Raw genomic sequence first — 57671 nt, forward strand, 5'->3', positions numbered from 1 at the left:
CGGCGAGTACTGGTCCTCGCTGCGGACCTTCTTCTGCGCGGTGAGCTTGTTCAGCATCGAGTCGAGGTTGCCGGCGGTGACCCCGACCATGAGCCGGGGTACGCCCATCCGCAGGAGGTCGCTCGTGTCCTGGTAGCGGGGCTGGGAGACGATGCCGACCCGGAAGCCGCGCCCCTCGAGGAAGCGGCCGATGATCGCGGCGCCGAACGCGGGGTGGTCGACGTAGGCGTCGCCGTTGACGAGCAGGATGTCGAGCGCGTCCCAGCCCCGCGCGCGCATCTCCTCCCGGGTCGTCGGCAGGAAGGCGGTCAGGTCGCGGGGGGCGGCGCCGGCGCTTCGGCGGAGCTGGGTGAGGGGCACGGCGCCGTCACCCTACGGGCCGGGAGAGCGGGCGGCAAGGGGGCGGCCCCAGCGGGGGGGCGAGGTGACCGCGTGACGGCGTGACGGCGCCGGGGAAGCCCCGCGGGGCCGCGGCCGAGGCCGGCGCGCGGGGGGCCGGCGGGAGGGCGCAGCCCGCGTTTTCCCGGGAGAAACGCACAACTTGCACGATACCCGGCCAGCAGGTCACGGCTTCTGGTCACCGGAGCATCGGATCTCCGGACGCGACATGAGGGCTGGCTCGCGCCACGCACCACCACGACGAGCCGCGGCGTTACACACGGCGTCAGTCGCTGGTGAGCTCATCAAAAAACGCTTCAAAACACGCGGTTTTTGCGCGCGGGGGAGGGTTCCAAAACGACCCGGAAAGAGGGTTCGTAAAAATAATATGTGGAATCACGATCAGATGATGCCCTCCGCGTCAAACATCTCAGCTTCGCTGTGGTGCACGAGGTGGGCGTTCCTTTCCTTCGCGGGCTGCTCCAGGGGTTTGGCGTGGGGGCGAACGATCGCGAGGACGTGCTGCACGACGTCCTCCTCGCCTCTTACCGCAATCTGGAGACCTTCGACGCGAGCCGCCTGCTGCGCGCGTTGCAGGGGCGGCGCGACGAGGACGACTTCTTCGAGGACGATTTCGAGGACGAGGACCACGAGCCGGTGCCGCTCAGCGAGGTGCTCCCGTGGATCGGGGAGGGGCAGCCGCGGCGGGTGTGGGACTCGCTCTACCGGTGGCTCTACGGGATCGCGTGGCGGCAGGTCAGCCACTACCGCGACCGGGCCTATCGGCGCCGCGAGATCCCGGACGGCCTGCGGCTCATCGCGATCTCCGCCGGCGTCGACAGCCGGCCCCGTCTGGAGCAGCGGCTGGAGGCGATGGAGCGGGCCGAGGTGATCGACGCGCTGCTCGCCAGCCTCGACCCGCAGCGGCGGGTCATGCTGGTGATGCACGACATGCTGGACATCCCGGTGGTGGACATCGCCCGGGAGCTCCAGATCAACGAGAACACGGGGCAGAACCGGCTACGGCTGGCCCGGGAGGACTTCCGGGCGGCGGTGAAGCGGCTCGACCCGGAGCAGCGGAGCGCGCTGCGCCTCGGCGACAGGCCGTTCGCCGCCGAGGCGACGACGCGCCGCCGGCCGGCCCCCCGGCGGCGCAAGCGGGGGAAGTGAGCCGGCGCAGCGCGGGCCCCCGCCGCTCGTCAATAAGGGCACGCCAGCACTTCCGGCGCGCTCGTGCCGTAGGTGCTCACGTCCGAGATGACGTTCTCCTCCGGAGGAAAGAGCACCTGCGCGCCGGCCGGCCCCGACAGCCAGCATTGCTGCTGGATGGATCGCGACTGCGTCCCGCGCCAGGGCTCGCAGCGAGCCACCGTGCCGCCGCGGATCGTGACGTCGCTTGCCTCTATCCTGATGCCGGGAAAGGAGCCCGACGCGAAGCGCAGGGCATTGTCGAAGACGAGCAGGTTCTCCAGGGTCACATCCTCTACCCGGACCGAGGTCGCGGGCAGCGTCGTCCGCGAGCTCAGGAGCACGCCGTAGAGCGCGTTTCCCCAGGACCAGACGTCCGAGAACTCCACGCCGGCGCCAGCCTGCACGTGGACGCCATGGCCCCCGTTGTAAGCGAACTTGACCCTCTTGATCAGGATCCCCTTCGGACGTTCGTTCTCGATGGGGCTCGCGAGCACGACGCCGGAGCCGCCGTTGTGATGAAAGTAGCTGTCCTTGACCACGACGTTGTACGGCGCCGGGCTCGGGATCCCGGGCCCAGGGGAGATCTGGGTGGAGATCCAGAGGCCATGCCCGCCGGCGACCGTGGTGGAGCCGTCGCCGGGATGGATCATGTTGTGGTGGACATGGCAGCTTCGCACGGTCACGTTGGCGGTGACGATCTTGATCCCGCTGGCGCCGATCGGGCCGGTGATGTTCCTGATCTCGCAGTTCTCCACGAGGATGGGCGGCGTGTCGTGGTACCCGGCGACGGAGGACAGGTAGATGCCGCTCTTCGAGAAGCCATCCACGAGCACGTTCCGGATGACGCCCCCGGAGCCCCAGGTGAAGCCGATGCCCTCCAGGTTGCTCGGCTTGCAGGAAGGTAGCTGGGGAACGAGGGGCGAGTAGCGCATGATGACGTTCTCCACCTTGCAGTCCGAGCAGGTGTTCAGCTGGATGCCGCTGTTCGCCGTCCTGCGTGGCCCCTCCGTGGCCGCGATCTGCAGATTGCGGATCCAGAGCCCCCGGACCGCGCTGATGACGGTCCCGTCCGGCTTGACGACCCTGGTGACCTGGATGGCCCCGGGGTACTGCTCCGGATTGCAGGGGATCGCCACGAGGGTCGCGGTCCGGGGATCGCCCGGGCTGGCCTCGGGAGACAGCTCCGGCCCCTCCAGGGTGAGCGCGTCATGGTGAGGCCGCAGCGGGGTGCGCAGCACGTAACGCCCGGCAGCGAAAGCCACGGTGCGCCTGCTGGCGCTCAGCGACGCCGCGCACTCGATGGCCGTCGCGATGCCCGGGCTGTCGTCGACGTTCGTGCTGCGGTCGACGGCTGCTTCGGCGGAGAAGGGCCATTCCGCCGGCCTCGCCAGGTAGGGCAGGACGTTGACCACGCCGTCCGGGTCGACGGAGCCTGGCAGGCAGCAGGCCGCCCCCTGGCAAGCATTCAGGTCCTCGTGCAGCGCCCTCGTCCCCGGGCAAACGCCGCTGGCTGGGCAGAAAGGCCCCGTGCAGAGCGGCGATTGGGTGGCGTAACCGGGGCAGGCGATGCCGGTCGTCTGGTCTGCCAGGAAGGGCGGCTCGGTGTAGGGCAGATCAAGGCTGCAGAAACCCTGGGAGGACACAGCGCGCTCCTCCGGAGGGGGGTGATATCCCCAGCCCGCCTCGGAGCGGGCGGCGCTGTCCGGGGGCAGCGCCGCTCCGGCTGGAGCGGCGGCGAGCGCGAGCAGGACTCCGAACCAGATCTGCACAAACCGCTGGGCCAATGACACACATACCTCCTCTTGGACAAGGGTCGATCCGTCGCTGTTAGTCGCGGTCAGGAGCAAGGAGCGAGCGCAGAAGTCGAGCGGACCACCGCTGTGCCAAGGAGAGGCTCACCTCCTCCGGGGTCGCCGCGGCGCGAGCACACCGATGTCCCGCTCTCCGTGTCCGGCCTGAGCGATTTCCATGAGCGGGCGCGCCGCGCGCGGCGCAGCGGCCCGTCCCGGCGGGCGCGGAGAGCGCACGTCAACGCCAGGGACGCTGGGCGCCGGGGCGCGCTGGCTCGCCGTCAGCTCCTCGTGCCGCGAGCCAGAAATTCTGCTCGGGCTCTCTCGCGAGCGAAGAGAGATTTCAACGCAAAGACGCAAAGACGCAAAGACGCAAAGTCGCAAAAAAGAACAAAATTCGTGCAGTTTTGCGCCTTTGCGTCTTTGCGTTGAAATCTCTCTCACCGGATCCCTGGCCGGACTCCTGGTGGATGGAACTAGGCGAGGCTGTCCGTGACAGTTACTTTCGAGAGCGCGTTGCCCGTTGCGGTGAACGCGCCGGAGGCACCGCCGCTCGTGCCCGCGGGGATGTTGTCGCGCCCACGATATGCCACGTGGCTTGTCATGCTGAACGCCTCTGCGCAAGCGCCGTGTCCGAGCGCTTCGCGGCGTCCCGCCGAGGGCGATCGGGGGAGAGGAGCCCGCGACGGCCGGGCGAGTTTCGTGAAGGACGGGCGCGCGTCCCTGCTCGTGGTCACTCGTAGTGGACCGACTCCGCCGCGTTGCTCCGCCCCGCGCTCCGCGCGGGATAGAGCGACGCGAAGAGCGCCACGGCGGTCGCGCCGAGCGCCGTGAACAGGCCGTACTCCGGCGGGATATGGAACTCGACCTCGAAGGTCGACACCGTGCGCAGCGCGCCGAGCGCCGCGGAGCCCAGCGGGATCCCGAGCAGCACGGCCAGCGTGCCGCCCAGCGCGCCCACCAGCGCGCCTTCCATCAGCACCATCCGGCGGACCTGCCCCGCGGTCATGCCGAGCACGCGGTGCAGCGCGAGCTCCCGGCGCCGCGCGTGCAGCGCCAGGACCATCTGGTTCGCGACGCCGATCGCCGCGAGCACGGTCGTGAAGCCGAGGATCATGTCGAAGATCACGAAGTCGCGCCCCGTCGCCTTCCGGCGGATGGCCTCGATCTCGACCCCCGTCTGCATCCGGACGTCGCGCGCGCGCGGCACGTCGGCGAGGAGCTCGTCCCAGGGCGGCGTCGCCGAGCCGCTGCGCGCCGCCGCGGCGCCGGTCTGGGGATCGGCGAGGGCGATCGTGTGGCCGATCGCGGTCGCGTACGGGGAGATGACCGGGAAGTCGGACGCGTCGATGACGGCGTACGTGCGGAGGTTGCGGTACGCGCCGGCCGCGTGGACGTAGCCGAGCTCGTCGGTGATGCCGACGACCTCGAGGCGGCGCGTGCCGGCGCGGCCGCCCACCTCGAGCTGGTCGCCGGGGCCGACGCCGAAGCGGCGGGCCATCATCGTGGAGACGAGCGCCTTGCCCGGGCCGAAGCGGCGGGCGAGCGCGATCGGCTCGGCGCGGCCCGTGGCCTCGGCGAGCGCGAGGAGCTCGTCGGCGGGGACGGCGTAGGCGACGTTGGGCCACGGGGTGCGGCTCGAGAAGCGCGCCGCGACGAGGCGCCCGGGCAACCGCGGCAGCAGGCGCTCGGCGTGGCCGAGCGGCTCGTCCGGGTAGAGGAACGCGTAGGGCGCGAGGGCGCGGCCGGCCCAGGCCGAGACCTCCTGCTTGAGCGCCGCCGTGGCGATGTGCAGCGCGAGCAGGAGGGCGAACACCATCATCACGCCGCCGACGCTCCAGGCGAGCTCGTGGCCGCTGTGCTCGACCCGGCGCTGCAAGAGCAGGCGCTCGGCGGCCCAGCGGCGCGGCGCGAGGCGGACGGCGAGCGCGCCGAGGCGCGCGACGAGGTCCGGGACGAAGACGATGGCGGCGAGGAACGCCGCGCACGCGAGGCCCGCCTCGAGCACGAAGAAGGCGAACAGCGGGACGGACTCCTGGAAGAACGGGCGCAGCAGGCCGTAGACGAGCACCATGAACGGCAGCGCGAGCAGCGTGACGCCGCGCATGCGCCGCCGCTGCTCGGCCCCGCCCTCGACGAAGCGCGGGCGCAGGGCGCGCGCGATGTCGAGGCGGAGCGCGTCGCGCACCGGGCGCAGGACGCCGAGCAGCGCGGTGAGGGCGCCGGTGCCGCAGACGAGCAGCATGGCGCTCCAGGGCAGGACGATGGCGTTGAGCGGGATGCGCGCGCGGCCCGTCGTCGTGATGCCCGCCTTCGCGGCGAGGTACGCGAGCGGGATCGACCCGAGCAGGCCGAGCGCGGCGCCGCCGACGCCGAGCAGCAGGGCCTCGAGGACGAAGACCGCCGCGACCTGCGGCGGCAGCGCGCCGGCGCTGCGCAGCAGGGCGATCTCGCGGCGGCGGCGCTCGACGGCGACGTTGAACGTGAAGAAGACGATGAGGGCGCCGACGAGGAACGCGGAGAGCGAGCCGAGGCGGATCGCGGACCGCATGATCTCGTAGTCCTCGTGGGTCTCCTCCTGGGCGTCCTCCGCGTCGATGGGCTGCCCGTCGGGGCGGAGGCCGCGCAAAGTGATTGTCTGATCGGTGAAGACGGGGAGGTCGGGGTTGGTGACGGCGCTCCTCGCCTCGACGGCGCGCGTCCCGACGTCGAGGATGAGGACGACGTTGACGGTGGCCGTGCCGAGGGCGACGCCGAGCACGGCGGCCATGGCGCCGAATCGGTCGGCGCGCAGGTTGCGCAGGGCGAGGATCCGGACGAGCGGCTGGAAGAGGGCGCGGAGGAGGAGGAGCATTCAGATGCCGAGCTCTTTCAGCCGATCGTGGACGGCGGCCGAGGTGACGGCGGGGCCCGCGAGGGCGGCGTCGTGCAGGAGCAGGCCGTCGCGCATGAAGACCACGCGGTGGGCGCGGGCGGCGTCCTCGGCGTTGTGCGTGACGAGGAGCATGGCGCTGCCGGCGTCGCGGAGGGCGTCGGCGAGCAGCGCCATGATGCGGCGGCCGGTCGCGACGTTGACGTTGCCTGTCGGCTCGTCGGCGAGCACGAGCGCGGGGCGGCGGACGAGGGCGCGGGCGATGGAGATGAGCTGCATCTCGCCGCCGGACATCTGCGACGGCAGGTGCTCGGCGCGGGCGCGCATGCCGACGCGATCGAGCATGCGCGACGCGGCGTCGTGGTCGGGGGCGGCGCCGTCGATGAGGTAGGGGAGGACGATGTTCTCGTAGCCCGTGAGGGTCGGGACGAGGTTGAAGAACTGGTAGACGATGCCGACGCGGCGGCGGCGCAGGAGGGTCCGCCCGTGCTCGTCGAGGGCGGCCATGTCCTCGCCGAGCACGCGGATCTCGCCGCGATCGGGCGACTCGAGGCCCGCGACGCACGAGAGCAGCGTGCTCTTGCCGACGCCGGAGGGGCCCATGATCGCGCACATCTCGCCGGCGTGGATGTCGAGGTCGACGCCGCGGAGCACCTCGATGGGCGTCGCGCCGAGCGCGTGGGACTTGTGGAGGTTGCGGACGCGGAGGACGGCCTCGTCGGAGGCAGGGGTCGAGGGGGTGCTCATGGGCGTGCGCGGTGCCGGGCTCGTCACGTGCCGAGTGTCAGAGCCCATTCTATCTCTGTGGTGTTCGGCGGTGCGCGTTCCTCCGCTCAGGGAGAGAACATTTCCTGAAGGACGGCCAGGATGCGCGCGAAGGTCGCCGGCGATATGCGACCAAGATGGCGGACGAGACGCTCCTGGTCGACGGTGCGAAGCTGATCGATGACGACGTGCCCGCTCTTGTTCGAGAAGCGGCACGCGACGCGGAACGGGTAAGGCTGCCCTCCTGTCGTGAGCGGCGCCACGATGACCGTGCGCAGATGCGCGTTGAGCTCGTCCGGCGAGACCACGACGCAGGGGCGCGTCTTCTGGATCTCGCTTCCGCGGGTCGGGTCCAGATCGATGAGGAAGACATCCCCGCGACGGACCGGTTTCACGCCTACCACTGCCATTCGGCCTCGTCGAAGCGTGTCGGTGTGGGAGCGTCGAGCATCGGGTCGCCGTCCTCGGCGTGCAACCGCTGAGCGGCCTCCGCCCAGCCGCTTCGAGGCGACTTTCGTGCGGCAATGATGATGGTATTGCCACGCACCTGGAGCTCGACCTCCTCGGTCAAGCCTGCTTGCTCGATGAGGGGCTTCGGCAGCCGGACTCCCTTGGAATTGCCGATGCGGACTAGGCGGGTTTTCATGTTAGCCTACGTGATCACAACGTACCTACCGAGGCAGGCGCCGTCAAGGCAACCCGGACTGCGCCGTTCGTGCGCAGCCGGAGGACTCGCCGATCCGCCCAGGGAGCGCCGCTCGTGTAGGGCGAGGCGCGAGCGCTGCCCCTCGCGACGCCGACCTGAAGCATCTCCTCGAATTTTTCGGGAAAATTCACAAGGAGGCGGGGAGGTCCGCGCGATCGGGTCGACCAGCCACGCATACCGCACGCCCTCGCGCGCGTAGATAGGATCGGGGAAGTGGAGCTCGGGTTCGACAAGGCTACGCCAGCCTCCTGGCCCACCCCGCCCCCGCTGGAAGGGCCCGAAGAGCTCCCCCAGCAGCGCGCCCTTGGCGCTTGCGTGCCGAGGCGCCGGCCGGGGGAACACGTGCAGGGTGCCGCCGACGAGCTCCGCCACCTTGTTCGGCGGGACGGCGCCGAGGTCGGCGTACGTGGCGCGACGCTGCTTCTCGGCGGGCTGGCCCATGGGCGAAGCCTGCCCGGGCGGGCGGCGAGGCAAGGCGGTGAGAGCAGGCGAGGTCGGCGCGTCGGTCGGGGCGGTGACCGGGGCAGGGCTACGACCGCGATCACCAGGGCGAGCGCGAGCGCGTGCGGGTTTCGCTGACCGGGAGATCTGGGAATGCGTCCAAGCGCTCGGGTGGTGTGATCCGGAGCCTCGGTGACGCGCACTGGCAGGAGCCCCGTCGAGCCTCTTAAGGATCATCTCGACAAGGATGTGAGGGGGTCGATGCGGACGATCAAACAGATCATCGCGGCGCGCGCATCAGAGATCGTCGAAGCGTGGGCCAGCGAAGCGAACAGGGCAGCGGCGGCGCGGGGGATGGCGAGCCCCGAGCTGACGAGCATGATGCCCAAGTACGTGCGGACGCTCGCGCGCGGATGGGACGGGGAGGAAGTCCGCCGCGAGCGAGACGAGCTCATCGAGAGCCATCTGTCCTCACGCTTGCGTGCTGGCTTCAGCCTCGAGGAATCGCTTGAAGAGTTTGCCATCCTCGGGCGTGCGATCGTGCGCACCTGGGCCAGCGCAGGCGCCGAAGAGCTGCCGAGCTTGGAGGAGATCGAACGCCTCTTCGCCGAGATCCACGCCCGTTCCGTGTTCATAGCGCGAGCGTTCCGGCAACACCTCCTGGAGGACGAGCAAGCCGAGAAGCGCTACCTGCGGCTGCTCCATGACCCGTTCTTGCAGCCTTTCGGCGGAGAGGCGCCCCTGTCGTCGGGGCGTTTGAGGAAGGTCCTTGAGGTCGTCATGGCGTCGATGGACGCCGATACGGCTGCGCTGCTGTTGCACGACGTCAGGACCGGGAAGCTGGAGATGGTCGCCTCGGTGGGCCCGGCCGATGAGCCGTTCGTCGAGTACGTGCGAGCCGTCGACGCATCGTCCTTCGCAGGCGCCGTCGCCTTGCAGGACTATGCGATGTCGATGCGCGACGTGGAGACCACGTTGCTCGACGTGCCGGAGAGACTCCGGCACAGCGGCATCCATTCGCTGCTCGGCATCCGTCTTCCGCCGCAGCGTTCTCTCATGGGTGTCCTGTACATCGGCCTCCGTGAAAAGCGGACGTTCACCGCCCGTGAGACGCGGCGCATCGCGGCGGTCGGCGAGCGGCTCGCGCTCCATGTCGATAACGCCAGACTCTACACGGAGCTGCTCGATCAGCTCGGTGCCCTGCGCGTCGCGCGCGAGCTACGAAACCAGTTCGTCGCGGTCCTGGCGCACGATCTCCGCGGTCCGCTGTCGGCCGCGAGGATGGCTGCGACGCTGCTCGCCGCGCAGCCGGACGCGGGCGGGCCCGTCGTCGCGAAGCGGGTCGAGGTCGTCGTCCGCAATCTGGATCGGGCGGACCGCATGGTGACCGATCTGCTCGACGCCGATCGGATTCACGCCGGCCGGCGTCTCTCGCTCACGCTCGAGGAGTGCAACCTGAGCGAGCTCGGCCGCGAGCTCGTCGACGAAATCGCGGCCGACCACCCTGGCCGCATCGTGCTGCATGCAGACGAGGGCGTCCGAGGGATATGGGGTGCCTCGGGGCTGCGACGCGCGCTCTGGAACCTGATCTCGAACGCGCTGAAGTACGGCGCGAACGACGCGCCGATCGCCGTCGCCATCACGAAGCTGCGGGACGGCGTCGAGATGAGCGTGCACAACGAGGGCGCGCCGATCCCGCCGGAGGCGCAAGAGACGCTGTTCGATCCGTTCACGCGCGCCGCAGGCGAGAACGGCGCACACGGATGGGGCCTCGGTCTGATGCTGGTACGCGCCTGCGCCGAAGCCCACGGCGGGAGCGTCGATGTGGACAGCGCTCCCGGTCGCGGCACGACGTTCACGATGCGGCTGCCAGCGGACGCGCGGACGGCCCAGGGCTGTACGTGAGGCGTTCTGCTCGTCGCCATCGGCCGCGTTGAACAGGCAACCAGCCACGCCCCGTCGCACCGCGCGGCGACAGCCGTGGAGCTGACGCGCGCCGCCCAGCGGACCAGGAACCATGACCGCGGAATCAGCCAGGCGGCCGGCGGACGCCCAGGTCGACGAGGCGTGGCATCACTTCATCCTTGAAGTACGAGAACTCGCTGGCAAAGTCGATGAATCCTAGGGTGAGGCCCCGAACGCCCGTGTCACGGATGCGCCGGATCTCCTCGGCCACATGGCTCGGATCGCCGGCGATCACGTAGTGGCCGTGGGCCGCGGCGAACCGGTTCCGGAACATGGCATAAAATTCCGGGGAGAAGGACTGACAGTCCATCCCGAGCAGCTGCATGAGGTGGTCGGTCGCGGGCCAGTCCGCCATCTCGCGGGAGTAATAATGGTGGTATTCCTCGGCCTCTTTCCGGGTGGGACGACTAACGATGCAGGCCGTCGTGTACACGTCGATGGAGCGACCCACGCGGCGCGCCGCCTCCTTGACCTTCGCGACCTCGTCCCGGCACGCCTCGGGAGAGACAAGGATATTGAACAGCAGATCGCAATGCTCGACCGCGAAGCCCCGGCCAGCGCTGGACGTGCCCGCGTTCATCAGGGTGATCTTGCCCCGCGGCTTCGGCGCGCCGATGAGCCCAGGCAGGTCGAAGAATTTGCCCCGATGGTCGCCGGGCTCGTCCGCCGTCCACAGCGTGCGCATCACGTCCAGCCAGTCCTTCGTGTACTCGTACCGCTCATCGTGCTCGCGCAGGGGGATGCCGAACATCTCAAACTCTTCCCTGTCCCAGCCGCTGACGATGTTCACGCCGACGCGCCCGGGGCCGATGTGATCCATCGTGGCCAGGTGCTTTGCCATGACGATGGGGTGCACGAAGGGCGTGTGCACGGTCGTGAAGACCTTGATCCGCTTCGTGATCGCGAGGATGCCCGCCGCCCAGACGATGGGATCGAGCATGGCGCCCTGGGGGTCGGATTCGCCGCCGTGGCCTTTCCAGCGCGCGAACGGGATGTGGAACTCCATGCCCGTCGCCTCGGCTGCGAGCGCCAGGTCGCGGTTGTTCTCCCAGGTGGGATACCATCGCTCGGGGACCTTCGACATCGAGTGGCCCGTACCGTTCGGGCCGAACATCCCGAGCTCCAGATGTCCGCCGTTCCCCGCTGCTCCTGCGATCGGTTTCATAGCTGCTCCTCCGACCTCCATGGTCTCACGCCGTGCACTGCCAGCGAAAGAGGGCACACGCGTCAGAGGGCGGCGCCGTTCGCGCGAGTGCCTTGCTAGCCCAACCCACGCTGGGCGACCGGTATAGCGACGTCCTCCGTGGGTCGGGGCGCACGCTCCTGCCGGGACAGAATGCAATTCACTCTGCGATCCAGCGTATTGTGGTATTCTTCGTTACATGAAGACGATGGCGTTTGGCGTGGTGGGCGAGATCTTCGTGCTTCTACAGGGAAAGATGGCGCCGTCCGACGAGGATTGGAACCTGTATCTCGACGCGATTGTGGCTCATTTTCAGGGGCGTACCCGTACGCGCACGCTGATCGTGACGGACGGCAGCGCGCCGTCTCCGGCCCAGTGGCAGCGCATGATGAGCCACCCATGTTCATCCTTGTTTCGCATGCCGAGCAAGATCTGTCTGGTGACAGGCTCGACGTTCGTTCGTGGCGTGGTCCATGGTATGGATGCGCCGGAGCTGAATCCGTTCAGTGGTCAATATCAGGTCTTCACGAGAGACAAGATCATGGATGCGCTGCGGGCGCTGGACGCCTCGCCCGTCGAACAGAGGGAGGCTGTTGAGCTTGTGGACCAGCTCCAGCAGACGCTCGGCAAGAGCTGAAGGCTCCTCGCACCGAGGCAATCGCCGCGACCCGATGATAAAAAGGAGAGCAGTCCCACGATCTGAAGGACGAATTCGCGTGCCGAACGGGCCGCGCACCGCAGCGCCGCCTGACGCGCGCAGATGGCCGCGGCGTGGTACCCTGGGACGGACCCAGCGCGTCTGGTGATCGCAGGAGGGGACCCATGGGGGACAGCGGGAACACAGGGCTCGGCGCCCCCGAGCTCGCGTCGAACGAGGTGTTGCGATCGGTCGCGGCGGGCGCGGCGACGCTCGCGCAGGGGGCGCACGGCGACGGCGTGTGCGCCTTGCAAAAGGCGCTCGGCGCGGCGCTCGGCGACCCGATGAAGGCCGACGGTTCGTTCGGGCCGAAGACGCACGCCGCCATCGTCGCGCTGCAGGCCGCGGAGGGCCTGCCGCAGACGGGCGTCGTCGACGCCGCGACGATCGCCGCCCTCGACAGGCGCCTCGGGGCCCGGCGTGCGCAGCCGCTCGACGAGGCCCTGGCCAGGGCCGCGGGGCTCAGCCCGGAGGAGGTGGCGGCGCTCGGCCGCAAGCCGTCCGCGGTCCAGGCGGTCGCTGCGGCCTCGCGCCACGATCAGGGCTACTTCACCGACGCGAAGGGGCTCCCGCGGGTCGTGCCCGGGGCCGAGCCGGATCCGGACACGCCGCCGCCCGCCGTGGACTCCGTCGGCGACAGGCCCGCGACCGCCGCCTCCGGCGCGCTCGCCGCCGATCGGAGCGCGCGCCTCGACGAGGTCCGGCGCGCGCTCGGAAGCGACGCGCGCGCGCTGGCCGCGCTCGACAGGCTGCTCGCCGCGGGCCGGCTGCACGCGGGGGCGCTCCTGCCGAACCTCGCGACCATGGCGGGCGTCCGGCGCGATGGCAGGCTCGTGCTCGAGGGCGGCATCGATCCGCACCTCGTGCTCGCACAGGCGATCCGGCACGTGGACAACCCGCTGCGCGTCAAGCAGGGGGCGCGCCACGGCACCTGCGGCGCGGGAACGATGGAGTACGTCCTGCTGCGCGCCGATCCGGCCGAGTTCACGAGGATTGTCGACGGGATCACGCGGGAGGCGGGCGAGGTGACGCTCCGCTCCGGCCGCGTGCTCAAGATGCCGCGCAACGCGATCTCGCGCGACGCCTCGGGCCGCATCGACATCGACCGGCTGTTCCAGTCCGCGCTCATGAACCACGCGACCCTGATGAGCTGGATCTTCGATTACGACAACCCCGAGGACAACGACTCGTTCTGGGCTGCTCTGGGGGGCGACTCGCGCGTCCCGCTCGGCAATTTCACGAGCCTGTTCCAGGACATCATGGGCGGCAGCTACACGAGCGTCTCGGCGCTGCTGCGCAGCGGCGCGTCCGTCGCCGAGGATGTCGCTGGGGCACTGGGGCGCGGGGAGAAGGTGCCGGTTCTCCTGAAATGGGAAGGGGGATACCACTGGGTCGCGGGCGAGAAGATCGAGCGTGGGGGCGATGGGACACCCGTTTCAGTGATCCTGCGCAACCCTGCGGGGGCGGACAGCTGCCAGGGCAACCCGCCGCGCGCGCCGCTGCCGGAGGGCTGCGGACGGTTTCGGATGAAGTATACGGATCTCTCGGCCCATATCCGCGGGGCGACCATCAGGGGATGAGCCTCGCGGGGAGGGGAGCCCGGCAGGTCGTGGGGTGAAGGCGGGGCCTTTGATGCATGGGAGATGCATGGGATAAGTGCACGAACCTTTCGCCTGCGCCGAGCGCGCGGACGATCCCGCACCGGCGCGCGAAGGTCGCGTCGACGCTCAGGGCGTCCGATGTCGCGCCGCCGGGGCGCGCCTCAGCGCCGGAACGCGTCGGGATCGAGACCATACCGCTTCATCCAGCGCTGGATCTGCATCCTCGCCTTGCCCATGGCGCGCGCGACCGAGGCGATGTTCCCTCGGTGCTCGCGGAGCAGCGTCATGAGCGCGTCGCGCCTCGCCTCGTCGTCGCCCAGGTCCGCCGCCCCGGCCTCGCCGCCCGGCTGCTGGATCGCGGCCGGCAGGTGCTCGAGATCGATCGTGCCGCCGCCGTGCGCGAGCACGAGCGCGGACGTCAGGCACTGATCGAGCTCTCGCACGTTGCCTGGCCAGCGGTACATCAGCAACGCCCGCGCCGCGCGCGGGTGGATCTGGAGGCGATCGGTGAGGACCGGATCCATGCGCCCGAGGAGCGCGCCGGCGATCAGGCCGAGGTCCTCGCGGCGGGACCGGAGCGCGGGCAGCTCGACCGTGTGCCCGGCGAGCCTCGCGTAGAGATCGGCGCGGAACTCGCCGGCGGCGATCATGCGCACGAGGGGGCGGTGCGTCGCCGCGACGACGCGCACGTCGACGGGGACGGCGCGCGCGCCGCCGACCGGGCGCACCTCTCGCTCCTGCAGCACCCGCAGGAGCACCGTTTGCGCCGGCAACGGCAGGTCGCCGATCTCGTCGAGGAAGAGCGTCCCGCGGTCCGCGTTGCGGACGAGGCCGGGGCGATCGTCGATCGCGCCGGAGAACGCCCCCTTCCGGTGGCCGAAGAGCTCTGCCTCGACGAGATCGCGGGGGAGGGCGCCGCAGTTGACGGCGACGAGCTCCCCCGGCCGCCCGGAGAGCGCGTGGACCGCGCGCGCCATGACCTCCTTGCCGGTGCCGGTCTCGCCGTGGAGCAAGATGGAGAGCGGCGATCGCGCCACCAGGGCGAGCCGCTCGAACAGCGCGGCGATCTCGGGCAAGACCGAGACGAGCCCAGGGGCGGGGGCCGCCGCGGGCGAAGGCGCCGCGATCGTCGCGTCGCCATGCTCGGAGGCGAGGGCTTCCCGGAAGATGAAGAACGTGCGCCCGAGCTCGATGAGGTCGCCGTCGGCGAGCACGGCGGACGACTGCGGCGTCCCGTTGACGGAGCTGCCGTTCTTCGAGCCGCAGTCCTCGAAGGTCCACCGGCCGAGGATCCGGATCACGCGGGCGTGTTTGGAGGACAGCCAGCGGTCGTCGAGCCGGATATCGACCCACCGCGCGCTCGTGTCCGCGGCGGCCGAGATGCTCCGCGCCGAGCCGCGGCCGACGCGCACTTCATCGATCGCATCCAGGGAGACGCGCGCCGGAGGGCTGAACGGCCGATGGCTCTCGAGGACGAGGAAGAGGCAGGGGCCGCGCCCCGGACAGCGAGGCTCCTGCGGTCCGCCGCTCGCGGACAGGGTGCTGCTGTCGACGCTGCCAGGCACGGCTCCGTGACTACAGGGGCGAACCGCGGTGGTCAATAGCTCCACCGGAGCGCTCGTGAGGCGGCTTCGGGCGCTGCTTCGCCGAGGTTTCCGGGCCCACCGGCCGGTCGTCGTCCTGGGCCGCTCGCAGCGCGCGCTGGCGTGGACGGAGCGGCGCGCGGGGCGGGCCCTCGCGGCGGTCAGCCGGATTCTGGCAGAGTTGACGCCCAGGCTTCGCCTGGCGCACCGAAATCCACGCTTAGTTGAGGATGGGGAGCTCCGCCCCCTCCTTGGCCAGGTAGACGACGGTCCTCACGGTGCCGTCCGGGTCTCTTCGCAGCAGACCACCGCCACCTGCCCCCTTCCAGCTCCGCATGCCTCCGCCGTAGATCGCGGTTGTCATGAAGGCGTGGAAGGCACCCTCCGTGGTATGGGTGAGCTCGACGCGACAGAGCGTGGCCCGACAATCCGTCGAGACCAACCGTGTGTTTTGATCGGTCAGCGGTCGGACCATCTCGTCGACCTGAGCGGCAGCCCCCCGCGACCAGCTCACATCCGGCGCCTGCGCCGAGAAGGAAAGCTCAAGAAACTCCTTCTGTTCCTCGTGCGACGGGGCGTCCTGCGGTGACGGCTCGCTCGAAGGGGAGGAGGGCTGGTCCGAAGGGCCAGGGCTCTCGCTGTCCGCCCTATCGACGGTGTCAGGAGCCGCCCTTCGCTCCATGGTGATGACGGTCGGTGTCCGGCGCGGGCTCCTGTCGACGCTCTCTACCTTGTCGGTGAGGTCGTCGAGTGAGCTCTGCACTCGGTCGAGCGCCACCTCCGCCTGGCTCGCCCGGCGCTCAACGAGAACGAAGGCGCAAGCCGCAGACAATAAACCAACTCCTACGAGCCACCTCGAATATTGCATCGTCAGCTCCAGACCATAGGGCCCCTCAAGACGAGGGCCATTTCAACGTCTCGGGCTCGCTCGGAGCGATGACCACGGGGCGCCGCCGATCGGACGCCGGCATCGGTCTCGGCGGCACCCCTTTCAAGGTGACATCCGTCGCGCGGCTGGACGGCCGCATCGGTGAAAGATGCGACAAATTCAGCGGTATGACGTCCCTGCGCTGCGACCAGCGGACGGATAGCACCATGTGTCCGATGACGTGACCCTGCCTGGTCTCAGGGGTTGAAGTTGATCGACGCAACCCCGCGGTTGTTCGGCACGTCCCAGCAGACGAGGCGCAGGCTGGCGCCGCCCCCGACGTTCACGGAGAAGCTCCGCATCTGCTTCCCGCTTGGGTTGAACGTGTCCGTCGCTCCCCACCAGCCCCAGTTGCCGCCTTCCCCTACGATCGACTGGGCATTGCATGAGAACGACCCATACCCATCGCCGTAGGACCAGGCATTGATGGTGTGCGCACCGCCGTTGTCGACGGGAGCTTCGAAGACCAGCGTCTGCAGCGTGCTACAATTGCTGAGGGCGGCGCCCCAGTTCTCCGAGATGCAGTCCTGCGCCCCCGCGTTGGGAAAGGGGCTGAAGGCCCCATAGCCCGTCAAGGTCCGCGCGATGGCCGCGCCGGAGATCGTGCTCACGGAGAGCGCCGCCAGAGCCCCAACAAAAAGCATTCGACGATAATTCATGGATTCAACCCTCTTGGCTGTGGTTCGACTCGACGCCGCAGCCGCGCTGCGCGCCGCGCAGGAGCCTCTGGCACATCCCGGACCAACCTGGAGATCATGGATCGCAGCGTGTTTTCGCTGGACGGTGCGATCGGCGGGGGCACCTCCGGCGCCGGCGCTCCTCGAGCTGCGGCCCAGCGGGGGCAGCGGGGCGTATCGTGGCGGCGAGTCCACCGGAGGCGGCGATCGGCCCTTGCGGCCCGAGCCGCGCTACGGGCACCCTCCTCCGTGCATGCTCAGCGCAACGGTGGCGCCACAGGTGTTGCAGCGGGTTGCGATGGGCGCTGCGCCCGAGGCCCGGAGGGGCTGTGGCCAGGAGCGCGCCGCGCCGTCCGGCGCTCGCGCGGACTGCGACGCTCGGTCGCCGGCGCTCACGAGGCGACCGTCATGCTGGAGATCGGCGCGAAGGAGCGAAGCGAGATGCGCGACGCTGGCTGGCACAGATCTTGAGCAGGAGCACCCACATGAGCCTTCGAACTATCCTCACCACGCTCGTCTTGATGCTCGCCGCCCTCGCGACGGGGTGCGGAGCCGCAGAGCCGCTCGGAGAGGTCACGGACTCGACCCAGCAGCCGCTGCGCACGCCCGATTTTCGGATGCCTCAGAATCGGCTCCCCCCTGGCGCGATCGACGCGAACCTCGGCCTCCTGGAGCAACTTTGGAGTTATCCGCTCACCAGGCCGGGGTTCCGGGACCTCCTGCGGGATCACCCGGGCGTTGCCAGCCTGTTCAATACCGGAGAGCCTACGAGCGCCGAACGCCTCATGGAGGTGATCGTCTCGTGTGCGCTTGATCCGGAGCAGGAAGTGCAGGCCAAGATCGATAGTCATGGAATGACGTCATCGCCTGTTTGGCGTGGCGAATTCGGACTTTGCACCGAGCGCGCGGGCACCTGGGGCGGCTCGCCGGGGTACGGGTATCCGTCGCTCGGTTCGGCCGCGTGTCGGGAGGTCGTCTCTGGCTGCGTCCTTGCGCGGATGAACGCGCTCGGTAAGCATGTTCCCATCTCGCTGCGCGTCGCGTATCTGGAGGGACATCCGGGCGAGTTTGAGCCTGCGGCCAAGGTCCGGGTCCGGACTGCGCTCCGTGATGGGCAACCCGTTGGAGGAGATTTGCAACCGGAATTCGTGGGAATTTGCACGCGGGGTGAGATGGTGACCTTGCAGCGCAACGCGTCGACCAGGGTGCGCGTGTGCAAAGGCATCCACGGGTGTGATCCCGGCGGTCAGCATTCGAACATGCCTGGTTCCGCACATGTCTATGCAGGGTTTGTGGGGGATTTCAAGGCGGGCAGCGGGCCTATCACGTTTTCGTGCCCCGCGGACGTGAGCACCGCGCCGAACGGCCGGCATGATCGTGCCTACTTCAGCGCCATGGTCGACCCGGCCGTCGCCGGATCGCCCCCGAGAGATCTCATCGCGCCGTTCCGTTCCGAAGCTCCATTTGTGCATTATCCCGCGACGGAGCAGGAGGTGTTTACGTATCCCGAGGGCGCGTTCTATGGCGACATTTTTCCTGTTCCAACATTGCAACCCATGGAGCGCAGGGCGTGTTACAGCGACATCTGGCAAGCAGGCACCGCGTACCTCGCCGATCGATTTTGCGCAGATCCAGGGAATGCCTCGAGTTGTTTTTTGACGAGCGCGACCCTCGCCTGTCGAGACGCCTGCGCGGACAGGAGCCCAGACGGCGCCTACGTCGGCTGCTCGGTCCCGAGTATCGCGAGCTTCCAAACGATGTCGGCGGTCACCGTGTTCCTCAACGAGCCCAGCGTCATCTCCAGCGACCCGGCGGCCTCGGCGATCGTGTCCACCCACGACGAGTGCACGCCCGGCGCGCCGCTCGCCGACGGGAGCAGTCCTGCCGTGACGAGCGTCTGCGCCGTGGATCCCTACTGCTGCGAGTCGGCCTGGGATGGCTCCTGCGTCGACGAGGTCCTGACCGTGGCGCACAGCGCGGCGTGCGGTCCTGCCCCCTGCGCCCACTCAACCTGCGTCGAGGGTGAGGCGCTCACCCAGGGATGCAGCCCTGTCGTGACGAGCGTCTGCGCCGTGGACCCCTACTGCTGCAACACGAAATGGGACGACTCGTGCGTCGCCGAGGTCCAGAGCGTGGCGAACAGCCAGGCGTGCGCTTGCAGCCACCCCGCCTCCACCACGGGCGCCGCGCTCATGAACGGATGCAGCCCTGCCGTGACGAGCGTCTGCGCCGCTGATCCCAGCTGCTGCAACGCCGCCTGGGACGAGCTGTGTGTCGAAGCGGCGACCGTGGCGGGCGGCTCGGCGCTCCGCTCCGCTCCCTGCGGCCACCCGGTATGCGATGCGGGCGCTGCGCTCACCCATGGGTGCAGCCCTGTCGTGACGCGCGTCTGCGCTGTGGATCCCTACTGCTGCGCCAACGGCTGGGACCGGCTCTGTATCGACGAGGTGGCGACCGTGGCGCAGAGCTTGGAGTGCGCCGCCGGCACCTGCGGCCACACGCTCTGCACGACAGGGGGACAGCTCACCTCGGGCTGCGACGTCCCGCCCCTCCCCACGAGCTGCGTGGGGAGCATCTGCGCCGTGGACTCGTACTGCTGCGATGTCGCGTGGGACGAGATCTGCGTGCGCGAGGTCGCGAGCGTGTGCGGCAAGACCTGCGACACGTGCTCTGACGCGCTCCAGCTCACGGAGTGCGCCGTCGACATGATCGGGTTCGTGAACAGCATCCTCGGAACCGTCAACGCGATCGATGTGCCGCTCGCGACGAGGACCGCGGCCGACATGCTCTCGTGCCCGGCAGACACGGGCGTAGGAGAGGACTATCTCGACGTCTTTTCGTCCGTCGGCCCGCTCCCCAAGAGCTGCAATCGCGTCGGCGTCGACGACTGTGCCGATCCTGCGCGCTCGAATTACTGGGTGTCCGTGGTCGACGATCGGCGCGCTGGCTCCTACGACAGCGCCCTTTATAATTTCAGGGTGATCTGGGGGTCGGAGGTGGAGGACTACCGGTATTACGGCGCGTGCTCCCCGGACCCGAACGGGTTCGACAACCCTGCCGCGGGCATCCCGAAGCTGCTCGAGCCCGTGAACGACGTCGACGGGGACGGCGTCATCGGAATTCCCTCCCCGCGGCACGCCGGCAAGAGGATCGTCAACTACCAGAACCACGTGTACGAGCTCCGTTTCTACGTGCCTGACGGCAACGGCGGGAAGACGTACATCGAGAAGGGCACGATCGCGCAGATCTCGAGCCCCTTCCTCGTGCCTGCCTCGATCCCGCTCCCGGGCGCGACCAGCGCCGATCACGACGCGCCGTACAAGAGCGCGTACGTGGCCGTGAACATCACGCCGAGGGATCCGGCGGGAGCGGTCTTCACCGCGCTCATCGAGAACAACTACGATGATACCGTGTATATGCAATGGAAGCAGCAGCCGACCTGCGGCGGGCAGTGATCCACGCAGCCCAATCCACGCAGCCTGCTCGGTGACAGCTGGTCGAGCTCGGGGCCGGCGCCGTGCCGGCGACACGGCAAGCTCACCGCGTCGCGCCGCGCCGTGCCTGGAGCAGCTGGCGCATCTCCGCCACCGCGGGGACAGGCTCATCCGCCACCGACCACGCATCGACGACCTGCTTCGCTAGCTCCCGCGCCCGATCGTCCTCGCCGCGCTGCGCAGCGCGGCGCGCGGCGCGCACCAGCGCGAGGGTCGCCCCGTTGAGCTCCCGAGAGCGATCGGGGATCGCCTTCTCCAGACGGTCGACGAGATCGGTCTCTCCCGTGCGCTCGAACGTCTCCGCCATCGACTCGGCGAGGACCTCGGCGAACGGGCCCTGCGTCCGGAGAAGGGGCCGGAACCGCAGCGCGGCGCCCGCGAAATCGCCCTTCGCAAAGCGCTCGGCCCCTTCGGTGAAGGCGCCCGCGTCCGGGAGGGCGCTGAACGACAGACGCTGCCACAGCTCCCGGAGCCGCTCGAAGCAGCGGCGAGTCACGGCGCGCGAGGCGTGCCCGCAGACGGCGGGCAGGCGCAACGGGACCTCGAGGTGCGCGCCGTCGAGCCGCGGAGGCTCGGGATCGAGGAAGCGCTCCACGACGAGATCGGCGATCTCGTGCGCGCGGCCGAGGATGAGGGCGATCTGCAGGGCGCGCCAGGCGATCTCGAAGCGCTGCACGAGGACCCAGCCGGTGTCGTCTGCGGAGACGACCATGGCCTGCTTCGCCTTCGAGAGCGCGGCGCCGAAGCGGGCCTCGCTCGCCTCGATGCGCACGAGGAGCAGCTGGCTCCCCACGCGGTGGACGGGGTACCCGCCGGTCGAGAGCTCGAGCGCGATGCCGCGCGCCTCCTCGCGCGCGCCGGAGGCGAGGAGCCTGTCGGCGAGGGTGCCGGCCACGTTCGTGTCGAGCCGCGAGAGCACATAGGCGCGCCGGGCATACGTGCGCGCAAGGGACTCGTCGCCCGATCTCTTCGCCTGCCATAGCCACCCGTAGCTGTTCCAGGGCACCCAGGCCTGCATCGCCCGCAGCGCCGCCTCGGCGCTCGCGGTGCCGTCCGTCACCGCGACGAGCTGGAGCCAGGGCGCGCAGCTCCCGCCGATCCAGCTCCTCGGCTCCGCGTGCACGGCGAGCAGCGACATTTCCGAGGCCCGCTTCGGATCGCGCGCTTGGAGGAGGCACGAGAGGGTCGTCGCGAGCGTCGAGCGCCCGAGGGGCGCGGCCTCGGGCTCGAAGAGCTCCTCGAGCTCGGCGATCGTGGCCGGATCGTCCGCGTTTCGAGCCTCGAGCTCGACGCGGGCACGCGCGGCGAGCTCGCCCGGTGATGCCGGAGCGCTGCGCGGAGGCAGCGTCACCTCCGGAAGCGGTCGGCCGAGCGTGTAGGCGCAGCTGCGGCGCTCGGCGGCGCCCCGTTCCGGAAGATCGGCGCTCCTCGCCTCGAGGCGGGCGCACTCGTCCGGGAGCGCTCCTGCATTGTTGCTCATGGCCATGGCGAGATCGACGAGCGCGAGGGCGCCGCCGACGTCGCGGGCGCGCGAGAAGTCCGCCACCGTGGCGTCGAGCGTGGGCGACACGGGGAGCGAGCCCCGCTCGGCGAGAGGGGTCATCGCGCTCCGCACGGCCTCGTAGAGGGCGCGCCCGGTGCCCACGGCGCGGTCGAGCTCGGTCCCGTCGGGGCGGCGGAGGGCGACCGTGATCCGGAACTCGGAGCGCTCCCGGACGACCTCCCCATCGGCGTAGGCCGCCGCCCGGCGACGGGCTTCTTCGACCGTCTTCGCGCGGGCGTCGGGCGCGGCGTAGGGATCCTCGGGGAACGAGTCCACAGGCTGCGCCTGGAGCGCGAGGAGCTCCGCGGGGATCAGCGTCCGCGCGGCGGAGCCGCCCAGCTGGATCCGCGCTCGATCACAGAAGATGGATGCTGCCGCGGCTCCCAGCCAGCCCGCCGGCGCATCGACGCCCGATGTCTCGAAGACCGGGCATGCCAGCACCGAAGAGGGCGATTGCACGGGAGAGACGACGGGGGGCGGTGCTGGTGCGGGCACATTGCGCGTGCCAAACCATGTGACGGCGGTGGCCAGAAGGAGCAGGCTTCCCGCGATCGCCGGCGGCTTGGCTCCCATCGCGCGAAGGCGGCGAGGTGCAGACGACCCGCGCTGCGGGGGCGATGGCTCGACGAAGGGCGCCCGCGCGCCCTCACCGATGGATGCGGTAGCGCCGAACTCCGACCGTGATTGCGTATCCGTCGAGCCCTGCGGGAGCGCCGGCTCGGTCTCTCCCAGAGCCGTCTCTCCCGGGCTCGAGCGTGCCCTGCCGTCGTGGGTGGCGCTGTCCCCTTCCGCTGCCGCCGCCGGCGTCTCCACGCCGCCGAGGGCTGGAGAGGGCAGGCTGAGCGTCTCGAACGCCGCGAGCCCGAGCGCGTCGCCGAGCGCGCGCACCGCCGCGACGGCCGTGGCGAAGCGCCGATCCGGGTGGACGGCGGTCGCGCGCGCGAACCACGCATCGAAGGCGGAGGGCAGGAGGACGCCCACCCTCGCCGCGCGCGCGCTCGCCGGCTCTGTCGGGCCGTGGGCCGCGCGCAGCGCGAAGGCGACCAGATTGTCCTCCTCCTTCTTATCGTCGGCCCAGTACGCCTCGCCGGCGAGGAAGGTATAGGCCATCATCCCGAGCGCATGGATGTCCGTCGCCGCCGAGACGCGCTGGCCCCGGAACTGCTCGGGCGCCATGTACACCGGTGTCCCGACGGACTGGGTCGCGACGCCGGCGACGGTGGTCTCGGCGAGGCTCTTCGCCACGCCGAAGTCGAGGATCTTGATGCGCCGCTCGCCGTCCTCGCGCACGCTAAGAAAGAGGTTTGCCGGCTTGAGATCGCGATGGACGATCCCGGCCCGGTGCGTCTTGTCGAGCGCGAGCGCCGTCTGGTGGAGGCAAGCGAGCGTCTCCTCGGGCGAGAGCCGCCCCACGCGCCGAAGGCATCGCCCGAGCTCCTCACCGCGGAGCAGCTCCATGACGAGGAACGGCACTCCGGTCGCGTCGTCGACCCCCGCGTCGACGACCTCCACGATGAACGGGCTGTCGATGTGCGCGGTCACCCGTGCCTCGAGCTCGAACCGCCTCCGGAGATCGGGACGCTCGATGATGTGAGAGAGCATCACCTTGAGCGCCCACCGGCGGTCCGTCCCGAGATGACGCGCCTCGTACACCGCGCCCATGGCGCCCGCGGCCAGACGGCGGATCAGCCGGTAACGACCGGCGAAGATCGCCCCGTCTAGCACCTCGGTGGACATCGCGCGCGGCGAAAAGGAGACGTCGAGGTTCGCGCCAGTGTCAAGCCCCTCCGGGGAGGCGCCTGGTGGCCGTAGCGAGCCGCTCGAAGAGCGCGACGACCTCGCGGTGGCCTCCCCCATGGATCGAGCTGCGCTGCCCGCGCTCTGGATCTGCACATGCGCAGTGCAACGGTGGCGCCACAGGTGTTGCAGGGGTCGTGGTGGGCGCCGCGCCCGAGGTCCGGAGGGGCCGTGGCCAGGAGCGCGAGGCGTCGCGCCGTCCGGCGCTCGCCGCATTTTGGAATGCTCTGCTGACTCAAATATCGATTGTCACCGTGTCAGGACACTGGTGCCGTCGCGCGTCGACCCAACGACACGATATCAGTGCGCGCCGCTTGCTAATCACATGATGTTGTCGCGGGCAGCGAACGTGGAATCCATGGCGTTCCCAAGCTGTTCTTGCAGGTCGTCAAAGAGCGCACGACAGTCGGGTTGACATTTGCTGAGTTCGGGCAGTCCGTGCGGTGGGGACAGGCGAAGCTCATTCCCGATCTTTGCGATCCTCGTGTCGAGGCTATAGAACCGATGTGCTAGCGGTTTTAAGGCTGTGTCTACTGATTTGCTATGAGCAAATACAAGCAGATCCGTGACGCCAGCAGCGATCGCGGCTGCAATAAGGGTGGCTGTTTCCTTATCCATCGACCTGCCTCTCCGCTCTTCTTAATCTGTCGAATTGCGCCATGCTGCTGCTACCTGCCACGGTGTCCCAGGCCACCGGAGATGCCGTCCCATGTCAAGGGGAGTGGAGGACGCGATCGGGCAGGTTTGCACGGGTCTTTATGGGGTCGAGGCCGATGTCAACCTGCCGATGGCGGGCGCTAACCCCGCGATTTCTGCTCGGCTGGACGATCCTGCGACACTTCCGGCGTTGCCCTGGGCGCCGACGTAGAAGGCCGCCCAGGCGACCGCTCCCCGATCCGTTGCAGCCCGGACCACGCCCCCCGGCGAGCAACCTGCGCCAGACGAGGCCGCGCGCGGGCGACCGGCCATTCGCCGCGACGTTCCCTGCGACGCCACGACGGAACCGCCGACGCCCCGGGGAATCGCTCTGTGCACCCTTCCCCCCTCATCGTACCCTGAGCGCTGCGGCCATGGATCTCTACCCCTCGCTCCTTCAGATCGTAAGGATCCTCCTCTCCGAGGACGACGACGCGAAGGCTCCCGAGCTCGTGCTCCGCCGGGTCCTCGAGGCGACGGGCGCCGATCGCGGCTTCATCGTCGTCCGTGAGGACGGCTCCTACGAGCAGAAGTTCGCCGTCCACTTCGACAAGGCGAAGATCTCCGACAAGGAGCGCAAATTCAGCCGCGGCCTCGTGCGGCAGGCCATCGAGACTCGGCAGATCGTCCACCTCTCCAGGGACGCCGACGAGCCGCGCGCCTCGCTCCTCAAGAGCCTCGAGGAGTCGGGCGCGTCCGCCGCGCTCGTGGCGCCCCTCGCCCACGGCGCCGACGTCTACGGCGCCGTCTACGTGGAGTACAAGTCCCGGGCCGCCAGCGACGAGGCGCTCCGCTTCGTCGCCGAGTTCGCCGAGCTCGCGGGGCTCTTCCTCAAGCGGGCCCTCGAGCGCGAGGCGCTGCGCCGCCGGAGCCAGCGCCTCGAGCGCGATCTCTTCGCCCGCTACGATTTCGAGGGCATCGTCACGCAGGACGCCAGGATGCTCGCGCTCCTCAAGACGGTCGCGCAGGTGGCCGACTCGGACGCGACCGTGCTCGTGCGCGGGGAGACGGGCACCGGCAAGGAGCTCATCGCCCGCGCGCTCCACGTGAACAGCCCGCGGCGCAGCAAGGCCTGCGTCACGCTGCACACCTCGGCGCTGCCGGGCAGCATCCTCGAGTCGGAGCTCTTCGGCCACGTCAAAGGCGCGTTCACCGGGGCCGACCGGGACCGCGTCGGGCGGGTCGCGTCGGCGCAGGGAGGCACGCTCTTCCTCGACGAGGTCGCGGAGATCGCGCCCGACGTGCAGGCGAAGCTCCTGCGCTTCCTGCAGTTCGGAGAGATCCAGCGCGTGGGCTCCGACCGGACCGACAAGGTCGATGTCCGCGTGATCGCGGCGACGCACCAGGATCTGCCCGCGCTCGTCGAGGCAGGGAAGTTCCGGCGAGATCTGTACTTCCGGCTCAAGGTGATCGAGATCGAGATTCCGCCGCTGCGCGAGCGCGCGAGCGATGTCCCGCTCCTCGTCGAGCATTTCCTCCGCACCTGCTGGAAACGCCCCGGCGAGCGGCCCCGCTTCACGGAGCGCGCCGCGCGGGCGCTCCGCGAGCATGCTTATCCGGGCAACGTGCGCGAGCTCGCCCACGTGGTGGAGCGCGCGTGCATCCTGGCGACGGGGCCGGAGCTCGACGTGGATCTGCTCCCGTCCGATGTGGCTCAGCCGGTAGGCCCCGGGCCCCTGGCGCCGCGCTTCTCGCGGCTCTCCGCCGACGAGCTCGATGCGGCGCGCGAGGCGGGCGTCGCCGAGCTGGAGCGTGCGTTCCTCGTGGCGCTGATGGATCGGCACGGAGGGAACGTGTCGCAGGCGGCGCGGGAGTCTGGTTTCAACCGGACCTACCTTCAGAAGCTCCTGGCGAAGCACCGGGTAGCCGGCGCAGGCGGTCGGCGCCCTGCCTTCGATGGGTGACGGACGCCGCCGGCCTTTGAACCGCCAAGCCGCCAAGGACGCCAAAAAATATCAATAATTTGGCGTCTTATGGCGCCCTCTGGCGTCTCATGGCGTCCTGCCGGCTCCCGCATTCCGGCAGGGTGGGGGAGTTCCCCTGCCACCCGCTCGGGAGCTCCTCCCCGAGCGCGGCCCCCTCTTCACCGAGCGCCGCCGTGCTCCGCGAGCCACTCCTTCGCTGCCATGAGCGCGCGCTTCGCGTACTCCCCCTCTTCGGCCGCATAGGCGTCGCGCGCCTGGGTCGCGAGCGTCATCGCCCGCGCCCGGTCCCGCGCCGATCCCCAGAGCGCCCGGGCCGCGTGGAAGCGCGTATCGGCGAGCTCGATCGGAGAGACGCCCTCGCCCTTCGCCGCATAGATGGCGAGCGCCCGCTCGGCGAACGGGCGCGCCTTTTCCGGCTCGCCCTTCTCGTTATAGGCGCTGGCGATCCCGGTGAGCATCGATGCGACCGCATGCGAGCTCGGGCCCACGGCCTTCTCCTGGATCGCCGCGGCGCGCTCGAGGCGCACAAGGCCCTCGGCGTACCTCTTCTGCGCGACGAGCGCGCTCCCCAGGTTGGCGAGCGAGGCGGCAACGCTCGCGTGATTGGGGCCGAGCGCCTTCTCGCGGATCGCGAGCGACCGCTCGTAATAAGGAGTCGCCTCGGCGAACTTCTGCTGCATCTCCAGGACGGCCCCGATGTTGTTAAGGGATGACGCCACGTCGGCGTGCTCAGGGCCGAGCGCCTTCTCCCGGATGGCGAGCACCCGCTCGTGAGCACGCCTGGCCGCGTCGGTCTCTCCGAGCATGACGAGCGCATTGCCGAGGTTGTTGACGGAGGCCGCCAGGAACGGGTGATCGGGGCCGAGCGCCGTCTCCTGGATGGCGATGGCGCGCTCGATCCGGGGCAAGGCATCTCGGTACTTGCCCTGGGTGTTGAAGAGGCGACCCAGGCTGTTGAGCGTGAGCGCGACGCTCGGATGAGAGGCGCCCAGCGTCTCCTCTCGGATCGCGAGCGCTCGCGTGGTTGCGCGCTCCGCGTCGTCGAACCGCTCGAGGTGGAGGCGGACGGTGCCCAGGCGGCTCCACGTCGCCGCGACCTCGGGATGCTTCGGGCCGAGGGCCTTCTCGAGGCCGGCCAGGGCGCGCTCGACGTGCTGCGCTGCTTCGCTGTACTTCCCCTGCTCGTCGAGGACGCTGCCCAGCGTGCTGAGCAGCCGCGCGCTCGCCAGCGTGTCGCCCCCCGTCCGCTCGACCGCGCCCTCGGCGGCCAGCTGCAGCGCGAGCGCGTCGGCGTGCCGGCCTCCCAGGTAGCCGACCACGTAGATGAGCTGCGGCCACGCCTCCGCCGCGAGGGCGTCGTCCCTGGCCCGCGCCGCCGCGCGCAGCGCCTCGCGGAGCGCCGCCTCCGCGGCCGGGGCGTCGTGCGCGTCCCGCGCCGCGCGCCCGAGCATCAAGAGCGCCTCCGCCTCGATCTGGGCATAATCCGCCGCGCGGGCCTCGTCGGCGAGCGGCCGCGCGAGCGCGAGCGCCTCGCGGAACTTGCCGGCCTCATCGAGGGCCCTGACCTCGGCAAGGCGACCCCGCAGCGCGTCGATGCGGGCCCGCGCCGCGGCGTCGGCGGGCGGCGGGATCGCCGCGGTCAGCGCGCCCGCGTCCGCGCAGCGCTCGAGGCCCGGGAGCGCGAGCGACGCCTCGATCGATCGATCGAGCACCTCGGCGTCCGCCCCCTGCGCGAAGAGCGCGGTGAGCGCCCCCATCTCCTGGCGGCGGCGCTCCAGGCACAGCGTCCGGAGATCGAGCAGCCCGGCCGACTGATCGCCCCTCACGTGCGTGGCCTCGCACGAGTCGGCGTACATCGCGACCCACGCGCGCGCTCGATCGCCCAGCGCCTTCTCCACGCGCCGGTACGTGTCCTCCGCGTGCGGCCGCCCGGTGCCGGCGAACGCTGCCCGCACCTTCGCCATCGTCGCCTCGTCCCAGACGCCCGCGAGCCTCGCCTCGCCGCCCTTGCAGAGCCTGTCCGCAGGCTGCCGCGCGAACGCGGACACGAGCAGGCCCGCGAGCGCGAGCCCCGACGCCGCGGCGAGCCCGCGCCTCCACGCCGCCGCCGGATCCTTCGCGAGATCGGCGAGCAGCGCGTCCATGTCGGGGTATCGAGCGTCCCGGTCGACGGAGAGCCCGCGCTCGAGACAGCGGCGGATCCGCGCCGGCATCTCGGCCCGTCGCGGCGGCTCTCGCACCCGCCCGAGCGCCACGTTCTCGCGCAGCTCGTCGTAGGTCTTGCCGGCGAACGGACGCTCGCCCGCGAGCGCCTCCCACAGCGACACGCAGAACGCGTACTGATCGGCCCGCGCATCCGCGGCCTCTCGCCGGTGCTGCTCCGGCGCCATGTAGACCGGCGTCCCCAGGAACGAGCCTGAACGCGTGAGCGCGGCCTCTATCCCAGCCTCCGCGGGGCCGCCGCCGGCCTCGCCCTCCGCGAGCCCCGCGAGCCCGAAATCGGTGACGCGCACGCGGCCGTCGGCGCCGACAAGGACGTTGTCGGGCTTGAAATCGCGGTGCACGAGCCCAGCGTGGTGCACCTGCGACAGCCCCTTTCCCGCCTGGAGGAAGGCCGCCACGACCTCCGAGGCGGGCCGCCGCTTCTCCGCGCAGAACGCGCGAAGCGTCCGGCCCTCGACGTGCTCCATCACCACGCGCACCTGCCCGCCCGAGGCGTCGACCTCGTGCACGGTGACGACGTTGGGGTGCTTGATCCTCGCCATGGCCTGCGCCTCACGGACGAGCCGCGCGAGCGCCGTCGCCGCGCCCGAGCGCCCCAGCACCTCGGGCCGCAGCACCTTGATCGCCACGTCGCGGCCGAGCACGTGATCGCGCGCTCGCACCACCACGCCCATGCCGCCCTCGCCGAGGCGATCGATCACCTCGAACCGGCCGAGCTTCGTCCCCGGGCGCAGATCGAGCGACGCCTCGGATCCGGGCGGCGCCGGAGGCTCGGACGCTCCCCCGTCCGGGACGACAACCGTGCTTGCGAGCGGATCGATCGTGACGCTCGAGGACACGTGCTCGTCGCGGGAGGTCGACTGCCTCGACGGGTGCTCCTCGGCTGTCGCGGAGTTCGACCGCGGCTCCTCCGAGAGCAGCGCCTCGCAGCGGGTGCAACGCGGGTTGAAGGGTGAGTTCTCCGCGCTGCACCCCGGGCAGATGATCACGCTCTCGCCCAGGCTCACAGGACGCTGTGTAGCATGCCGCGTCGCGGCCTGTGGTCTCCCGCGTCGCCCGCTCTTGGGTGGTGGGGTACTTTGACCGAAGGTGGGTCTCTTGAACCGCCAAGGCGCCATGGGCGCCAAGAAAATCCCAATAATCTTGGCGTCTTATGGCGCCTTGGCGGTTCCATCATCCCGGCAGGGCGGGGGAGAGGCGACTACCAGCAGGTCGGCTGACCCTGGCAGCACCCGGGCTCCCAGGGCTCGCAGGTCTGCTCGTCGCAGTCCGCCAGGCAGGCATCCCGCTCGGCGGTGCACAATTCGCGGTCTTCGCCTTCGCTCGACTGGATGCAGGCCAAGAAGAACCTGACGCACCGGCCCTTGCAGTTGATCAACTCCTGGCTCGCCTCGCCCACCTCGACGTCGGGGGACGGCTCCTCAGCGACCTCGACCTGACAGCCGAACAGGGTGAAGCTCGCCAGCAGCGACGCGAGAAGGACAGACAGGGATCGTTGGGTAACGCGAGTGAACATTCGACTCTCCTCGATGGTGACCGGACAGATGGAACAGCGATGTCGTTGACGTCGACAGGAGCTCACGGCGAATGGCCCTCTGCGTGTCGACCCGCGCGCAACGTGCGTTGTCCGTGGGTCGACGCGGCGCTGTCGGCGAGAAACGAAGCGTCCGGCGAAAGGTTTTGCAGCTGCCATGCCACGGCGAGCGGGCCGGGCGTCCGCCCGCGAGCTCCCGCGCTTGCGCCGAAATCGAGGCGTATCGTTCGCCTGATCTCCGGAGCTGAGCACGCGGCTGCCGAGCCCCCTGTCTCTCTGGAGGAGACACCTGTTCCTCGCGGAGAACAGCGCGCCGGCTCGCGACGGACAGCCACGACGTGGGCCGCCGGCGGCCGGCGAATCGCGGTCAGAACACGAACTTGAGGTGTCCGCCCACCGTCGCGAGCACCAGCGAGTACTTCCCGTTGCCGAGGTCGTAATCCGAGCCGGTCACCGTGCGCGGCAGGATGCCCTGCACGCGGACGTCGCCCGAGAGCGACACGCGATCGCTGAGCTTCAAGACACCCCCGACGTCCCCGATCAGCCGGTGGTTGTCGGGCGAGGCCACGTCGATTGTGCTGTCCGGCGAGGCCGCCGACTGATACCCGACCGACGCCGTCGCCAGAAACGCCTCGCTGAGCTTGTACTTGGCGCCGATCTCCGCCCACACCGTGTCGTTCCACCTGCGCGGCAGCGTCACGGTGACGCGATCGGTGATCCCGAGCTTCGGCTGCGCGAGGTCCGGAGACGTGGCCTCGACGACGAACGCCTCGATGTCCGAATAGAGCACGTACGAGAGGAGCCCATCGAGGCTGAGCTTGTCGTTCACCCGGTAGCCGACGCCGGCGGTGAGCCGCTTGGGGAGCGTGAACGAGAGCTCCACGTCGCCCTCGACCAGCGGCTTGTAACGCAGGCCCTGCTCGGCGAGGTCCTGCGTGAAGAACGGGTGGTCCATGTCGATGGCGAACTTGCCCTTGTACCGCATCGCCGCGCTGTGCTGGTACGTCAGGCCGAAGCGAAGGTCCTTGTTGGGATTGAAGGCCAGCCCGAGGTGGAACGAGGCGCCGTGCGACAGGGCCTCCTTGATCGAGATGGAGCGCGCGAGGACGTCGAGCTCGCGCAGCTCGGACGGCGTGTTCGGGCCGAAGTCGTTGTCCTGCTTGAGGTAGTCGAGGCCGTCGTGGAACTCCTTGAGGCTGCCGAAGTCCTGCACCTTCGAGAGCTCCGCGAGGCCGCTGACGTAGGACACGCCGGCGCCGAGCGAGACCTGGTCGGTCAGCTTGAGCCCGGCGGCCGCCGTGAGCGACGTCGAGACGATGAACGCCTGCCGGAGCTGCCAGCGCTGCGCGCCGTCCTGGAAGCTGAGCGCCGCGGCATAAGGCACGTACAGGCCGACGCCCACGGTCAGGCGGTTCGGCAGGACCGGGATCGCCAGGAAGGCGTTGCCCGTCGGCGCGATCGGCGTCGTCGACACCTCCTCGGCGCGGCCGCGCTTGCTGGCGTCGACGTTCGCCGGATCGAGCGGGAGCTTGAACTGGAGCGTGTCCGGCGTCTGGTACGTGCCGAGCCGCTCGCGCTGGTAGGTCGCGTGGCCGACGATGAGGCCCGCGCCCAGGACGAGCTCCGGCCGCTGGACCCCGGCGAGCTCGGCCGGGTTCCAGTAGACAGCCGCGGCGTCAGCCGTCGTGGGGCCCGAGAGGCCGCTCGTCACCCAGGGCGCGTCGATGCCCGAGGCGTGCGCGTCCCGCGCTGTCAGGCAGACGAGGCCTGTCGCGAGCGAGAGCGCGGCGAGTTCACGTCCTGTTCGTTGACGCGCACGGGCGCGGGCACCGGCGCGGGGCCGCGGGGGCGGCAGAGCTCCTTGCATGAGACGGGTCCTCACGGTGGGGGGGCCGATCACTGGATCCGGGTGAGGGTGAGCGAGAGACGATGGGGGCTCGGCTTGTCGCCGATCCTGATCTCGTACCGGTGCCCCTCGTCGTCCGCGAAGTACAGCGTATCTCCCGCCTTGACCTCCACCTTCTCGTGGAGCGCGTCGCCGTCGATCTCCTCGGTCGTCGACACCTTCTTCTCGAGCGCGGGGTCGGAGAAGAAGCCAGGGCTCTCGTAGGCATAGTCGCGCACGCGCGCGCCGTCCGCGTCCTTGCGGATGTCGTCGGGAGCGACGAAGTAGAGGTAATCCCGCTGGCCGGCGACGCCGCTCTCGGTGCTCGGCTGGTAGAGGTAGAAGTCCGCGTCACCGGCGGCGTTGTTGTTGAGCTCGAGCGCCATGTCCTTGAGGACCGCTGGATCGCTCGCGAGGTTCTCCTTGATGCTCGCGACGAGATCCTCGGTCTTCACGCCGACCGGCACGTCGCGCAGGGTCACCTCGAGGTTGGCCTCCCCCTCGGCGAGGTTGCCGTCATGGATCCGCGCCTGGGCCACGTCGAGGAGGATGTCCCAGAAGTAGGACGGCGCCGGCGGCGGGTCTTCCAGGATGACGCTCTCGTCGACGCTGATCTCGGTCCACCCGCTCTCGTCGATGCAGACCTTCACGGCCTCGAAGTCGCTCGTCGAGGTGCCCGCGGGCGCGTAGGTCGAGCAGTGATCCTCGATCTGGGCTGCCCTGAGCTCACCCGCGCGGGCGAGGATGTGCTCGAACTCCCAGAGCGGCTGTTCCCACACGGGCGAGTTGCCGCGCGGCGCGGGCTCCCGGCTCGTGCCGCCCGGCAGGAGCATCGCGTTCTCGGGGATGGCCAGCGTCAGCTCGCCGATGCTCAGGTTCCTGGCGAGGTTGTCCAGGACGAGCCAGTCCTCCTGGCTGAAATCGAACAGGGTGTCTATCTGGCCGGGCGTGCTGTTGACGCTCGCGACATCGGCCATCGTGGCGTCGACCCCCTTGTACGGCAGGGCGTTGACGTCGACGCGGACCGTCATCGTGAAGTCGTCGAGGGCCGCCTTCACCCCCGACGCGGCCTTGATGAAGCCGGGGTGCTCCGCGCCGTCCGGGTCGTCCGGATCGAGCGGCGTCGGGCCGAACTGCGCGGCGAGGCCCGCGAAATCGGTGACGACGTCGTACAGCGTGACGGGGATGGAGTGCGGCGCGACGGGGTAGACGCCGTCCGGGTGCTCGTCGTCGACCGGCCCTCTCCGGTACTGGGTATTCGGGTGGGTGCTGACGAGGTTCTCCAGGACGGCCTGCGAGGTGATCTGGACGGGGATGAGCCGCTCGTTGCCGGCCGCGCCCGTGAGGTCCGAGAGGATCTTCGACGTCGGGAGCCCGACGGCGTTACCGACCCCGAGCAGGCCCTCGAGGCTCGTGCCGCGGAGATCGGCGTTCTCCGGCGTCATGTTCAGGAGCCCGACGAGGTTCCGCGACGCCGGCGGGAGCGCCGCGATCTCCGCGGGGGCCATGTACATGACCTTGAGCAGCGCGTTCTCGATGAGCGTCGAGATGTCGAGATCGAGCAGCCATATCCCCTCGAGGGTGGGCCGCGGGATGGCCTTGAGCTCCTCGAGCGTGAGCGTCTTGGCGAAGCCCCTCGCGTCGAACCGCAGGAACTCGAGCGTGAGGGTGCGGCTCTCGTTCATGCCGAGCGCCGGCGGGGGCGGCGCCTGCTCCACCGTGACGGCCTCGACGCAGCCGGGCAGCGCAGAGGAGAGCGCGGCGGTGAGCAGAGGGCCGAGCCGGGAGAGCCGGCGGGCGGCGGGTGCGGCGGGGCGGGTGCGGTCTCGCGCTTCCATGATCAGAGCTTCTCCACGTCGGCGGTGATCTCCACCGGATCGTCGCTCTCGGGCACGTAGAAGCGGACCTCGTAGACGGCGCCCTCGTCGTCTTGCATGTACAGCGTGGTCTCGCCCGGCGGCAGCCTGTATTTCTCGTGCGTCGTGTCGTCGACGCCGTCGAGCTCCTTCGTCGAGACCTTGCTCGCCTCGCTGAGATCCGGGCTCGTGAAGAAGCCGGGACTTTCGTAGGTGTAGGCGCGGGGGGCCTCCGAGCTTTGATCCGAAGGCCTGAGGTCGTCCTCGGCGACGAAGAACAAGGTGGGCGCGCCGTCGGGCGCGCCGCGGCCGTAGAAGAAGTCGAGCCCGTCGTTGTTAACCCAGTAACGGCCCAGGATGATGTCCGCGATCTCGTTGGCCTGGCTCTGCAGGGTCGGGCGGAGGTCGGCCTCGATCTCGTCGGCGGTAAGGCCGATGCTGACGCCGTGGAGAGCGTATATAGGCTGGGCGGCGCCCTCGGAGATCTCGGGGGCGCCGTCGCCGGTCGGGTCGTGGATGGCGGCTTGGCCGACCTCGGTGAGCAGTTCCCAGAGGAACTGAGGTTCAGGGGTCGCCGGATGAGTGCTGCCGACATGGGCCGTGAAGCTGGACCATCCGCGCGGCTCGTCGCCCAGGCCGATGTTGACGCCCACCTCGCATGTCCCGCTCACGCGGAAGTAGCACCCTGCGAATGGCGCACGCTCGCCATACGTCAGGTAAGCCGCCTTGCCGACGATGTGCTCCATCATGAATGGCGGGGCAGACCATACCGTCTTGGAGCCGACCGGCATGCCTGGACGGTTCTCCTTGCAGGCTGGTTCCTCGGACTCGACGCACGCCTCCACCTCGGTGGGCATCTCGTGCAGCGAGATGCGCATATCGATGGTCGGCGTCGGGGCGATGCCGCTGATCTGGAGCTTCTCCGGATCGGTGAAGTCGAACCGGAGCGGCGCGTCGCCGTCCCGGAGGAACATGTCGCCGGCGCCCTTCGAGAGGTCGACCCCGGAGACCCGGCGCAGGCCGGACTCGGCGACGACGCGCATCTGGAAGTCGGGCAGGAGGACATCGCTCTTCGTCGTGAACGTCTCATCGTCGCGTACGAGCACGCCAGGGTGATCCCCGCTGGGCCCGAGCTTCTCGGACAGCGGCTGGAGATCGAGCAGGGCCTCGTAGAGGCTGACAGACATCCTCACGCCATCCGGGTTGGCGATGGCCGGGTGCGTGCCGAGCAGCTGCTGCTGGAGGGCGAGGATGAGCTTGGGTATCGGCACGAAGGGCGCCGTCCGGTTGTTGCGCACGGCCGTCGGAGCCGGCTGGACCGCCAGATCGATGGTGATGCTGTCGGCGAGGACGTCGGCGAAGTCGAACGTGAACGTGTCGGGGTTGTCATCGAAGAGCGCCTTCAGCTCCGTGAGCGTCGTACCCGTCACATTGGCGTTGGCAGGCGTCATGCTGAGCAGCCGCACCAGCGCGAACTCTGGGGACGTCCGCCACTCGGTCCCGAAGCTCCGGCCGAGCTCGGTGAGCGAGCAGTCGTGGCCGGGGTTCGGGTTGTCGTTCTGCCACGAGGTCCCACACGCGTTCTGGATCTGCTCGAGCGCGCTCTGGAGCAGCCCGGTCGTGTCCACGTCGAGGATCGTGATCTGCTTGGCGCCGTCCTCGCCGAAGACCTGGAGCGCCTTCTGCTTGTCGAGCTCCAGCACGACGGACGGGACCTGGGCGTCGTCGATGCGCAGGCGGAACCGGTTCGGCTCCTCGATGACCACGCCGCCGCCTCCGCCGCCCTCGCCGCCGCTCCCCCCGCCGCCAGCGGCCCCGCTGCCGCCGCCGCCTCCGTCGTCGCCGCATGCGGCGAGCGCGGTGAGCAGCACGAGGGAAGCGCCGCGGAGCGCGGCGCCGCGCCGGGAGGAGAGGGCGAGCGAGAAGTGCGTCATGCGAGGGTTCCTCGTCGAGGGATCTTCCAGAGATCCGCAGGAAGAGACGCCCGATGCTACCGAACTTCGACGCCACGGCGCGACAAAGAGTTCGTGCCGCGACGGCGCGGTGAGCTCGATCCGCGACGACGCCAGGAGCGCCAGGACACGTGTCGGTTTCCTACGGCTGCTCGTCCGCTTGTCGGTCTTCTGTCGCCGAGCCGTTTGGCGCCTGTCTACGCGTCCCTGAGATCGCTCTGGACGTTCGCTGATGGCATGGACGGCTCGCCCAATGCGTCCGCCTGGGCGCTCGTTGCGGTCGAGGGCGGTTCATGCGGCGCGGCCGCGGGCGGCTCGTGCGGCGGAGCCGCGGGCGGCTCGGCCGGCGTCGCCGGCGGCGGTGGCCGCATGGACGACGGCGCGCCCACGAGCTCGCGCGTCCGGTCGAAGAACGCGCGCAGCAGCGTGAGGCTCGGCTTGCGCTTGCCTGCCGCGATCGCGAGCACCTCCTCGCGGATCGCGGCGTTGATCGGCGTCGCGATGCCGAGCGCCGCGCCGCGCTCGACGACCTCGCCGTTCAGGAAGTCGACGGCCGGCGGGCGGCCTCGCTCGATGGCGGCGAGCATCGAGGAGCGCATGCGGCGGAAGCGCGCGCCCACGGCGAGGAGCAGCGCGTGCTTCGCGAAGAGCCCCGGCGAGCCCACGGCGGTGCGCTCGGCGTCCGTGAGCGCGATCCAGTCGAGGTCGAGCGTCCCTGCGACCTTCTCGAGGCGCACGCCGATCGTGCGCGAGACCTGCACGGTCTCGGTCATGATCTCCAGCGCGAGGCGGCGGACGAAGCGATGCCTGAGCAGCACGCCGAGGCGATCGCCGCCGACGGTGCCGAGCGACGAGATGGCGCAGTTGATCGCGAGCTTCGACCAGCGCGCCCCGGCGAGGTTGTCCGTCACCGTCGTCGGTCCGATCGCCTCGAGGATGCGCGCGAGCTCGTCGAGGCGCGGGTCGCTCGCCCCGTCGAGCCGGCCGAGGACGAAGCCGCCGCTCGAGGTGCGGTCGTACACGCCGGGCTCCACCATCGAGGCGCCCCACGCGACGATCCCCCCGAAGGTGCGCTCCGGGCCGGCGATGCGCGCGATGCGCTCCTCGCAGAGGCCGTTCTGGAGGCAGATCATCGCGCCCGTCGGGGCGAGGTGCGCGACCGCGTTCCGCGCGGCCTCCTCGACCTGCGGCGGCTGCGTCGCCAGGAGGATGTAGTCGAAGGGGCGGGTGTCCGGGCCGAGCTCCCGCACCGCGCGGCCCCCGACCGTGCCAGGGCTCGTCTCGCCGCGCACCCGGAAGCCGCCGGCGTTGATGGCGTCCGCGATGAGCGCGTTCGTCGTGAAGGCCGTGACGTCGTGGCCCTGCTCGAACAGGTACGCGGCGATGATGCCGCCGATCCCGCCGCAGCCGACGACAAGCAGCCGGGGGGCGGAGGACGCGGGGGCCACGGAGGCACCCGGGGCAAGCTCGGCAGGTGAATCGATGAAGCTCATGAAAGATCCATTACCACCGCTGCGGCGCGGGCTCGACGGGCTCGAGGGGAGCGGCACAAGGGGGCGGGGGTGTCGGAAGCCACGGCGGCTTCCGCAGCGCGTCATGTGTGAGCAGCGGGGGGGCGGCGGTGGCTCGCGGGGCGGCCCGCATGGGTGTTACAGCCCCACGTCCCCAGCTGCCTCGAAGGCTGAGAGCAGTTGCCGGAAGCTCTGGATGTGCCCCGTGCGCGCGCAACGCGCCCGCAGCGCCTCGAAGTACGACGGCTCGATCACCACGCCTGGGCGCTGCTTCGTGTAGCGATGGCTGCGCTCGATGAGCATGGCCTTGAGATACGCCAGGTGGAAGCTGGCGCGGGTGACGTAGCCCGGATAGGTCCCCATCCGCTCGGGATCGTCCGTGCTCACGTCGTAGAAGCGCTTGAAATCGACGAGCTGGGGTGACTGTGGGCCGGCGCGGAGGAAGCCGTCGTGCCCCAGAAACCAGGTCTCGATGCAGCAATGCTGGATGATGATGCGGATCTCGAGGGAGGGATTGGTCCTTGCCATGCGGGTGCCCTGGAGCTCGGCCTGCACGGCGCGGTGGACCTCGGCGTAGCGAGCCTCGTACGTGTCCTCGTCCGAGTCGATACAGATCCAGAATTCCTGCACGCGACCGGCGTTGGTTTCGATGTCCTGGAGGAGGCCGGCGATCCTGCGATAAACCGAGGGATAGCCCTTGCCGCTCACGAGGACGTAGCCGTCGGCGATCAGGTCGGCCACGTTGGGCACGCGACGCAGCGCGGGGAGCCGGTGTCGAAGCCATGCCTCGTAGACCCTCGGCTCGGTCTCGGCACCCTCCACGAGGAGGACGAGGTTCATCCCTGGACCCCGTGCTCGTACTCCGGCAGGTTGATGAGGCGCGTGAAGCGGTCGAGGTGCGAACGCTCCTCTGCCATCGCCGGGATTTTCTCAGCCTCGAGGACCCGCACGCGACTGCCCTTCCGGGTGACGATCTTCCAGTGGCTCGGCGGGATTTGCTCGATGATGTAGGGGTGGTGGCTGGTCAGAACGAGCTGGAGGTACGGCGCGCGGCTCAGGAGGAAGCGTGTCACTGCGGGCAGGCAGTTGACGCCAAGGCTCGACTCCAGCTCGTCGATGAGCACCACCGTACCAGGCGGAGCGAACGAGAGGTGGATAAGGAAGGAGAGGTAACGCTGCATGCCAGAGGACATGTCGTAAAAGAAGATCCAGCTATCGACGCCCGACTCGGCTGCCGTGAGCGCGAGGTTGTAGCTACCCCCTAACTCCTTGCTCGCCTCGGAGCCCATAGGGTAGTAGCGCTGGACCTTGAGCTTCTCGACAGTGGGAAACGCTTCGCTGAACGCCTCCTCTATCTCGGCGAACGCCTCTGGAAACACCTCCTGGAGAAGCTCGGCCTTGTGGTGCAGCGGCAGCGTGAAGTCCGCACCGAGATCTGCCGCGGATTGGTAGTTGCCACGCCGCTTCTCGAAGTGAGTCTCCGTCGTAAATCCATGGCTCGGCAACGTTTCGAGCGCTGATCGAGGAATACAGCGCGAAAAGGCCTTGTAAACCGGAGCCATCTGCGGGTCTTCCTTGAGGACGGCAATTGCGCTCTGCGCCCGGTCCAGCTTGGGGAGTGCATGGCCATTCAGAAGGAAGCGCTCAGGCGAGCGTTCCACGATGGCCCGGTCTCCCTGGAAGATGCGCTCGGTTCGGATGAGGGGCGGCTCCTCGGCGTGCAGCGCGCCGTGCTCTTCTGCCCCTCGCCCGACGCGCGGCTCCAGATCGGCTTCCCAGCGGTACGTGAGCCCTTCGTGCTCGAAGCCGATCACGAAGCTGGCCCCGCGGACTGCATCGATCAGCTCATCCTCTTCCTTCTCTCCGAGCGCCACGGCGCGGACCTGCTCGATCGCCCGCACGATCCGCGTCTTGCCCGCCCCGGACACGCCGACCAGCAGGTTGAACGCATCGAGCACCATCGGCTCGAGCGTCCAGCCACGCCCAGCGCTCTGAAACTCGAAGGTCAGGATCCTCATACGGCGGCCAGTCTACGCGCCTGCCCCATTCCGGCTAGCCCTGCCGGCTCGACTGCGGCGCCCCCTCCGCCGCCCCCCTCAATCGACCGGCGCCAGCACCTCGATCGCCTTCGGCTCCAGCGTGACCGTGATCGGCAGCTTCCCGAGCGGCTCGCCGTCCACGTCGAGGAAGAACGACTGCTCGACGTCGCGGTTCAGGAGCGTGAGCTCGATGCTATCGCACTGGAAGTGGCGCACGTCCGGGTGGCGGATGTGCGAGCCCGTGTACATGCCGGTTGACACGGCCGCGAAGCGGAGGTGGGGCGCGGCGCCCAGGTCGATGACGTCGAACACGCCGTCGTCGAGCTTCGCCATCGGCGCGAGCTGCATGCCCGCGCCGAAGAAGCGGCCGTTGCAGATCCCGACCATGCGCGTCGAGATCTCCTCTTCGCGGCGCTCCCCGCGCAGCGTCGTGACGCAGCGCACCCGGCCGACGCGGCTGCGGACGAGGCCCCGGAGCGAGGCGAGCGAGTAGGCGAGCGTGTTGCCGAGCACCCGCGACGACTCGTTGACCAGCGAGACCACGACGCCGCTCATGCCCGCGGAGAGGACGTTGACGAAGAACGCGTCGGCCCGCTGGCCGTCGCGCGTCTCGTACGAGAGGCGGCCCACGTCGATCTGGCGCGTGTGGCCGCTCGCGATCGCGGTGCAAAAGCTGTCGAGCCGGCGGGTGAGCTTCAGCGTCTTGCAGAGATCGCTGCCGGTGCCCGCGCCGATGATCCCGAGCCGCGTGCCGGTGGCGCCCCGGTCCCTCGCCTGCATAAGGCCGTTCACGACCTCGCTGATGCTGCCGTCCCCGCCGACCGCCACGACGGTCTCGCGCCCGCCGAGCGCGGCTTCGCGCGCGAGATCGACGGCGTGGCGCGGGCGATCCGTGCGCACGATGTCGACGTCGCCGAGGATGCGGCGGATGGGCGTCAGCATCTCGTCGAAGAGCCTGCCCGTCTTTCCGCCGCTGGACCGGGGGTTCACGATGAGGAGGGGGCGCATGCGGGCACCGATGCTAGATGCCGCAGGCCGCCCAGGGCGAGGTGTTTTTGTCGCGAGCCCCGCGGCGGCGGTCACTGCTTCGTGCAGCCGCAGCCGCAGTCGTCGCTGAAGTAGCTCCAGCCGGGCTCGCACACGAAGCGGATCCGAGCGCACTCGTCCCGATCCTGCCCCACGTACTTGAGCATCGGGCTGTCGGTCCCGCAGCCTGGCGGGCTGCTCATGCCCGGCGCGCCGCCGGCGCCGGTCGGCTCGCCCTCCGGGCCCCGCACGCTCCCCGTCTCCGCGCCCTTCGCGCTGTCGGCCGGCGGCGCTGCCACGGGCGCGCCGCTCGGTGCGCCGCGGCAACCCGTGACGAGCGAGCCGAGCAGCACGAGCAGCGATGGCGAGGAGGGGAGGTGTCGAGTTGGCATGAAGGTGGCTCCGGTGGCAGAGAGGCAGTGACAGGCCCGCCCCGCGGGGCTCGGCGGTGAAGGCGCGTCGCTTACGCCCTCCCTCGATGGAGCTCCGACCGGCGCGAGCCGGCGGGGTGGGGGAGCGCCCCGTCGCTGCCCGAGCTCTCGTTGCGCGGGGCGCGCGCGGCGCCGGCCGGGAGCGCGGCGCCCTGGGCCTCCTCCTTTGCAGTCTTGGGCAGATCCGCCCCCGTATCGCTGGCATCCTTGGCGCCCGTGCGCTTCCCCTCAGGCGATCGGTGCTCGATGATGGCGTTGATCTCGGCCCCGAGGAGCACCGCCAACGAGGAGATCCACATCCAGAGGAGGAGAATGATGACGCCGCCCAGCGCGCCGTAGCTCACCTCGTAGCTGCCGAACCGGCTGACATAAAAGGAGAAGCCGAGGGACGCGATGACCCAGATCACGACCGCCACGATCGACCCCGGGGTGATGAACTTGAACTTCTGCTCGACGTCGGGGAGCAAGTAATAGAGGGTTGCCAGGACCACCATCACGATGAGCGCCGACACCGGCATGCGCAGCCAGAGGACAAGCGTCGCGAAGGGGCCGAGGTGCGCGGCGAGCGCCGGCGTGGCGACCGCAATCGCCGAGGCGACCGTCAGCAGGACGGCGCCGCCGATCGTGACCAGCAGGGCGATCCCACGGCGCTTGAGGTACGACCGCCTGTCCTCGACGCCATAGGCAGAGTTGAGCGCCTCCATCAGTGCGGTGACGCCGCCCGAGGCGGCCCAGACCGCGCCGAGGGCGCCGACCGTCAGGAGCGCCGGGCTCTGGCCCCCGGTGAGCGCCTGAAGGCGCTCGCCCAGGATGTTGGCCACGGCGGGCGGGGCCACCTGGTACAATTCGCCCATCAGCCGCGCGGACTCGGCAGGATCGATGACCAGGCCGGCGAGGGCGACCGCGAAGAGCAGGAACGGGAAGATCGCGAGGACACCGAAGAACGCCAGCGAAGCAGCGACGGTGTCGATCTTGTCCTTGATACATTCCTGCTTGATGTCGTTCAGGAAATCCTTCCAGGGGATCTCTCTTCCGGGCAGGTGCATGATGGACCTTCCGTGGGGCGCATGGAGCGCTGCTGGGTTCTTCCTGGGGCGGCTCGCGCCGGAGGCGCTGTACGCTGTCATGAAAAGCAACGGGGGTGCCAGGCCTGCGGCTGCAGCTCCCCGGACAGGTCGGCGATTTTCGCGCGCGGGGCCCCGGCCGAGCGCAGAGGCGGCTCGATCCTCGCGCGTGGCGCGAATTGCCCCACACGGCAGAACGGCCACGGCGCGAGCGCCCGAGGCCACCTGGCCGGGCGCTCGCGCCGTGGCCTCCGGCCGCCAGCGCGGGCGCCCCGCCGCCAGCGTGGGCGCTCCGCCCCGCGCGGCCGGGCGCTCCGCCGGCGGCCTGCCGGCGCCGCGAGCTAGCTCATCGCCTTGCCGATGAACTCGTGCAGCTCCGGATCATTCCCGTGTTGCGTCCTCACCGAGGGATCCTCCCGGTACATCGTGTTGAGCGCCCTCTCGATGCCGGGGTTCTTCCCCGTGAACGCGTCGATGAGCTCCCGCATGCGCTTCACGATCTGCTGCACCGGCTCGCTCTTCGGGCCTTCGCCCTTCTGCATCTCCGCCCGCATGTCGTCGTAGATCTGCGTCCACGCCGACTCGGCCTCACGCATCTTCTCGGGGCCCATCGCCTCTGCGCGCTGCTTGAGCTCCTCGAGCTGCTCTGGGGTGTAATATTTCTCGCTCATGGTCATCACCTCGATGGTTTGAAGGAGCTGCTCCACAGAGACGTCCTCTCCCGACCGCAGGACGTGGGCCAGGCCCTCGAGCCGCGCGCAGAGCCGCTGCTCCAGCGCGATCTGCTCGCGCAGCCGCGACAGGTGGAGCTCGATGGTCTGGAGCGGAGAGAACCCCGGCTGGTCCAGGCACGCGGCGATCTGCTCCAGGCTGAAGCCGAGCTCGCGCAACGACTTGATCTGCTGGAGCCGGGCGACGTCGCCCGCCGAGTACATCCGGTGCCCCGACGCGGTGCGATGCGACGGGGCGAGCAGGCCGATCTCCTCGTAATAGTGGAGCGTGCGGACGGAGAGGCCGGTCTGCCGGGCGAGATCGCCGACTTTCAACGGTGCTGAACGCATGGCGTTACCCCTGTTTCCAGGGCGGGTGAGCACGTCCATGCCCCGGAGGCTAGGTCCTCACGTAGCGTGAGGATCAAGGGCCCGCCTTCACTTTTTTCGCTCGACCGGGGCGCTGCGCGGAGCGGCCCGGGCGGGACAGGCCTCTCCCTCGCCCCGCGCAGGGTCACCGCATGCGGAGCGTGTATCTCTCGACCGACCTGTACTGAGGTGGCCAGTCGATGTCGAAGCCCTGCTCCGCGGCGGCGTGCCGGGTCCAGTACGGGTCATAGAGGTGCGCCCGCGCGAGCGCGCACAGGTCGGCTCTCCCGGCCGCGACGATGCTGTTCACGTCCGCGTAGCTCTGGATGTTGCCCACCGTGATCGTCGGCACGTTGGCTTCCAGCCGCACGAGCTCCGAGAGCGGCGTCTGGAACAGCCGGCCGTGCTCCGGTTTGCTGGACGGGTCCGTCTGTCCTGCCGAGACGTGGATGATGTCGGCGCCGTGCTCTCGCAGCATCGTCGAGAGCGCGATCAGATCGTCCGTCGTGAGCCCGCCCGGCGCCCAGTCGGTGGCGGAGATGCGCACGCTCATGGGCTTCTCCGCCGGCCACGCGGCCCGCACCGCGTCGAACACCTCCAGCGGGTAGCGCATCCGGTTCTCGATCGGACCGCCGTACGCGTCATCGCGCCTGTTCGTGAGCGGCGAGATGAAGCTCGCGAGCAGGTAGCCGTGCGCGCAGTGCAGCTCGATCAGGTCGAACCCGGCCTCGTCCGCCCGCCTCGCCGCCTGCACGAAATCCGAGGTCACCTGGTCCATGTCCCCGCGATCCATCGCCTTCGGGACCTGGCTCTCCGTCAGGTACGGGATGGCGGAGGCGCTGAGCAGCGGCCAGGCGCCGCGCTCGAGCGGCACATCCATGCCCTCCCAGAGCAGCTTCGTCGCGCCCTTGCGCCCGGCGTGGGCCAGCTGGACGCCGATCTTGGCCCGGGAGCGCGCGTGGACGAAATCGACGACGCGCCGCCACCCCTCGACGTGGTCGGGGCGATAGAGCCCCGCGCAGCCCGGCGTGATGCGCGCTTCCGGGCTGACGTCGGTCATCTCCGTGATGACGAGCCCTGCGCCTCCGAGCGCCCGGCTGCCGAGGTGGACGAGGTGCCAGTCGTCGATCTGCCCGTCCTCGGCCGAGTACTGGCACATGGGCGACACAACGACCCGGTTCTCCAGCACGAGCGATCGCAGCCGGAACGGCGTGAACATCGGCGGCGGCGGCGCCCCATCCCCGGCGAGGAGGCGCGCCCCCGCCTGCGCTTCCGCCTTGCGCGCCACGTGCGCGTCGATCTCGCGCACGAACGCCGGGTCGCGCGCCTTCAGTCCCTCGTGCGTCACCCGCAGGCTCCGCGTCAGCAGGCTGAACATGAACTCCACCGGGTCGAGCGCCATGTAGCGCTCGGTGTTCTCGAACCACAGCAGGCTCACCTGCGCGGCCCGCTGGAGCGCGAGCACCTTGGGCTTGCGCTCCGCCTCGTAGGCGGCGAGCGCCTCGGGCACGCCCCGGTGTCGCTGGAGGCTGTCGACGAGCGCGATGGCGTCCTCGAGCGCGAGCTTCGTCCCCGAGCCGATCGAGAAGTGCGCCGTGTGCGCGGCGTCCCCGAGCAGCACCACGTTGCCCGCGCTCCAGCGCTCGTTGTGCACCGTGGGGAAGCTCCGCCAGACGCTCCGGTTCTTCAGCAGCCGGTGTCCCTGGAGCTTTTCGGCGAAGAGCTCCTCGAAGTACGCGATCGTCTCGTCCTCGCCGGCGCGATCGAGGCCCGCGCGCCGGAAGGTCTCCTCCCGGCATTCGACGATGAAGGTCGAGCGCTGCGGCTCGTAGCGGTACGCGTGGACCCGGAAGAGGCCGTGGCGGTTCTCCTCGAAGTAGAAGGTGAAGGCGTCGAACGGGAACGTCGTGCCGAGCCACACGAACCGGTTCGGGCGGACGTCGATGCGCGGCCCGAACCGGTCGGCGAATTGCTCGCGGATCCGGCTGTTCACCCCGTCGGCCGCGACGACCAGATCGCTCTCGGCGGCGGCCTCTGCCGGGTCCGTCACCTCTTCCTCGAAGCGCAGGACGACGCCGAGCTCGCGCGCCCGGTCCCCCAGGATCGCGAGCAGCTTCCGGCGCGAGAGGCCGCTGAAGCCGTGCCCCCTCGAAACGAGGACGCGCCCGCCGAAGTGCGCGTGGAGCTCGTCCCAGTGGGCGAGGCTGCTCCGGATCGCGTCGTAGCTCGGGCGATCCGCGTCGGCGAGGCCGTCGAGCGTCGCGTCCGAGAACACGACCCCGAAGCCGAAGGTGTCATCGGGCCGATTCCGCTCGACCACGACGACCTCGCGCCGGGGGTCTGCCTGCTTCGCCAGGAGGGCGAAATAGAGGCCCGCCGGCCCGCCGCCCACGCATGTGATCCTCAACGCCCTGCTCCTCTGCTCCCGCGTCTGCGCCCGCGCCGGAGCCTACACGAGAACGCCGAGGTACAGCGCCGCTCCGGTGGAAATCAAGGTTGGACAGGATCGAAGAACGGGATTTCCGGGACTCGCAAGAGCTGGTTCGCATCATCGCGCGATCGAGCGCGGCAGTCCGCGCCGTCACCCGGCTCGCACAGGCGCCCGGCGGCGCAGTTATCAGAGATGACCACCCCACCCGATCTCATGGCGACTCCGAGAGCGCTGCGAGCATCGGTGTCGGGCCCGACGGCCAGAGGGCGAATTCGGCGCGCTGGAGCAGATCGGTCCGCTTCATCTGACAATTCCCCTCATGCCTCATGGATTGGCATTTGGGGGCGGAAAATTGAACAGGGAGACGAGGAGACGGGGAGGGAGATCGGTGGGATTTTTTTTCTCCCCGCCTCCCCGTCTCCCTGTTCAATTTCTCCGGAAAATTCGAGGGAATGCATCTTCCGCCCTGCATGCCTCTGCATGAGCGCCTCCAGGCGACCGACGAAGGGGTTGGTCGGCGGGCGGAAGTAGGGTAAGCCGGGATCAGAAGAGCGATCGTCGGGAATGTAGAACGAGCCCCGAGGTGACGCCGGGGCGCACGTACCGCTCTGCTTCAAATATTCTCCTTAGCCATGTCGCGGCTCATCGCCGGGACACGCCTCGGCATGGGCCAGGTGAATTCCACCCGAACGGCTGGTCACTCCATGATCAAGACAGCGCCGCCCGACACCGATCGATCGGTACCGTTCCTCCGCCGTTCCATCGCGGCGGGCATGTTCGCGATGGGGCTCGCCGGCCTGACGGCGGCTGCCTGCACCGGGCAGCTCGGCGATGGGAGCCCGGGCAGCTCGGGCAGCTCCAACGACGACAGGCCCATCGATCCGGCCACCGGGAAGCCGGCCGCGTACGACTGCAGAGAGGCCCGAACGAGCCCCGGCGTGCTGCGCCGTCTGTCCAGGGTCGAGGTCCAGCTGACGCTTCAGGACCTGTTCCAGCTCGACGAGCCGCCCGCCGTGGACAGCATCCCGGAGGACACCGGCCAGGGCGGCTTCCGGACGATCGCCGCCCTCCAGAACGTGTCGGATCAGCACCTGCGCGCCTACCTGGCGATCGCGGAGACGCTCGGGCAGGAGCTCATGGCGGACGAGGCGCGCCGGACAGCGGTGCTCGGCTGCGAGCCGCAGGCCGACGATTGCCTCGATCGCTTCGTGCAGCGCTTCGGCAAGCTGGCGTATCGAAGGCCGCTCTCGGCCGAGGAGGCGAGCGATCTGGTCGCGCGGGCGAGCGAGGTCGCGCGGGACAGGGAGGACGCGTTCCGCTTCGTCATCGAGGCGCTGCTGACCTCGCCCAGCTTCCTGTTCAGGATCGAGGTCGGTGCGGCCGGCTCGGAGACATCGACCTTGACGCCGCTCGAGCTCGCGTCGCGGCTGTCGTTCACGCTGTGGGGCCGGTCCCCGAGCGCAGCGCTGCTCGAGCGGGCAGAGTCCGGCGAGCTCGACAGCGACGAGGGCCTCCGCGCGGTCGCGGAGGAGATGGTCGAAGACGAGCGGACGCAGGTCTTCTTCAACGCTTTCTTCAAGCAGTGGCTGACCTTCGAGCAGCTCCGCGCGCCGGTCAACCCGGACGCGTCGTTCACGCCCGCCCTGCTCGAGGACATGATCGCCGAGAGCGAGCTCGTCCTCGGCGAGCACGCGTTCACTCCAGACATCGACTTCTTCGACGCGCTCACGGCGAACCACACGTATGTCACCCCGGCGCTCGGCAAGTTCTACGGCCTCGAGGTGCCGGGGGACGGCGTGAGCCGCGTGGAGTTCCCGGCCGGCCACCACCGGGCGAACACGGGGCTGCTCACGCACGCGAGCCTCATCAGCGCCAAGAACGACGGCGATCTCATCGCCGTGCGCGGCCAGTGGCTCCGGGCGGCCTTCCTCTGCGAGAAGATCTCGATCCCCGCGGGGCTCCTCGAGCAGCTGGAGAGCGAGCTCTCGGGCCTGACCTATCTCGAGGTCCTTGAGAAGCGCAACACCCAGGAAGGGTGCGCTGGCTGCCATGCGCTCATCGATCCCATCGGCGTCGGCTTCGCCCAGTACGACAAGCTGGGGAAGTACGATGGGAGCATCGGTATCGACGAGTTCGGGCTGGAGCCGCGCCTGGAAGGCGCCGCCAACGGGTCGTTCGACTCGCTCGCTGCCCTGGCGGCGGAGCTGCGGCGAAGCCCCGATCTGGCCGCCTGCGTCGCGGAGAAGCTGTTCATCTACACCCAGGGGCGCGAGCCGGCGGCCGAGGACCGCTGCGCGATCGACGCCTCCGCGGGGAGCTTCACGCAGGACGGCAACCGGTTCCGCTCCTTCCTGACCGCCATCGTGCGCTCGCCGGAGTTCCGGCTGCGGAGGGCGCCAGAGTGATGTGCTCGCACACGGTTCGACCGACGGAAGAGGAGTGTCGCCAGTGAAGATCTCGAGAAGAGCTCTGCTCCGCGGGGCGGGTGTCGCGGTCGCCCTGCCGTTCCTCGACGTGATGCGGCCCCAGCGCGCCAGCGCTGCGCCGGCGGATCCGAAGCGCTTCGTGGCGTTCTTCGTCCCGAACGGCACGGATCCCGGGGCGTGGCACCCGAAGACGGAGGGGCCGCTCTCGGCGGAGGGGCTGCCGCCGTGCCTCGTCGACATGAACGGCTTCGACGCCGAGCGCGAGTGGCCGGCGGGGGACGCGATCTGGCGTGACGTCACCATGGTGTCCGGCGTCGACCACCAGGGGATCTGCTCCGACATTCACAGTCCGGCCATGGCGCTGTGCGCCCACACCGACGGCGGCGGGACGGCCGTCCCGCGCAAGGCCACGCTCGACCAGTACCTCGCCAACCACATCGCGGCCGAGACCCCGTTCCGCAGCCTCAACCTGTCCCCCACGGGCGACACGGCGGTCACCCAGGGCTTCATCTCGTTCCGGGACGGCGGTCAGGTCGAGGATGCCTTCCGCGATCCGGTGAAGGTGTTCGACACGCTCTTCAGCAACATGGGCAGCCCCAGCGAGGAGATGGACGACATCCGGCGGCGCCGCGCCAGCGTCCTCGACTGGGTGCGAGAGGACGCGAGGCGCCTGAACCTGCGCCTCGGCGCGGCGGACCGGGCGCGCGTGGAGCAGCACCTCGAGTCGGTGTTCGAGCTGGAGAAGCAGATCCAGTCCACGACGCAGTCGGGCTGCGCCGTCCCCGGCGCGCCCACGAAGGGGCAGAGCTTGCACGGCAAGTTCAAGCAGATGATCGATCTCGGGCTCCTCGCCCTCACCTGCGACCTGACGCGGGTCCTCGTCCTGCAGTACTCGAACAGCTGGGGCCTCGACTTCGCCGGGTACGATCTGCCCGACGGCGTGGGGGACTGGAGCGATCACTTCATCTCGCACAAGCTCGGCGATCGGGACCGCGCGACCGATCTCGACGGGCTGCCGCAGGCGGAGGCGATGCGCATCGCGAACGCCCGCGTCGTCCAGACCTCGCGGTTCAAGGTGCGCCGCTTCGCCTACCTGCTCAACGCGATGAAGGCCGCCCAGACGGCGACAGGCAACCTGCTCGACGAGTCGCTCGTGCTCTACACGTCAGAGAACGGCGACGGAGACTCCCACGGTCGGACCAACATGCCCATCATGCTCGCCGGCCACGTGGGGGGGTTCCAGACAGGCCGCGCCATCAAGGCCAGCAAGCCCCCGACCGGCGCGCTCCATTGCTCCATCATCAACTACTTCGGCGTCGAGCTGTCGGAGTACGGCGACCCGGCGGGCGGGCCTATCGCCGGCCTGTGAGCCTCGCGCGCCGCGAGGCCTGCGCGTGACACCTACCAGCGCTCGATCTTCGATGGGCCCGCCTGCTCGCGGCTGCTGAGCAGCTCGCTCGCCGCGGTCGGGCAAGGGACGTGCATCCAGCCCGGGCAGTGTGACGCCGTGCGGGCATGAGCGGCACAGCGCTCCGCGCGCGAGCGGCGGACGCGCCGTGCGCTCAGGCCGCGCGCGTCCGCCGGATGTGAGCGACGTGGATGCCAGAGAAGGGGGTGAGGCATGGAATCGCTGGGACGGTATTGGTGGCTGCTGGCCCTGAGGGGCGTGGTCGGGATCCTGTTCGGGATCTTGTTCTTCGTGTGGCCGATCCCATCGCTCGCCACGCTCGTGCTGCTGTTCGGCGTGTGGGCGTTGTTCGACGGCTGCGCCGCGTTCGCGTCCGCGATCAGCGGCCGCGGCGGCGTGTATTCCGTGGTCGAGGGCATCTTCGGCGTCGGGATCGCGGTGCTGACGTTCTGGCGGCCCATGATCACCGCGCTCACGCTCTACGGCGTGGTCGCTGCGTGGGCCATCGTGATGGGCATCTTCAAGATCGTCAGCGCGGTGAAGCTCCGGCACGTGATCGCCAACGAGATCTGGCTCGGGCTGAGCGGCGCCGCCTTCTTGATCTTCGGCGTCATGATGGTGGCGCTCCCGGCGGCCGGCGTGCTGGCGCTCGTCTGGTTCATCGGAGCGTTCGCGATCGCCGAGGGGGCGATGCTCATCGGGCTCTCGATGCGCCTGCGCCGCGTGCCGAGCCTGGTCGCGCCGCTGCGCATGCCCTGACGCCCGGGGGGCGCCATGGAACGGAGCGCGCCCGTCAATCGATCTGCAGGTGGTAGTGCGCGGGCGTCGTCTCCTCGAGCACCAGGACGCCCCCAACCTCCGCGGTGCTCTCGAGGAACGCGCGCTTTTCCTTGGGCGACATGGTCCTGTTGCGCACGTCGACGGCGCCTTTGCGCAGGTGCGCGGAGACGTAGATCCCCCGGTCGATCTGGTCCTGGATCACGGCTTCCATGGCGGCCACCACCTGCTCCGGCGGCTTGCGGGAGTTCGCCTGATAAGCCTTCTTGATCTCCTGGACCGCCGCCTTGTTGCGGTAGAGCTGGAGGAGGTCCTCGCCGAGCCTGAGCTTCGTGAACATCGCCCTGGCCTGGCGGTTCGCGTCGCGTGTCCCGCTCGTGATCACGAGGTGCTCGCGCGTGCGTCGCGCGTAGCCCTGGTCGATCTGCTCGACCTTCGCGGCGATCTTCGCCGGGAGTGTCACCCCCGGGAGCACCTCGTACGGCGGCGGGGCCCACGGCTCCGTGGGCACGGCCTTCCCGAGCGCCGTCAGGGGCGGCAGCTGCGCGCGCCGCTCCTCTTCCTCCGACGGCAGCTCGTCGCACTCGGGTCGGGTCGCCGGCGCGGCGGCGCGCGGCGCGGCGCTCGCTGTCCCGGCGGCGCGCGGCGCGCTCGGGGCCCGCGGCGCGGCGCTCGCAGGCGCCGCGGGGGCGCTCGCGCCGGGCGGATCGAGGCCCGGCAGGCCGATGCTGGGCAGATCGATCGACTCGATCCGCTCCCTGCATCCAGCCGCGCACAGCAGCGCCGCGGCGAGGGCGCGCAGGCGGCGCGGCGGCTCCAGGGAGCGTTCCTGTGCGGCTGCTCGGCGTGTCGGAGGCGTCGGCAAAGCCGGTCCAGCGTGCCATGGCGCGCGGCGCGGGCGAAAAAAACGGCGGCGCGCGATGTCGCGACGTCGCGACGTCGCGACGTCCACCGACTCGACGCGCGGGGCCCCGCATCGACTACACAGCTCCCCATGCCCCATGCTCCCCTGACCGGCCGTATCGCCCTCGTGACCGGCGCCGGCACCCGCCTCGGCGCCGCGACGGCCCGCGCGCTCGCGGCCGCAGGCGCCGACCTGGCCGTCCACTACGCCACGAGCGCCGCCGGCGCGGAGGTCGTCGTCGACGAGGCGCGCTCCCTCGGCCGCCGCGCCGCCGCGTTCCAGGCGGACCTCCACGACCGGGGGTCGCTCGCCGCGCTCGCCCGCGCGGTGCTCGACTGGTCGTCTGGCCGGCTCGACGTGCTGGTCCACAACGCGGCAAACTTCGATCGGGTCCCGCCGGCCGAGCTCTCCGCCGACGCGTGGGATCGCGCCATGGCGCTCAACGCGACCGCGCCGTACCTGCTCACGCTCGAGCTCGCCCCGGCGCTCCGCGCCTGCCGTGGCAGCGTCGTCGCGATGGTGTGCGTGAGCGCCGAGCGCCCCTGGAAAAATTACATCCCGTATTCCGTGTCGAAGGCCGCGCTCGCGCACCTGGTCCGCGGCCTCGCCGTGGGGCTGGCGCCGGAGGTGCGCGTGAACGGCGTCTCACCCGGGACGGTGCTGCCGCCGTCCTCCTACGACGAGGCCACGCTCGCTCGCCTCCGCGAGCGCATCCCGCTCCAGCGGATCGGCGAGGCGGAAGACGTCGCCCGCGCCGTGGTGTTCCTTGCTGAAAACGACTTCATCACCGGCCAGATCCTCGCGGTCGACGGCGGCGTCTCGGTCGCGTGACGCGCCGCCTTCTCGCTCGGGTCGATCCGCCCCAGCGTGAACGGGCGCGCGCTTTGGCTTGAACGACCTCACCTGATCGACCCATAGTTCGAGCCTCATGAGCCACACGCCCGAGACCAGCGCCGCCCCCCTCCAGGCAGATCCTGCCCACAGCGCGCCCGCCGGCGGCCCGGCCGAGGCGCCCGCGGCTGCGGCTCCCGGCGCCGAGGTCAAGCCGGCGAGCCATGACTCGTCGCTGCCGGAGGCGCTTGTCGCGTTCATGCTGGAGCGCTGGACGCCGGCGTCCGGCGAGCTCCCGCAGGCGATCGCGCACGCGGACGTGTTCGCTGCCCGCCGCCGCGCCCTGTCGAAGCTCTTCCCGGCGGAGACGCTCATCATCCCCACCGGGCACGAGAAGGTGCGCGCCAACGACACGCACTACCGCTTTCGCCCGGGCTCGGACTTCTTCTACCTGACGGGCAACCTCGAGCCTGACTGCGTGCTCGTGCTGCAGCCGCAGGAGGGGGGCGGGCACCGGGACATCCTCTTCGTCGAGCCGAACCCCGGACGCAGCGACAAGACGTTCTTCACCGATCGCGCCAAGGGCGAGCTCTGGGTCGGCCCCCGCCTCGGCGTCGAGCAGAGCCGCGCGCACTTCGGCGTCGACGAGTGCCGCGGGCTCCCCGAGCTGGACGCGTACCTGAGCGGCCTCGTCGGCACGGTGACGCGCCCGCACCGCGTGCTCCGCGGCATGTCCGAGCGCGTCGACAAGCTCCTCGCCCGGCACGATCGCGACAAGCAGCTCGGCGAGGCGCTCTCGGAGATGCGCCTCCTCAAGGACGACCTCGAGGTGCAGGAGCTCGAGGCGGTGGTCGCGTCGACGAAGCGGGGCTTCGAGGACGTCATCCGCGCGCTCCCCCGCGCGCGGAGCGAGCGAGAGGTGGAGGGCACCTTCAACCTGCGTGCGCGGGTCGAGGGCAATGACGTCGGCTACGGGACCATCGCCGCGTCGGGCCACCACGCGTGCATCCTGCACTGGACGAGGAACGACGGCGCGCTGGAGCCGGGCAAGCTCCTCCTGGTCGACGCCGGCGTCGAGGGCAACGCGCTCTACACGGCCGACATCACCCGGACCCTGCCGATCAACGGGAAGTTCTCCAAAGAGCAGCGCGAGATCTACGAGGTCGTGCTCGAGGCGCAGGAGGCGGCGATCCGCGAGGTGAAGCCGGGCAACGACTTCATGGAGCCGAACCGGGCGGCGATGCGGGTGCTCGCCCGGGGGCTCGAGCGGCTCGGCATCCTCCACGTCTCCGCCGAGGAGGCGCTCAAGGAAGACAGGCAGCTCTACCGCCGGTATTCGCTCCACAACGTGAGCCACATGCTGGGCCTCGACGTGCACGACTGCGCGCAGGCGCGGCAGCAGGTCTACAAGTTCGGCAAGCTCAAGGCGGGCATGGTGCTCACGGTCGAGCCGGGGCTTTATTTCCAGCTCGATGACGAGACCGTCCCGGCCAGGTACCGCGGGATCGGGGTGCGCATCGAGGACGATATCCTCGTCACGGAGACGGGGTATCAGAACCTGTCGAGCGATATCCCGAGGTCCGTGAGCGACGTGGAAGCGTGGATGGCGGGACTCTGGGCCACGCCGAAGTGAGCTGAACGGCGGGCGGGGGAACGGTCCACGAGAAGGCGGGCGCGACCAGACGCGGGGGCCGCCGGTGGAGGGTGGGGCCGCGCGGGAGGGCGGCGGGGGTCCCCCCACAAACTCGCGCCTTTTGGGGGGCTGTTGCCACACAGGAGGGTGGGGTCGGGGGCGACTCGCTTCGATGCGGGCCGGCGCTCGGGTTTGTGGGGCCCACCCCCGCCGCCCTCCCGCGCGGCCCCACCCTCCACCGGCGGCTCTGCCGGGGGGAGCGGTGGTCGGGAGCCCGGGCAGTCGAGCTCGGCCTTGAGGGGATGGGGCGGTGTTCCAGGAAGTCCGTGGTTGCGGTTGGCGGTTGATGCCATCGGGACACGGCGAGGGGCGCGAGGGGGGCTGGCGCACGGACGCAATGAGCGCGGCGTGAGGATGCTGGAGCGATGGCTGCTCGCGGGCGGCGGCGCTACCCTGGCGATGAGGAGACCCGCATGCACACGTCTCGCCTTCTGCGTTGGCCAGGGACCGCAAATCTCCGAACCGGACGCGCGCTCGCGACGTCGCTGCTCGCTGCGACCGCGCTGGTCGCCGTGTCGGGCGCGGTCAGGGCCGACGATGGGACGGACAGCCAAGGCGCCGGGGCCGTCCTCGCGGCGCGCTCGCCGGGGATGCTCGAGCCTCGCCTCCCTGGGTACGTCAACCCTGCGCTGCCCGTCGACGCCGGCCCGTCGCTGCGCGGCTCGGACCTTCTGATCGAACCGGTCGCGACCGCGGGCGAGCCGCTGCACGGCTTGGCCTCCGAGCTCGACGAGACCAGCTACGACATCCCAGGGCAGATCGTCGTCGACGCGCGCGACGACCTCGACGACGCCTCGCTCGCGGACCTCGTGAGCGACTTCTCGCTGCGCGTGCTTCCGACGGCGCTCACGTCACAGACCAGGATCCAGATCGCCACGGTGGACGGGCCGGTCAGCGCGACGCTGGAGCGGCTCGCGCGCGATCCGCGCGTGGAGGCGGCGGAGCCGCTCGCCTGGGTGCGCGCCTCGTTCGTCGCGAACGATCCGCTGATGAAGGACCAGTGGCACATGGCGCGCGTGGGCGCCGAGCGCGCGTGGGACTTCGCCTCCGGCCGCGGCGTCACCGTCGCCGTGGTCGATACGGGCATCGCGTGCGAGGACCACGGGCCCTTCACCAAGGGAACCGACCTGGCCTCGACCGAGTGCGTGGAGGGATGGAACTTCGTCACCAAGACGAACCACGCGAACGACGACCAGGGGCACGGCACGCACGTCGCCGGGACGATCGCGCAATCGACCAACAACGGCCTCGGCGCCGTGGGGCTCGCGTTCCACGCGCGGCTCATGCCGGTCAAGGTGCTGAACGAGAGCGGCTGGGGCACGACAGCCGACGTGGCCGACGGCATCCGGTGGGCGGCCGAGCACGGCGCCCAGGTCATCAACCTGAGCCTCGGCGGCCCCCGCAACTCCAAGGTGCTCCAGAGCGCGATCGACGACGCGGTCGCGCGCGGCGCGGTCGTCGTCGCGGCGGCCGGCAACACCGGCGGGCGCGTGCAGTTCCCCGGCGCCTCCGATGGCGTCATCGGCGTGAGCGCCACCGACGTGAACGACAAGATCGCGCGGTTCTCCTCGCGCGGCCAGGGCGTCGACGTCGCCGCGCCCGGGGTGAACGTCACCCAGCAGACCATCTGCAACCGCGGGCGCGACAAGTGCCAGAATTTCTACGCGTACAGCGGCACCTCGATGGCCGCGCCCCACGTGGCCGGCGCGGCGGCGCTGCTCGTGAGCCTCGGCGTGACCGACCCGCGCGCGGTCGAGGACGCGCTCCGCGCAGGCGCGCGCGTCGTCGACGACTCCGACGGCGGCAAGCTCCTCTACGGGGCCGGCATCCTCGACGCCGCGAGCTCGGTCGTGCGCGTGACGCAGAGCCACATCGTCGTGCGGCTGCTCGCGCTGCTGGTGCTCGCGACCTGGGTCGCGCGCCGCGCCCGCAAGAAGGACGCGACCGCCGCGAGCCCGTGGCGGGCGAGCTTCCTCCTCCCAGCGCTCGCGGCGGGGCCGGGGCTGCTCTTCTTCGCGCCGTGGCTCCTGCCGCGCGTGGAGCTCGCCGTCGACGTGCTGGCCCGGCCGATCGCCGACCTCGACCTGCTGATCGGCGCGTCGGTCCACCGCTGGCTGCCGCTCGCCAACGCGCTCGTCCCGCTCGGCCTCACGGCGCTCTTCTTCGGCGTGAAGCGGCTGCGGCCGGCGATCGCGGGCTTCGCCGTCGGCACGGCGGCCTACCTCACCTCGGTCGTCCTGCTCGGCGAGGCCGCCGGTCCCTTCGGCCGGATGGCCCTCGTCGTGTGGTGCGCGGTCAACGCCGCGGCCTGCCTCTGGATCGCCCGGACGAACCTGTCCACGCGCTGAGCCGGCGCCTGCCGCGCTCGCTCCATGGCCGGTGCGCCCGGCCGTCATGACCACCCTGCAAAAACGAGCTAGGATGCCGGCGATGCGGTCCGGCACCTTGCTCCTACCTTTCATGCTGCTCCTCGGGGCGTGCGGCGGCTCCTCCAGCGAGACGCCGTGGCCCGCCGAGCCACGGGGCCCCGCGCTCGGCCCCACGGACGAGGCGTCGCCGGACGGGCCGGCCAACTCGAGCGCGGCCCCTCAAGGCGCGGGCGAAGGCTCGGCGGACGAGGCCGACGCCGGCCGGTAAACCGGCGGCGGAGGATGGCATGGCGGACATCCGGACGGCAGGCGCGCAGCGGAGGGCCTGGCTCTCCGCTGCGCTGTTCTCCGTCGCGCTGCTGGTCATGCCGCTCCTCGTCTGGCTGCTCCTGCCGCGCCCCAGCCCCGTGATGCCGGTCCGGCGCGAGGCGGCCGCCGCGCTGCTCTCTCCACCGCAGCCGGAGCTCACGGCGCCGCGCGAGGTCGAGGCGCAGCCGGCACCGTCCGCGCCGCCAGCGCCCCTACCGCCGCCACGCGAGGTCACGGCCGCGAGCGTGGGGCCGGTCCGCGGCGTCGTGTTGGATCCGGAGGGCCACCCCAGCGCCGGCGCCGTGGTCAGCTGCCGCGAACCGCCGGGCAACTCTGCGAGCGCCGACGCCGAGGGGCGCTTCGAGCTGCCGGCCGAGGCCGACGGTTGTACCGCCACCGCCGCGCAGCCTCCGTACGGCGACGCCGAGCCCACGCGCGTCGCCGCGGGCCGCGACAACGTCCTTCGCCTGCTCGCCGCGGGCGCGATCGTGGGCGAGGTCGTGGATCCATCGGGCAGGCCCGTCGAGGCGTACCTCCTGGCGATCGAGTCGTTCACGCCGGCCGGGTCCGGCGCGCACGCGGGCGTGAACGGCCGCGCGCGCAAGGTGTCGGATCCGGGCGGCGCCTTCCGGTGGGACGCGCTCGCCCCGGGCCGCTACGTGCTGACGGCGAGCTCGGCCGGACGCCCGCCTGCGCGGAGCCGGCCCGTCGACGTCGCGGCGGGCCGCGCCGCCGAACGCGTGCGCATCGTGCTGGCGCAGGGCGCGACGCTGAGGGGCAGGGTCGTCGACGCCGCGTCGCGCGCGCCGGTCGTCGAGGCCCAGGTCGAGCTCGACTCCGCGACCTCGTCGGGCGCGAACGCGATCTCGCTCGCGCTCACCGACGCGAACGGCGACTACGAGCTCGAAGGGGTGCCGGCCAGCGGCCCGTTCTCGGTGCGCGTGCGCCACCAGCAGTACATGGCCAAGATCGTGTCCGGCCTCGACGCGCGCGGTGCGCAGTCGACGCGCGTCGACGTCGAGCTCCGCCAGCTGGACGACGGCGGGGCGCGCGAGGAGCTCACGGGCATCGGCGCGATGCTCTCGCTCTCCTCGGGGCGCGTGATCATCGCAGGCGTCGTCGAGGGAGGGCCTGCGGCGTCCGCCGGGCTCCTGGCGGGCGACGTCATCGCCCGCATCGACGGCCGGCCCACGACGGAGCTGGAGCTCGCCGACTGCATCCAGCGCCTCCGCGGCCCGGCGGGTACGGTCGTCTCCGTCGGCGTGGAGCGGGAAGGGCGCACCCTCGACGTGACGATACGGCGCGACGTCGTGGTTCGGTGAACGGCCGCGCGCCGAGGTGCTAAGGGTCGGTCCATGTCCACGCGCCCTACCGCGCTTCCCCCGGCCGGAGCTCCGGACGTCCTCTACCTCGTCGACCTGTCGGGCTACGTCTTCCGCGCCTACCACGCGATCAGCCCGCTCTCGAGCCCGAGCGGCGAGCCGACCCACGCGACGTACGGCACCGTCGCGATGCTCACGAAGCTCGTGGAGGAGCGGAAGCCCGCGTACCTGGGCGTGGCGATGGACTCGCCGGGCAAGACGTTCCGCGACGAGCTCGACCCCCGCTACAAGGCGCACCGGCCGCCGCCGCCGCCCGATCTCGGGGTGCAGATGAGCCGGTGCCGGGAGATCGTCGAGGCGTACCGCATC

General features: G+C 70.3%; 43 protein-coding genes (2 of these 43 running past the window's edge). 15 read left to right on the forward strand and 28 right to left on the reverse strand.

Features of this window, described 5'->3' with window-relative positions:
- Window positions 1-360 carry the start of a YgiQ family radical SAM protein gene (locus WMF46_RS46285; RefSeq protein ID WP_437983085.1) on the reverse strand. Its footprint begins 1587 nt before the window's first position, so the window shows 360 of its 1947 coding nt (coding positions 1-360); the start codon lies at window positions 358-360; the stop codon falls past the left edge of the window.
- Window positions 361-768: 408 nt separating this feature from the next.
- Between WMF46_RS46285 and WMF46_RS46290 the strand changes: the two genes are divergently transcribed.
- Window positions 769-1548: an RNA polymerase sigma factor gene (locus WMF46_RS46290; protein ID WP_437983086.1), complete on the forward strand. Its 780-nt coding sequence runs from the start codon at window positions 769-771 to the stop codon at window positions 1546-1548.
- 29 nt (window positions 1549-1577) lie between these two features.
- On the opposite strand, the gene WMF46_RS46295 is transcribed toward WMF46_RS46290, so the two are convergent.
- The 6 genes from WMF46_RS46295 to WMF46_RS46320 all read right to left on the reverse strand — a co-directional run bounded on the left by WMF46_RS46295 (window position 1578) and on the right by WMF46_RS46320 (window position 7642).
- Window positions 1578-3359, reverse strand: a complete 1782-nt coding sequence (locus WMF46_RS46295) for a right-handed parallel beta-helix repeat-containing protein (protein WP_437983087.1) — start codon at window positions 3357-3359, stop codon at window positions 1578-1580.
- A 476-nt stretch (window positions 3360-3835) separates the two neighbouring features.
- Window positions 3836-3964: a hypothetical protein gene (locus WMF46_RS46300; RefSeq protein WP_437983088.1), complete on the reverse strand. Its 129-nt coding sequence runs from the start codon at window positions 3962-3964 to the stop codon at window positions 3836-3838.
- 128 nt (window positions 3965-4092) lie between these two features.
- Entirely contained in the window at window positions 4093-6213 is a 2121-nt protein-coding gene (locus tag WMF46_RS46305) for an FtsX-like permease family protein (protein ID WP_437983089.1), read from the reverse strand.
- On the reverse strand, window positions 6214-6978 hold the full coding sequence (locus tag WMF46_RS46310; protein ID WP_012241252.1) for an ABC transporter ATP-binding protein: 765 nt from the start codon (window positions 6976-6978) through the stop codon (window positions 6214-6216).
- 86 nt (window positions 6979-7064) lie between these two features.
- A complete protein-coding gene (locus WMF46_RS46315) occupies window positions 7065-7406 on the reverse strand; it encodes a type II toxin-antitoxin system PemK/MazF family toxin (protein ID WP_437983090.1) in 342 nt (113 codons plus the stop codon).
- The gene (locus WMF46_RS46320; protein WP_437742923.1) at window positions 7394-7642 is read right to left on the reverse strand and encodes an AbrB/MazE/SpoVT family DNA-binding domain-containing protein; all 249 of its coding nucleotides are present in this window, start codon (window positions 7640-7642) and stop codon (window positions 7394-7396) included. Before WMF46_RS46320 ends, WMF46_RS46315 begins: the two co-directional genes overlap by 13 nt.
- 762 nt (window positions 7643-8404) lie before the next feature.
- On the opposite strand from WMF46_RS46320, the gene WMF46_RS46325 reads away from it, so the two are divergent.
- Entirely contained in the window at window positions 8405-10048 is a 1644-nt protein-coding gene (locus WMF46_RS46325; protein ID WP_437983091.1) for an ATP-binding protein, read from the forward strand.
- Window positions 10049-10172: 124 nt separating this feature from the next.
- On the opposite strand, the gene WMF46_RS46330 is transcribed toward WMF46_RS46325, so the two are convergent.
- Window positions 10173-11273 carry an LLM class flavin-dependent oxidoreductase gene (locus WMF46_RS46330; protein WP_437983092.1) on the reverse strand — a complete coding sequence of 367 codons (1101 nt, stop codon included), beginning with the start codon at window positions 11271-11273 and terminating at the stop codon, window positions 10173-10175.
- 217 nt (window positions 11274-11490) lie between these two features.
- On the opposite strand from WMF46_RS46330, the gene WMF46_RS46335 reads away from it, so the two are divergent.
- A complete protein-coding gene (locus WMF46_RS46335; protein ID WP_437983093.1) occupies window positions 11491-11928 on the forward strand; it encodes a hypothetical protein in 438 nt (145 codons plus the stop codon).
- Window positions 11929-12113: 185 nt separating this feature from the next.
- Entirely contained in the window at window positions 12114-13568 is a 1455-nt protein-coding gene (locus WMF46_RS46340) for a peptidoglycan-binding domain-containing protein (RefSeq protein ID WP_437983094.1), read from the forward strand.
- Between the two features lie 182 nt (window positions 13569-13750).
- Here WMF46_RS46340 and WMF46_RS46345 read toward each other — a convergent pair whose 3' ends face one another.
- From WMF46_RS46345 to WMF46_RS46360, 4 genes are all read right to left on the reverse strand, one after another.
- Window positions 13751-15154: a sigma 54-interacting transcriptional regulator gene (locus tag WMF46_RS46345; protein ID WP_437983095.1), complete on the reverse strand. Its 1404-nt coding sequence runs from the start codon at window positions 15152-15154 to the stop codon at window positions 13751-13753.
- A gap of 238 nt (window positions 15155-15392) precedes the next feature.
- Complete coding sequence (locus WMF46_RS46350; RefSeq protein WP_437983096.1) at window positions 15393-16040, reverse strand: hypothetical protein; 648 nt, start codon at window positions 16038-16040, stop codon at window positions 15393-15395.
- Window positions 16041-16297: 257 nt separating this feature from the next.
- Entirely contained in the window at window positions 16298-16711 is a 414-nt protein-coding gene (locus WMF46_RS46355) for a hypothetical protein (protein WP_437983097.1), read from the reverse strand.
- Window positions 16712-17169: 458 nt separating this feature from the next.
- Window positions 17170-17628 carry a hypothetical protein gene (locus WMF46_RS46360; RefSeq protein ID WP_437983098.1) on the reverse strand — a complete coding sequence of 153 codons (459 nt, stop codon included), beginning with the start codon at window positions 17626-17628 and terminating at the stop codon, window positions 17170-17172.
- A 906-nt stretch (window positions 17629-18534) separates the two neighbouring features.
- Here WMF46_RS46360 and WMF46_RS46365 point away from each other — a divergent pair.
- Entirely contained in the window at window positions 18535-20232 is a 1698-nt protein-coding gene (locus WMF46_RS46365; RefSeq protein WP_437983099.1) for a hypothetical protein, read from the forward strand.
- Window positions 20233-20314: 82 nt separating this feature from the next.
- Here WMF46_RS46365 and WMF46_RS46370 read toward each other — a convergent pair whose 3' ends face one another.
- A complete protein-coding gene (locus tag WMF46_RS46370; protein ID WP_437983100.1) occupies window positions 20315-23551 on the reverse strand; it encodes a protein kinase domain-containing protein in 3237 nt (1078 codons plus the stop codon).
- Between the two features lie 381 nt (window positions 23552-23932).
- Window positions 23933-24229: a hypothetical protein gene (locus WMF46_RS46375; RefSeq protein WP_437983101.1), complete on the reverse strand. Its 297-nt coding sequence runs from the start codon at window positions 24227-24229 to the stop codon at window positions 23933-23935.
- Window positions 24230-24681: 452 nt separating this feature from the next.
- On the opposite strand from WMF46_RS46375, the gene WMF46_RS46380 reads away from it, so the two are divergent.
- Window positions 24682-26211: a sigma-54-dependent Fis family transcriptional regulator gene (locus WMF46_RS46380; RefSeq protein WP_437983102.1), complete on the forward strand. Its 1530-nt coding sequence runs from the start codon at window positions 24682-24684 to the stop codon at window positions 26209-26211.
- A 179-nt stretch (window positions 26212-26390) separates the two neighbouring features.
- Here WMF46_RS46380 and WMF46_RS46385 read toward each other — a convergent pair whose 3' ends face one another.
- From WMF46_RS46385 to WMF46_RS46445, 13 genes are all read right to left on the reverse strand, one after another.
- Window positions 26391-29462, reverse strand: coding sequence for a tetratricopeptide repeat protein (locus tag WMF46_RS46385; protein WP_437983103.1), 3072 nt, complete (start codon window positions 29460-29462; stop codon window positions 26391-26393).
- Window positions 29463-29656: 194 nt separating this feature from the next.
- The gene (locus WMF46_RS46390) at window positions 29657-29971 is read right to left on the reverse strand and encodes a hypothetical protein (RefSeq protein WP_437983104.1); all 315 of its coding nucleotides are present in this window, start codon (window positions 29969-29971) and stop codon (window positions 29657-29659) included.
- Window positions 29972-30356: 385 nt separating this feature from the next.
- Entirely contained in the window at window positions 30357-31856 is a 1500-nt protein-coding gene (locus WMF46_RS46395; protein WP_437983105.1) for an OmpP1/FadL family transporter, read from the reverse strand.
- Window positions 31857-31885: 29 nt separating this feature from the next.
- Window positions 31886-33712, reverse strand: a complete 1827-nt coding sequence (locus WMF46_RS46400; protein ID WP_437983106.1) for an acetyltransferase — start codon at window positions 33710-33712, stop codon at window positions 31886-31888.
- A 2-nt stretch (window positions 33713-33714) separates the two neighbouring features.
- On the reverse strand, window positions 33715-35664 hold the full coding sequence (locus tag WMF46_RS46405) for a hypothetical protein (protein WP_437983107.1): 1950 nt from the start codon (window positions 35662-35664) through the stop codon (window positions 33715-33717).
- A gap of 215 nt (window positions 35665-35879) precedes the next feature.
- Window positions 35880-37175: a ketopantoate reductase family protein gene (locus tag WMF46_RS46410; protein WP_437983108.1), complete on the reverse strand. Its 1296-nt coding sequence runs from the start codon at window positions 37173-37175 to the stop codon at window positions 35880-35882.
- Window positions 37176-37331: 156 nt separating this feature from the next.
- Window positions 37332-38033: a hypothetical protein gene (locus WMF46_RS46415; RefSeq protein WP_437983109.1), complete on the reverse strand. Its 702-nt coding sequence runs from the start codon at window positions 38031-38033 to the stop codon at window positions 37332-37334.
- Complete coding sequence (locus WMF46_RS46420) at window positions 38030-39211, reverse strand: AAA family ATPase (protein ID WP_437983110.1); 1182 nt, start codon at window positions 39209-39211, stop codon at window positions 38030-38032. Before WMF46_RS46420 ends, WMF46_RS46415 begins: the two co-directional genes overlap by 4 nt.
- A 78-nt stretch (window positions 39212-39289) precedes the next feature.
- A complete protein-coding gene (locus WMF46_RS46425) occupies window positions 39290-40240 on the reverse strand; it encodes a diacylglycerol/lipid kinase family protein (protein WP_437983111.1) in 951 nt (316 codons plus the stop codon).
- Window positions 40241-40311: 71 nt separating this feature from the next.
- Window positions 40312-40650, reverse strand: coding sequence for a hypothetical protein (locus WMF46_RS46430; RefSeq protein WP_437983112.1), 339 nt, complete (start codon window positions 40648-40650; stop codon window positions 40312-40314).
- Window positions 40651-40721: 71 nt separating this feature from the next.
- The gene (locus tag WMF46_RS46435) at window positions 40722-41735 is read right to left on the reverse strand and encodes a YihY/virulence factor BrkB family protein (RefSeq protein ID WP_437983113.1); all 1014 of its coding nucleotides are present in this window, start codon (window positions 41733-41735) and stop codon (window positions 40722-40724) included.
- A gap of 359 nt (window positions 41736-42094) precedes the next feature.
- The gene (locus WMF46_RS46440; protein WP_437983114.1) at window positions 42095-42814 is read right to left on the reverse strand and encodes a MerR family transcriptional regulator; all 720 of its coding nucleotides are present in this window, start codon (window positions 42812-42814) and stop codon (window positions 42095-42097) included.
- A 163-nt stretch (window positions 42815-42977) separates the two neighbouring features.
- A complete protein-coding gene (locus WMF46_RS46445; RefSeq protein ID WP_437983115.1) occupies window positions 42978-45239 on the reverse strand; it encodes a bifunctional salicylyl-CoA 5-hydroxylase/oxidoreductase in 2262 nt (753 codons plus the stop codon).
- A 728-nt stretch (window positions 45240-45967) separates the two neighbouring features.
- Between WMF46_RS46445 and WMF46_RS46450 the strand changes: the two genes are divergently transcribed.
- The 3 genes from WMF46_RS46450 (at window position 45968) to WMF46_RS46460 (ending at window position 49856) form a co-directional block, all read left to right on the forward strand.
- Window positions 45968-47668 carry a DUF1592 domain-containing protein gene (locus WMF46_RS46450; RefSeq protein WP_437983116.1) on the forward strand — a complete coding sequence of 567 codons (1701 nt, stop codon included), beginning with the start codon at window positions 45968-45970 and terminating at the stop codon, window positions 47666-47668.
- A gap of 43 nt (window positions 47669-47711) precedes the next feature.
- Complete coding sequence (locus WMF46_RS46455) at window positions 47712-49058, forward strand: DUF1552 domain-containing protein (RefSeq protein ID WP_437983117.1); 1347 nt, start codon at window positions 47712-47714, stop codon at window positions 49056-49058.
- Between the two features lie 252 nt (window positions 49059-49310).
- On the forward strand, window positions 49311-49856 hold the full coding sequence (locus WMF46_RS46460) for an HdeD family acid-resistance protein (RefSeq protein ID WP_437983118.1): 546 nt from the start codon (window positions 49311-49313) through the stop codon (window positions 49854-49856).
- 34 nt (window positions 49857-49890) lie between these two features.
- On the opposite strand, the gene WMF46_RS46465 is transcribed toward WMF46_RS46460, so the two are convergent.
- On the reverse strand, window positions 49891-50739 hold the full coding sequence (locus tag WMF46_RS46465) for a hypothetical protein (protein WP_437983119.1): 849 nt from the start codon (window positions 50737-50739) through the stop codon (window positions 49891-49893).
- Window positions 50740-50868: 129 nt separating this feature from the next.
- Here WMF46_RS46465 and WMF46_RS46470 point away from each other — a divergent pair, with 129 nt between their 5' ends.
- From WMF46_RS46470 to polA, 6 genes are all read left to right on the forward strand, one after another.
- Complete coding sequence (locus tag WMF46_RS46470) at window positions 50869-51609, forward strand: SDR family oxidoreductase (RefSeq protein WP_437983120.1); 741 nt, start codon at window positions 50869-50871, stop codon at window positions 51607-51609.
- Between the two features lie 97 nt (window positions 51610-51706).
- Window positions 51707-53242, forward strand: a complete 1536-nt coding sequence (locus tag WMF46_RS46475) for an aminopeptidase P family protein (RefSeq protein WP_437983121.1) — start codon at window positions 51707-51709, stop codon at window positions 53240-53242.
- A 473-nt stretch (window positions 53243-53715) separates the two neighbouring features.
- Entirely contained in the window at window positions 53716-55650 is a 1935-nt protein-coding gene (locus WMF46_RS46480) for a S8 family serine peptidase (protein ID WP_437983122.1), read from the forward strand.
- An 82-nt stretch (window positions 55651-55732) separates the two neighbouring features.
- Complete coding sequence (locus tag WMF46_RS46485) at window positions 55733-55939, forward strand: hypothetical protein (protein WP_437713825.1); 207 nt, start codon at window positions 55733-55735, stop codon at window positions 55937-55939.
- Between the two features lie 19 nt (window positions 55940-55958).
- A complete protein-coding gene (locus WMF46_RS46490) occupies window positions 55959-57302 on the forward strand; it encodes a carboxypeptidase regulatory-like domain-containing protein (protein WP_437983123.1) in 1344 nt (447 codons plus the stop codon).
- A gap of 33 nt (window positions 57303-57335) precedes the next feature.
- Window positions 57336-57671, forward strand: the beginning of a protein-coding gene (polA, locus tag WMF46_RS46495; protein WP_437983124.1) for a DNA polymerase I. The gene runs 2367 nt beyond the window's last position; 336 of the gene's 2703 nt are visible here — the first part of the coding sequence; it begins with the start codon at window positions 57336-57338; the stop codon falls past the right edge of the window.

This window comes from Sorangium sp. So ce117, from assembly GCF_051524395.1.
GTDB lineage: Bacteria > Myxococcota_A > Polyangia > Polyangiales > Polyangiaceae > Sorangium > Sorangium cellulosum_B.

What these genes read in the sequence shown, in the direction of transcription:
- WMF46_RS46310 (WP_012241252.1), bottom strand. Translation starts at nt 6,978, where the DNA reads ATGAGCACCCCCTCGACCCCTGCCTCCGACGAGGCCGTCCTCCGCGTC.
- WMF46_RS46440 (WP_437983114.1), bottom strand. Translation starts at nt 42,814, where the DNA reads ATGCGTTCAGCACCGTTGAAAGTCGGCGATCTCGCCCGGCAGACCGGC.
- WMF46_RS46430 (WP_437983112.1), bottom strand. Translation starts at nt 40,650, where the DNA reads ATGCCAACTCGACACCTCCCCTCCTCGCCATCGCTGCTCGTGCTGCTC.
- WMF46_RS46315 (WP_437983090.1), bottom strand. Translation starts at nt 7,406, where the DNA reads ATGGCAGTGGTAGGCGTGAAACCGGTCCGTCGCGGGGATGTCTTCCTC.
- WMF46_RS46335 (WP_437983093.1), top strand. Translation starts at nt 11,491, where the DNA reads ATGAAGACGATGGCGTTTGGCGTGGTGGGCGAGATCTTCGTGCTTCTA.
- WMF46_RS46360 (WP_437983098.1), bottom strand. Translation starts at nt 17,628, where the DNA reads ATGACTATCGATCTTGGCCTGCACTTCCTGCTCCGGATCAAGCGCACA.
- WMF46_RS46460 (WP_437983118.1), top strand. Translation starts at nt 49,311, where the DNA reads ATGGAATCGCTGGGACGGTATTGGTGGCTGCTGGCCCTGAGGGGCGTG.
- WMF46_RS46410 (WP_437983108.1), bottom strand. Translation starts at nt 37,175, where the DNA reads ATGAGCTTCATCGATTCACCTGCCGAGCTTGCCCCGGGTGCCTCCGTG.
- WMF46_RS46365 (WP_437983099.1), top strand. Translation starts at nt 18,535, where the DNA reads ATGTCGGCGGTCACCGTGTTCCTCAACGAGCCCAGCGTCATCTCCAGC.
- WMF46_RS46420 (WP_437983110.1), bottom strand. Translation starts at nt 39,211, where the DNA reads ATGAGGATCCTGACCTTCGAGTTTCAGAGCGCTGGGCGTGGCTGGACG.
- WMF46_RS46375 (WP_437983101.1), bottom strand. Translation starts at nt 24,229, where the DNA reads ATGGATAAGGAAACAGCCACCCTTATTGCAGCCGCGATCGCTGCTGGC.
- WMF46_RS46480 (WP_437983122.1), top strand. Translation starts at nt 53,716, where the DNA reads ATGCACACGTCTCGCCTTCTGCGTTGGCCAGGGACCGCAAATCTCCGA.
- WMF46_RS46470 (WP_437983120.1), top strand. Translation starts at nt 50,869, where the DNA reads ATGCCCCATGCTCCCCTGACCGGCCGTATCGCCCTCGTGACCGGCGCC.
- WMF46_RS46380 (WP_437983102.1), top strand. Translation starts at nt 24,682, where the DNA reads ATGGATCTCTACCCCTCGCTCCTTCAGATCGTAAGGATCCTCCTCTCC.
- WMF46_RS46425 (WP_437983111.1), bottom strand. Translation starts at nt 40,240, where the DNA reads ATGCGCCCCCTCCTCATCGTGAACCCCCGGTCCAGCGGCGGAAAGACG.
- WMF46_RS46340 (WP_437983094.1), top strand. Translation starts at nt 12,114, where the DNA reads ATGGGGGACAGCGGGAACACAGGGCTCGGCGCCCCCGAGCTCGCGTCG.
- WMF46_RS46320 (WP_437742923.1), bottom strand. Translation starts at nt 7,642, where the DNA reads ATGAAAACCCGCCTAGTCCGCATCGGCAATTCCAAGGGAGTCCGGCTG.
- WMF46_RS46435 (WP_437983113.1), bottom strand. Translation starts at nt 41,735, where the DNA reads ATGCACCTGCCCGGAAGAGAGATCCCCTGGAAGGATTTCCTGAACGAC.
- WMF46_RS46475 (WP_437983121.1), top strand. Translation starts at nt 51,707, where the DNA reads ATGAGCCACACGCCCGAGACCAGCGCCGCCCCCCTCCAGGCAGATCCT.
- WMF46_RS46405 (WP_437983107.1), bottom strand. Translation starts at nt 35,664, where the DNA reads ATGACGCACTTCTCGCTCGCCCTCTCCTCCCGGCGCGGCGCCGCGCTC.
- WMF46_RS46370 (WP_437983100.1), bottom strand. Translation starts at nt 23,551, where the DNA reads ATGTCCACCGAGGTGCTAGACGGGGCGATCTTCGCCGGTCGTTACCGG.
- WMF46_RS46325 (WP_437983091.1), top strand. Translation starts at nt 8,405, where the DNA reads ATGCGGACGATCAAACAGATCATCGCGGCGCGCGCATCAGAGATCGTC.
- WMF46_RS46490 (WP_437983123.1), top strand. Translation starts at nt 55,959, where the DNA reads ATGGCGGACATCCGGACGGCAGGCGCGCAGCGGAGGGCCTGGCTCTCC.
- WMF46_RS46300 (WP_437983088.1), bottom strand. Translation starts at nt 3,964, where the DNA reads ATGACAAGCCACGTGGCATATCGTGGGCGCGACAACATCCCCGCGGGC.
- WMF46_RS46330 (WP_437983092.1), bottom strand. Translation starts at nt 11,273, where the DNA reads ATGAAACCGATCGCAGGAGCAGCGGGGAACGGCGGACATCTGGAGCTC.
- WMF46_RS46395 (WP_437983105.1), bottom strand. Translation starts at nt 31,856, where the DNA reads ATGCAAGGAGCTCTGCCGCCCCCGCGGCCCCGCGCCGGTGCCCGCGCC.
- WMF46_RS46305 (WP_437983089.1), bottom strand. Translation starts at nt 6,213, where the DNA reads ATGCTCCTCCTCCTCCGCGCCCTCTTCCAGCCGCTCGTCCGGATCCTC.
- WMF46_RS46350 (WP_437983096.1), bottom strand. Translation starts at nt 16,040, where the DNA reads ATGCAATATTCGAGGTGGCTCGTAGGAGTTGGTTTATTGTCTGCGGCT.
- WMF46_RS46390 (WP_437983104.1), bottom strand. Translation starts at nt 29,971, where the DNA reads ATGTTCACTCGCGTTACCCAACGATCCCTGTCTGTCCTTCTCGCGTCG.
- WMF46_RS46415 (WP_437983109.1), bottom strand. Translation starts at nt 38,033, where the DNA reads ATGAACCTCGTCCTCCTCGTGGAGGGTGCCGAGACCGAGCCGAGGGTC.
- WMF46_RS46450 (WP_437983116.1), top strand. Translation starts at nt 45,968, where the DNA reads ATGATCAAGACAGCGCCGCCCGACACCGATCGATCGGTACCGTTCCTC.
- WMF46_RS46485 (WP_437713825.1), top strand. Translation starts at nt 55,733, where the DNA reads ATGCGGTCCGGCACCTTGCTCCTACCTTTCATGCTGCTCCTCGGGGCG.
- WMF46_RS46400 (WP_437983106.1), bottom strand. Translation starts at nt 33,712, where the DNA reads ATGGAAGCGCGAGACCGCACCCGCCCCGCCGCACCCGCCGCCCGCCGG.